Origin of the sequence: Paractinoplanes rishiriensis, assembly GCF_016862375.1 — a bacterium.
Classification (GTDB): Bacteria; Actinomycetota; Actinomycetes; order Mycobacteriales; family Micromonosporaceae; genus Actinoplanes; species Actinoplanes rishiriensis.
The window spans coordinates 1-41,965 of the sequence record NZ_BOMV01000033.1; the positions used below are offsets into that span (position 1 = coordinate 1).

Below are 41,965 nucleotides of genomic sequence, written 5' to 3' on the forward strand. Positions count from 1 at the left end.
CGCTCATGCGGCTGTCACCCGCTCGGTCAGCACGCCGTCGACGAGGTCGTGGATGCGGCCCATCCGCGCCGCGTGGTCGCGGTCGTGGGTGACCAGCAGCAGCGCGCAGCCGCGGGTGGTCGCCTCGGACAGCGCGTCGATCACCAGCGCGCCGGTCTCGGTGTCCAGGGCGCCGGTCGGCTCGTCGGCCAGCAGGATCCGGGGCCGGCGCACCAGCGCGCGGGCGATCGCCACCCGCTGCTGTTCGCCGCCGGACATCCGGGCCGGCCGGTTCTTGGCCAGATGTGCGATGCCCACCTGGTCGAGCGCCTCCATGACCCGCGCCCGGCGGTCCCGGCGGGGCAGCCAGCCCTGGCCGTTGACCAGGGCCATCGCCACGTTCTGCGCCGCGGTCAGGTGCTTGAGCAGGAAGAACCGCTGGAACACGAACCCGAAGTGCGAGCTGCGCAGCTTGGCGGCCCGCCGCTCGGGCAGCCGGCTGATGTCCTGGCCGGCCAGCACGTACTGGCCCGAGTCCGGCCGGTCGAACAGGCCGATCACGCTGAGCAGCGTGCTTTTGCCGGACCCCGAGCGGCCCACGATGGCGACGCTCTCCCCGGCGGCCACTGCAAGATCAACACCATCGAGGATGGTACGGGGCTGCTCCTGACCCTTGAGGACCTTGGTGATCCCGGTCAGCTGGATGAGCGGCTCGGTCACTTCGGAGCTCCCGACGGGTCCTCGGCACCGGGCGCCGCGGCGGGCAGATCCGGGCCGGGGATGGCGACCGTCTCGGTGCCCTTCAAACCCGATTTGATCTGTACGACTTTGCCGTCGGTGAGCCCGAGCGTGACGTCCACGGTCCGGCGGGTGCGGTCCTCGCCGACCACGTCCACCTTGCCCTTGCCCTGCAGGCCGGCCACCGCCTCGACCGGGAGCACCATGACGTTCTTGGCCGTGCCGGTGACCACCTCGATGGTCACGGCGGCCCCGTTGATCAGCTTCACGTCGTCCGGGGGCGCGCACACCAACTGCATGCCGGTCGGTTCCGAACCGGCGCTGCCCGGGTCCTCCGGCGGTGCGGCCGGTACCGGACCGCCACCCGGCGCGCCGGACTCCTGCGGGTTCGGCTCGGGCTCCGGTTCCGGCTCGGGAATCGTGCCGGCCGGCAGAGCCGCGATCGTGCCCAACGTCGTACAGGGAAATGGTCCTGGTCCGTTTTTGATCTGCCCACGCACGTTCTTGACCGCGCCGGAGATCCGGTACGCCTGAGCGCTGTCGATGTCGGCGACAATGCCATAGCCGGCGTGCCTCGCCGACACCACCGGCATGCCCTTGGTGACGGTTGCCCGGTCGTCCATGAGCCGCCCCGCGAGCGTCGAGTCCTTGGGGATCTCCACCCGCCGCGGAATGCCGTCGTCCCACACGGTCGCCACCCACATCGGCCTGGTGGCCGGGCTCGAGGTCGGCCGCCGGTCCAGCCAGCGCAGCTCACCGTCCACCGGCGCGACGATGCCGAAGACCGGGTTGATGACCACCTTGCCGTTCAGGCTGATCTGGTTGGAGAGGTCCTGCTTGGTGGGTTGCACGGTGGTCAGAACCGTGCCGCGCTTCTCCAGCCCCGGAGTCGTGGCGGGTTCCTCGTTGCTCGAGCACCCGGCGACGACGACCAGCGCCGACACCACCGCGCCGGCACGGGCAAGCCTGCGTCTATCCACCGTCGTAACTCCATTCCTAGGACCAGCGGGGTGAGGCTACCTGGATCACGCAACCCTCCTTAATTGCGTTGCCGGGCAGCCCGGCCGTCCCTACGCTCGGAGCTATGGAAAAGCACTCCTGCCGTCACTTCCGGCGACGCGACTGACGCGGTCTGTAACCGCGCGGACGCGCCGCTTTCCGATCCCGGGAGGCGGTTTTCTTTCTGCCGGGCTCGTTTTTGCAGGGCGCTTATCAAGGGCGCGGTGACTGTAGCTCAATGGCAGAGCGCCAGGCTGTGGCCCTGGATGTGCCGGTTCGACTCCGGCCAGTCACCCCAAGCGGGCGCGCCGAGTCACGCGAGCGCGCCCGGCACGCTTTCAGCCGAGGAAGTCGGCAATGTCGGCGGCGATTTCGGTCGGGTATTCGCCGTTCAGGGCGTGGGATGCGGTTGAATAGGTTTTCACTGTGGCCTGGGGGAGCGATTTCCGGGCGTTGTCGGCGGCCTCGGTGGCGTCGTGCATGCGGGATCTTCCGGCCAGGATCAGCAATACCGGCGTGCTGAGCTTGCGCAGCTGGTCTGCAGAAGGCCGGCCGGGGGCGGAGGCCTTGATGGTGTACGCCTGCAGGCCCGCTTCGATCATTTCGGCTACCGGGACGTCCGCCACCGGGGCGCCGTTTGCCGTCCAGCTGGCGAAGCTGTCCCGCCACGATCGGGGTGCCCAGCGGAAAGCCACCGGGATCGAGCGCAGGATCACACCGGTGGAGAGTCCGGTGAAGGTCAGAACCGGGTCGAGCAGGACCACGCCGGCGATTTTCTCCGGGCGGTGGATGGCCAGATTCGTCGCGGTCCAGCCGCCGAAGGACAGGCCCACCACATGGATCTGCGGCTCGGGCAGGGCCCGCAGCACCTCGTGCAGCCACTGGGCGTGGTCGGCGTCGGACTCGATGGGGCGCTGCTGGACGCTCAGGCCCGGCTCGCCCAGCAGGTCGACGGTGTAGACGCTGCGCAACGCCAGCAGGGTGGGCAGGTTGTCGGCCCAGACGGGGGTCGCTGAGGCGCGGCCGGGCAGGAGTAGCAGGGGCGGACCGGGGCCGCCGGCGAAGCGGTAGACGCGCACCACCCCGTACCCGGTCCGGATGTCCAGCGTGCGCTCCGGCGACGGCAGGTCGGCCATCGCTTTCCGGTACGCGGCCGTGAAGCGGTCGTGCGCCTTCCCGGACGTGAAGTAGCCGACCGGGGCCGGGTCGCGCAATGCGTAGACGACGCCGGCGGCGATCAGTAGGACCACGGAGAGAATCACTCGTCTAACCATGCGGTCAGATTACTGACCGATCGGTTAGCTGTACAGTGTGCGGGTGCCCGCCAACGACACCGCCCGGCCGCTCACCATCACTGAGCAGGCGCGGCGTGCGCAGCTCGTCGGCGTGACGATTGAGTTGGTGGCGCGGCACGGCTACCCGGGCACGTCGCTGGCGCGCATCGCGGAGGCGGCCGGGATCTCCAAGGCGGCGGTGCTCTACCACTTCGCCACAAAGGACGCGGTCGTGCAGGCGGCCTACGGTTCGGTCCTCGATTCATTGACCGGGTACGTGGGAACCGCCGTCGACGCCGCGTCCGGATCGGCGGCTGTCGAGGCGTACATCCGCTCCTTGATCTTGTATTTGCACGACCACCCCGACCACACCCGCATGATCGTCGAGGGCCTGAGCGGCGCCACCGGCATCGACGACACGCCGCACGCGCCCAGCCGCCGCGACGTGGTGGCGAGCCTGATCGAGGCCGCGAAGGAGGCGGGCGACTACCGGCCGGGCGTCGACGCGCAGGCGACCGCGGTGATCGTGAACGGCGCCGTCGACGCGATCGTGTCGGAAAACCTGGCGAACACCGGCTTCGACACGACCCACGCGGCCGAGGTGCTGATCGCGATGCTCCGTGCGGCATGCGGGCGCTGATGGCCGGGGTGCTGCAGACGCCGCGGCGGCCTGGCCCGGCGGCGAGCCTGGTGCTGGCCCGCCGCCGCGCGCGCGTGACCTACCGGCCTCGGCCGGTGCGGTCCTGTAGGTCGTCGATCAGGCGGGACGCCTCGGCCTTGGTCAGGTCGTCCGGGACGTCCTCGTGGGCCTCGGTGGCCAGAGTGTGCAGGTAGGACTCCTGGGCGCCGGTGGCCGGCTCGTCGCCGGTGGTCCAGTCGGCCGGGTCCTTCACCCGGTTGTCGCCGGGCGTGGCTTCGGTACGGTCCGCCATGATGCCATCCTTCCGATCGGCCCTCGAACGGATGTGCTACTACCCAGGAGGGCGGGGCCTATGCCTGTTTTCGCCGGTTGCGACGATCACCTTGCCGCGTGTTGACCTCGGACGCCGAATCCTGAAGCGCGCCGACCTGCGGGAGGCGGACCTGCGCGGCGCCACCCTGCGCGGCGTCGTGCTGACCGACGCCGACCTCCGCGGAGCGGTGCTTTCCGGGCCTTTACTGTGTGCCTTTCCCACCGAGAGGATCGGGCCCCGATGAGAAAGTGGCTTCTGCTGGCCGCGGCCATTCTGCTCGAGGTCAGCGGCACGCTGGCACTGCGCGCCGCGATCGATACTCCGGGGTGGTACGCGCTGGTCGCGGTCGGGTACGCGGGGTCGTTCGTCGCGCTGACCTACCTGCTGCGGCTCGGGATGGGCGTGGGCGTCGCGTACGGGATCTGGGCTGCCTGTGGTGTTGCGCTCACGGCCGTGTTCGCTAGCGTGATCTTCGGCGATCCGCTGACCGGGACGATGGTCGCCGGGATCGTGCTGATCGCGGCCGGGGTGCTCTGCGTGGAGCTGGGTTCGCAGGCGGCGCAGGCCCGGCGGTCGGCATGATCTGGATCTACCTGGCGGGCGCCATCCTGTCCGAGGTGTCGGGCACGCTGGCGCTGCGGATGGCGGCCCAGCCCGGCGCGACCCGGTGGTGGTTCGCGGGGGTCGCGGCCGGCTACCTGACCGCGTTCGGCTGCCTTGGTCTGGCCCTGGCCGGCGGCATGCCGGTGGGAGTGGCGTACGGGATCTGGGCCGCGTGCGGGGTGGCGCTGACCGCGCTGGCGTCGCGGCTGCTGTTCCGTGAGCCGTTCACCGGCGTGATGGGCCTCGGCGTCGCCCTGATCATCGGCGGCGTGCTTTGCATCGAGCTGGGGGCGGTCCACTGAGGTCGCTATTTCGGTGGGCACGCCTAACGCGGTGGGTTCAGGGCTGGGGGTGGGCGATTCGGAGCCATTGCTATACGCCGCGGGCGTCGAATGGGCCGTCGCCCGACACTACCGTTGAGCGCGCTGTGGCCAGTTTGGTCAGGAGGTCGCCGGCGGTGAAGGGCTTTTCGATGAAGGCTATGTCGCGGTCGATGACATGGGTGCTGCCGAGCAGTCCGTTGCTGTAGCCGGACATGTACAGCACCGGCAGGCCGGGGTCGTGTTCGTGGAGCAGTTCGGCCAGTCTCGGGCCGGGCATCTCCGGCATGATCACGTCGGTGAGCAGGACGTCGCAGCCGTGTTGCTGGTACAGGGCCAGGGCCTCGGGACCGGTTGCGGCGGCCAGCACGCGATAGCCGCCGTCGGTCAGGATGCGGGCCACCACGCGGGCCAGGGCCGGCTCGTCGTCGACTACCAGCACGGTGCGGCCGTTTCCGGAGGGCGGCGGCGCCGGTGCGGCGGGGACGGCGGGTGCGGTGCTGGGCGCCGGCACGAGCGGCAGGTAGATCCGGAAGGTCGTTCCGATACCGGCCTCGGAGTAGACGTTGATGCTGCCGCCGGCCTCGGTCACGATGCCGTAGACGGTGGCCAGGCCCAGACCGGTGCCCTTGCCGCGCGGTTTGGTGGTGTAGAACGGCTCGAAGATGCGCGCCGCGGTCTCCGCGGACATGCCCTCGCCGGTGTCGCTGACCACCAGCCTGGCGTAGGTGCCGGCGGCTACCGGCGGCTGCATGTTGACCTCGTCGCCGTCGAGCGTGGCGGTGTTGGCCTCCAGGATGAGGGTGCCGCCGTCGGGCATGGCGTCGCGGGCGTTGATCGAGAGGTTGAGCAGCACCTGCTGGAGTTGTCCCGGGTCGGCGTGCACGGTCAGCGGCTCCGCCGAGGGCAGTGCGATCAGGGTGATGTGCGGCCCGATGGTGCGTTCCAGCAGCGCGTGCACCTCGGTGATCGAGGCGTTCACGTCGATGTCCTGGGGCTGGATCGCGTCGCCCCTGGTGAAGGTGAGCAGTTGGCTGGTCAGGTTGCTGGCGCGCTTCACGGCGGCGCGCACCTGCGTCAGATCGGCCTGGACGTCGGGTTTGTCGGAGGTGGCCTCGATCGCGAAGTCCGTGTAGTTGCCGATGATCGCGAGGATGTTGTTGAAGTCGTGGGCCACGCCGCCGGCCAGCTTGCCCAGGCTCTCCATGCGCTGCGCCCGGTTGGTGCGCTCCTCGACCGCGCGCTGGCGTTCGGTGGCCTCCTTCGCCGCGGTGATGTCCCGGGCGATCGCCGAGATGCCGACCGTCGCGCCGGACTGATCGAGGATGGGCGTGATGGTGACGGCCAGGTCGACCGGGCGGCCGTCCTTGCGCAGCCGGCGCGCCTCGTAGGTGGCGCCGCCGTGGCCCTGGCGGAGCCGGGCCAGGACGTCCGCCTGGTGCTCGGCCCCCAGCCGATCGGCCAGCACCGCGGCGGGCTGGCCCACCATCTCCGCGGTGGTGTAGCCGAACACCTTCTCCGCGCCCTGGTTCCAGGCGGTGATGGTGCCTTCCGGGGTGAGGGCGATGATCGCGTCGTCGCTGTGCTCCACCACGGTCGCCAGGGTGGCGCGCTGCGCCTCGGCCAGATCGTTGGCGGCGCGCTCGCGGGCCGCCGCCTCGTCCAGGCGGTGCTGGCCCCACGGGTCGACGAAGATGGCCCCCGGACCCAGCAGCACGCCGTATCCGCGCCGCAGGGTCCAGTAGTAGATACCCACCCCGGCGGTGAACGAGTCCCACAACGCCGACGTCCACGACCAGTGGACGTGGGTGGCGGTCACGTGCAGGGCATGCCCTACCGCGCAACTGAAGAAGATCAGCGCGGTGGCGACGGCCAGCTTGTTGGTGCGCAGCTGACCGGCCCGCGCGACCGGAACCAGGATGGCCACCATGATCGATGCGTAGGCGACCGTGATGACGATGTTCGCCAGCAGGAACATCCGGTCCGGCATGCCTCTCAGATCGACCCGGCCGGGAATTAACTGAGCGGGGCCCTCCGCATCCGGCCGCCTTACCCGCGGTTCAGGCGGCGGTACACCGGGGCCAGCCTTTTGTGCAGGTCCTGGTAGACGCCGTAGATCTCGTCGTAGGTGGCCCGGCGGGCGGGGTCCGGCTCGAAGACGTGGTCGTTGCGGGCCAGGCCGGGCAGGTCGGCGAAGTCGATCAGGCCGGCGCCCACCGCGCCGATCCAGCCGGCTCCGCGGGCGTTCACCGCCACCGGGTTGGCGTCGCGGCGGATCTCCACGTCCAGGACGTCGGCGAAGATCTGGCACCACGAGTCGGACCGGGCGGCGCCGCCGGTGATCACCAGCGACGAGACCCGGGTGTCCAGGAAACGGTTCACCGCGCCGGTCAGCCAGCGGGTGTTCAGGGCCACCCCCTCGAAGACCGCGCGCAGCAGGTCGGAGCGGGTGGTGTCCAGCGAGATGTTGAGGAACGCGGCGCGTAGGTTCGGGTCGTCCACCGGCGCGCGCTCGCCGTACAGCCATGGGGTGTAGAGCACGCCGTTCGCGCCCGGCGGGACCGCCGGGATGATCTTGTCGAACGCGTCGAAGATCGAGCCCTCGTCGCGGCTCACCCGGCCGGCGCTGAGCAGCGGGTCGTCGTACTCCACCACCTTGTCGCGCAGCCAGGTCAGGTTCGCGCCGGCGGTGGCCTGCAGCGCGGTCATCAGGTAGCGGTCGGGCAGGGCGCACGGCACCGAGGCGATCCCGGCGAGCACGTCGGTTTTCTTGTACGGGACGTGCGCCGCGATCCAGGACGACGTGCCCAGATAGAGGTGCGGTTCGTGATCCCGTACGGTGCCGGCGCCGATCGCCGCCGCGGTGTTGTCGATGGCACCCGCCACCACCCGGATCGTCGGGGGCAGGCCCAGGTGCACCGCGGCGTCGGCGGACAGGGTGCCGATCACCTCGGTGCACGCCACGATCGGCGGGAGCTTGTCGCCGTCGATGCCGGACGCGGCGACCAGGCTGGGCGCGTACGAGATGCGGTTGATTCTGCGGTTGTCGGTGACCCAGGACGTCAGGATGGAGTCGACCGTCGCGACGGTACGGCCGGTCAGTTTCAGGTTGATCCAGTCGAGCACGTTGAGGAACGTCCTGGTGCGGCGGTAGACGTCCGGCATGGTGTCGCGGATCAGCAGCATGTGCGCCGCCGGGTCCTTGCCGGTGCCGGACGGCATGCCGCCGGTGAGCCGCAGCCACCGGGCGATCTTGCGTACCGCGAACCCGCGGTACGCCGGGAAGCCGCCGAACTGCCGGCGCAGGTGACCGGCCCCGCGCATGTCGAGCCAGCTGATGCACCGGGTCAGCGGGTTGCCGTCCGCGTCGACGGCGATCGTGCCCTCGCCCTGGGTGGACGAGCAGATCGTGGTGACCGCGCGCAGGTGCTCGGGATGGCGGCGGCCCAACTCGGCCACCACCTCGCCGAGCGCGTCCCACCAGGCCAGCGGGTCCTGTTCGGCACCGCCGCCGGGCAGCACCTCGAGCGGCACCGCCCGCTCGGCCCAGCCGGTGACCGTGCCGTCGGCCGCCACCAGCGCGGCCTTCATGCCCGAAGTGCCCAGGTCGATCGCCAGAACCTGTGCCGGTTGCGGCACGCTAGACCCCCTCGACCTGGGCGAACACCTGGTCGAACCGGGCCAGCGCGTCGTCGATGACCTCGTCGGTGTCGGCCATCGAGGTGTACATCCGGGAACCGGCCAGCGTGATGATGCCGTGCGCGGCGTACGCGGCACCCATCTGCTCCATGAGGCGCTTGCGGCCCTTGTTCTCCTTGAGCAGCTTGATCGGGTTACGCATGTCGAGAAGCATGACGCCGCTGCATTCGAGGTGGACGATCGACCCCTGGTTGTAGGCGACGTACGGCAGCCCGTACCGGTCGATGAGCTTCTGCAGTCCCCGGGTGAGCCGGTCGCCGGCCCGGCCCGCGATGACCGGCGCCCCGGTGCGGGCCATCTCCTCGATCGCGAAGTAGCCGGCCGCGCAGGACAGCGGGTTCGCCGACAGGGTGCCGCCGACCTGGATGTGCGCGCCGCTCTTGCCGTCCAGCCCCGAGCCGAAGACCGCCATGATGTCGGCACGGCCGCCCACCCCGCCGGCCATCGGATAGCCGCCGGAGACCGCCTTGCCGAACACGGTGAGGTCCGGGGTCACCCCGAAGTACCCGGCGGCGCCGCCCATCCCGGTCCGGAACCCGGTCACCACCTCGTCAAAGATCAGCAGTACGCCGAACTCGTCGCACAGCTTGCGCACCTTCTCGTTGTAGTCGCGCGGTACCGGCCGGGTGCCGGACTCGGGCCCGAGCGGCTCGACCACCACGGCCGCCGTCCCGCCACGCACCCGGTTCTCGATCAGCTTGCGCCGCAACTGCCCCAGATCGTGCGGGAACGCCTCGCGGGTGCGGCCGGTGGCCCCGAACGGGATGCCCTTGGCGTTCATCCGGAACGTGCCCGGCACCCGCAGGCCGTAGACCATCGTGTCGGACCACCCGTGATAGGCCCCGCCAAGCTTGATGACAAACTTCTTTCCGGTGTACGCGCGGGCGGCGCGCACGGCTGCCATGACCGCCTCGGTTCCGGACCCGAGCGACCGGTACATCTCGATGTGCGGCATGTACCGGTTGATGATCTCGGCAAGCTTGAGCTCGTATTCGTGGAACAGCCCGGTGACCGGCCCGGACTCCCGGATCACCGCGGCGACCCGCTCGTTGACCGGCGCGTAGTTGCTGCCCAGGATGGTGGGGCCGCCGGCCTGGAGGAAATCGATGTAGACGTTCCCGTCCCGGTCGGTGAGGTAGGCGCCCTCGGCCTTGTCGACGGCCAGCGGGAAGGGGTAGTTGAAGGCGAGGTTGTGCTGGACGCCGCCGGGGATGCGCTTCTTGGCCCGCTCGGTGATCTCCTTGCTGGCGGTGCACTTGGTCTCGAAGTAGCCGAGTACGTCGAGCATGGCGTCGTGGCGGAGGCCGCGGACGGGTTGGGCGACGAGCGCTTTGAGCCGGCGCATGGTGTCGGGGACGTCGAGGTAGGTGGAGATGGAGTAGTCCTGCCCCCCGGACATTACCGAAATTTCGGAAATGTCCGGGCTGGGGCCGGCGGGGCCCGGCGGGGCGGTGGGGGCGGCGGGGGCGGCGGGGGCGGCGGGGGCGGCCGGGCGGGCGGGCGCGGTGCGGGCGGCGGGCGCGGTCACGCTGGGGAGGGGCTCGTCGTCGGGCACGCGGACGGGCTCGACCGCCTCCGTTATCTGTGCCGCAATGCGCTTCTCGTCGGCTCTCAGCTTGGTGAAGGCGATCTCGCGGATCGGGGCCGGGATGGTGTAGACCTTGCCGGCCTCGGTGGTCAGGGCCAGCAGGTAGGCCAGGGACACCTTTTCCAGCAGGGCCATGTTGCCGACCGCGCGGTCCGGGTCGGTGCCCAGCGCGACGATGCCGTGGTTGGCGATGATGAAGGCGTTGTCGCCGCCGGCCACCTTCTTCTGCACGTTCTTGGCCAGCCAGCCGGTGCCCGACGGGGCGTAGTCGACGATCGCCACCTTCTTGCCCAGGAAGCGCACCTGCTCGTCGGTCAGGGCCGGGATCTCCTTGCGCAGGAAGGCCAGCGCCGACGCGTACGGCTGATGGGTGTGCACGACGGCGTTGACGTCGGGGCGCTCGCGGTAGATGTTCGCGTGCATGCCGCACTCGATCGACGGCACCAGGCCGCCGGGGCTGTCCGGGTCGGGCACGTGTCTGCCGGTGAAGTCGACGATGCAGATGTCCTCGACCCGCATCCGGTCGTAGTCGTAGTTGCTCGGCGTCACCGCGTACAGCTCATGGCCGGGGATCCGCACCGAGACGTTGCCCTCGGTCGCCTTGAGGTAGCCGCGCTCGAGCATCGTGCGGCACATCCGCACCACGTGCTGGCGGGAAGTCAGATGTTTCACGGGCATGAGCTCATCGTCGTCCTCGCCGCAGCATAAATCACCGTCGCCGAACCAGTAAGAAATGGTGGTCATTTTGTGGCCGGGTGATAAGTAGGGCGACTTTCTCAAGAACGCCGTCCGGGCAGTCGATGGGACCGTCATGCATCGTGCTGGGGCAATCGGCGTGCTCGCGCCGCACGTCGGCGGGACCTACTACGGCAGTCTGGTTGCCAGTGTGGGTGCCGCGGCGCAACTGCACGGTCGCCGGCTGATTGCGATACAGACCCTGGACGCGGGAGCCGAGATGGCGGTCAACGGCGGCAACCCCGAGTTCACCGACCCGGTCTCCTGGGACCACATCAGCGGCTTCGTGGCGTTCGCCGACGCCGCCAACCGCGACTACCTGACCCGGATCACCGCGGCCGGCAAGCCGATGGTCCTGGTCGGCACCACCGTCGCGGGGCTGGAGTGCCCGGCCGTGCTGGCCGACAACGGCGCCGGCATGCGGGCCGCCGTGACCCACCTGATCCGGCACCACGGCTGCCGCCGGCTCGCGTTCACCGGGTTCCGGGACGCATCCGACATCGAGGAGCGCTACCAGGCCTACCTGGACGTGCTGCGCGCGCACGACCTGGAGCCGGGACCGTTCCTGCCGGCCGGGAACAACGTCGAGAGCGGCATCACCTGGACCGCCGGCGACCTGTTGCGGCTCGGCCCGTTCGACGCGCTGGTGGCGGGCACCGACCGGAACGCGCTCGCGGCCCAGCGGGTGCTCGCCGCGGCCGGCCGGCGCTGCCCGGACGACTACCTGATGACCAGCTTCGACAACCTCGACCTGGCCGGCTTCGTCCGCCCCGAACTGGCCACCGTCGCCCAGCCGCTGGACGCCATGAGCCGGCTCGCGGTCGACCTGCTGCTGCAGCGACTCGCCGGTGCGGACGTGCCGGCCGAGCCGCAGCGCCTGCCGGCCCGGTTCGTGCCGCGTACCTCGTGCGGCTGCACCGATTTTGCCGAGACCCTCCCCGACCTGGCCGCCGACGACGCCCGGCAGCGCCTCGGCCACCGGCTCGCCTCGGTGCTGCCGGCCGACGCCCGCAGCGCCGAGGCCGCCGGCCGGGCCGCCAAGCTGACCGCCGACTCGCTGGACGCCGCGGCCGCCGGCGACCCGGGCGGTGTGCCCGCCGCCGAGGAGGAGCTGAACGCACTGCTCACCGCCGCGCCGGCACCGGAGACGTTGCGGGTCCTCTCGCTGGCCGTGCAGGAGTACGCGACCGGGCTGCGCCCCGGCGAAGGGCTGGCCACCGGGCGGCTGGACCGCACCGTGCAGGACATCATGATGTTCCTGGGCCGCGCGCACTCCCGCCTCCAGCTCGGCGACCAGCTGCACCTGCGCTCGCTGATCAGCGTCAACTACACGCTGAGCATGGCGCTGCTGCACCGCCGGGACGCCGATCCGCGGGACCCGTCGTGGCTGTCGCTGACCGGTGCGACGGCCGGTTCGCTGGCGCTGCGCGGCGCCGACGGCGAACTGGTCCGCACCCCGGGGTGGCGCCGTTTCGACGGTCCCGCGATCCCGGCCGGCCCGACCACGGTCGAGTCGTTCCCGCCGGTCGAGATGCTGGACGCCGCCGGTCCGGAGGAGACCATTTTTGTCGTACGGGCAAAGGTAGGTGACTCGGATCGCGGCTGGCTGGCCCTGGTCGACCGGGCCGAACACCGGGTGGACGACGGCCGGGAGCTGGTCAACCAGAGCGCCGCCCTGCTGACCGCGGCCCTCGACCTGCGCGACCAGGAGGAACAGCTGCTGCGCGCGGCCCGCTCGGACCGGCTCACCGGGCTGCCGAACCGCTCGTCGTTCGCCGAGTCGCTCGAGGCCGCGATCGCCCGCCGCGACGCGTACGGCCGCCCTTTTGCCGTACTTTTTCTTGATCTTGATGGTTTCAAGCTGGTCAACGACACCCTGGGCCACCACGCCGGCGACACCCTGCTGGTCTGCGTCGCCGACCGGATCCGCCAGTGCCTGCGCGACGAGGACGTGGCCGCGCGGTTCGGCGGCGACGAATTCCTGGTGCTGCTCGACGACGTCAGCCCCGGCCCGGTGCTGGACGAGCTGATCGCGCGCCTCGGCGCGGCCATCGCCGCGCCGTACCGGCTGGGCGACCGGTCGGCCCGGATCGAGGTCAGCATCGGCTGGGCCGACTGCACCGCGGGCTCGACCGTCGAGCAGCTGCTGCAGGACGCGGACAGCTCGATGTACCGCGCAAAAGCGGCCCGCGCCGCCACGATAGCGGCGTAGTTGCTGCCGCGATCGTTGATCAAGGCCGTCGTTTTTGTGACGGCGTGACAAACTCGGCGGGTGTCCGTTGCTCCCTGGCGCCGCCTGCCGGACGACCTGGCCGCCGCCATGCGACCGCGCCTGCCGGCCACCGTGCGGTCCATCGCCGCCGCGGTTCCGGCACCCGCCGCCGGCGTCCGCAGCGCCAAGTTCGAACGTGACGTGCACACCGCGGTCGAGGTCGCGCTGGACCGCTTCCTCGACCTGGCCGGCACCGACGAGCCCGCACTGCCGCCGCCGATCCACGAGGTCTTCGTCGCGCTGGGCGCCGCCGAGGCCCGGGAGAGCCGCGGCCCCGAGGTGCTGCTGGCCGCGTTGCGCACCGCGGCCCGCCAGCTGCTGCGCACCGCCTCCGAGTCGCTGGCCGAGGTCCGCCCGGTCACCGTCGACGAGCTGATCGACCTGGCCGACGCGACCAGCGCCTACGTCGACGAACTGGCCGCCGCGGCCACCGACGGCCTGGCCCGCCAGCTGCGCGAACAGGCCGGCGAGGGGGACCGCCGCCGGCGCCAGATGGCCGACCTGCTGCTGCGCGGTGGCGCACCGGCCGGCCTGGTGCAGGACGCCGCGGCCGGCATCGGCTGGCCGGAACTGGACGCCGTGGTGCCCGTGCTGCTCCCGCTCGACCAGGCCCGCGACGCCCGGTTCCGGTTCGGCGCGGACGGCGTGGTCGGCGAGCGCGGCCGGGACGCGGTGCTGCTGCTGCGGGCCGGCCCGCGCGCCGAGCGTCCGGCCCTGGCCGAGTCGCTGCGCGGCCGGGACGCGGTGGTCGGGCCGCGGATGCCGTGGGCCGAGGTGCCCGAGGCGGTGCGCCTGGCCGAACGCACCGCGGCCCTGGTCGGCGCCGGAGACGAGCCGGTCTTCGCCGACGACCACTTCGCCACGCTGGCGCTGCGCGGCGAGCCCGGTGCGCTGGAGGTGTTGTCGGCCCGGCGGCTGGCGCCGCTGGCCGCGCTGCGGGACAACCAGCGGGAGGCGTTGCTGGTCACCCTGGAGAGCTGGTTGCGCCATTGGGGTTCCCGTACGGCGGTGGCCGACGAGATCTTCGTCCACCCGCAGACGGTGAGCTACCGCGTGAACCGGCTGCGCGACCTACTCGGCGAGGATCTGAGCGACCCGGCGGCCCGCTTCGAACTGCTCCTCGTGCTGGCCCACCGCTCGGTCCGGCACTGAGAACAGGACCGGCACCGCCGGGTCGCCAGCCCGGGGGAGCATCGCCGCTCGCGGTCAGGCCGGCAGGATCAGGTGCACGTCGCCGAACTCGTGCCAGCGGTAGCGGCCGCGCAGCGCCTCGGCGTAGCTCGCCCGCAGGGCGTCCTCGCCGGCCACCGCGGTCAGCATCCTGAGGTGCGACGCGCGCGGCTCGTGCAGGCCGGTGAGCAGGCCGTCGACCGCGCGGACGCGGTGCTCGGGGCCGATCACCAGGTCGGTCCAGCCGCTCGTTGCGGTCACCCGGCCGGAGCGGGCGGCCGACTCCAGGGCGCGCACCACCGTGGTGCCGACCGCGACCACCCGGCCGCCGGCGGCGCGGACGTGGCCGATCAGCGCGGCCGTGGGTGCCGGCACCGCGAACCATTCCGGGTACGGCGGCTCGTCCACCTCGGGCGACGCCACGCCGGTGTGCAGCGTGACCGGGGCGACCAGGACGCCACGGCCGGCCGCCTCGGCCAGCACGGCGCCGGTCAGCGGGCGGCCGGCGCTGGGCATCTCGGCGCTGCCGGGCTCGGTCGCGTACGCGTTCTGGTAGGTCGACAGCGGCCAGTCGCGCTCGGTGTACGCGTACCGGATCGGCCGGCCGTGCGCGGTCAGATAGTCCACCATGGAGCCCGGCACCTCGGCGTCCGCCACCCAGAGCCGGCCGGTGAACGGGCGCCGCAGGGTCAGCGTGCCGCCGGGGACAGCGAGGCGCATCCCGGGGTGGCCGGCGGACGACGGCCCGGTGCTGCCCGCGGCCGGCCGGCGCAGCTCGACCAGCCAGGTGCCGTCCGGCCGGGCGGTGGACACGTGCACCACCAGCGGCGCGGCGTCGAGCGCGGCCGGCAGCGTGGCCGAGTTGTTCACCACCAGCAGGTCGCCGGCGGCCAGCAGGCGGGGGAGTTCGCGGAACCGGTGGTGGCTCACCGTGCTGCCGCGGCTCACCAGCAGCCGTACGTCGTCCCGGCGCCGGCCGCTCGCCTCGGCCGGCTCGGTGGCCGCGAGTTCCGCGGGCAGCTCGAAGTCGAGGGTGGCCGCCGGCCGCGGTCCGTCGCCGGGCCGGCCGGTCGCGAGGGGCGCGGCCGTCATCGGGCCGCACCCACCAGCGCGGCCGCCACGTACCGCCCGGACGGCGGGCGGTCGCGGAGCAGGCCGAGCAGGTGCGGCACCACGGTCTCCGGCAGCGGCCGGTCCGAGATGTCCTCGTCCGGGAACGCCTCCTGCTGCAACCGGGTGCGCAGGTCGCCCGGATCGACCGCCCACACCCGCAACGCCGGCTCCTCCTTGCCGAGCACCGCGCTCGCGTGGTCCAGGGCGGCCTTCGCGGCGCCGTAACCGCCCCAGCCCTCGTACGCCTCGACGGCCGCGTCCGAGCTGATGTTGAGCACCGCGCCGGCCGGGGCGATCCGCAGCTGGGGGAGCACCAGCTGGGTCAGCGCGATCGGCGCCAGCACGTTGACCTCGAACGTCTCGAGCAGGTCCGGCAGCGGGAACGCGGCCAGCGACGGCGGCGGGCTGCCACCCAGCGTGGAGGCGTTGTTGACGAGCAGGTCGGCGCCGCCCAGCGCGTCCGCGGCGGCGGCCAGGTCGGCCCGGTGGTCGTCGTCGACCACGTCACCGGCGAGCGCGGTGACCGTGGTCAGCCGTCTCAGCTCGGTGGCGGCCGCGTCCAGGTCGGTGGCGGTGCGGGCGGTCAGCACCAGGTGCCAGCCGTCGCGGGCGAGCCCCTCGGCGAGGGCGCGGCCCAGGCCGCGGGAGGCTCCGGTGATCACGGCGACGTTCGTGGAAGTGGTCATGTCCCGACCCTGCCGCGGACAGGGCCCGGCCGAATCGGTCCCGGGTCGGCCGCGGAGCGGGACCTTGGTCGTAGGACCGCGGACCGAGGCCGGTGGCCGGCCCGCTGGCTATCGTTGGCGGGTGACCACCGCGGGCCGGGACGAGCTGCGCACGGCCCGCCGCCTGTCCGCGGCCGTGCTGGCGGTCAGCGACCAGCTCACCGTGCCCGAGGTGCTGCAGACCATCGTCGACACCGCGCGCGAGCTGGCCGGCGCCGAGTACGCCGCACTCGGCGTGCCGGACGACGACGGCTCGTTCGCCGAGTTCCTGGTGTCCGGCGTCGGCGACGAGCAGCGCGCCGCCATCGGGCCGCTGCCGCGGCAGCACGGCTTCCTGGCCGTCATGCTGCGTGAGCCGTACGCGCAACGCCTCGCCGACATCCGGGCCGACCCGCGCTTCGGCTGGTGGCCGGACGCGCATCCGGACATGTGCGCGTTCCTGGGCGTGCCGATCACCAGCGGCACCGAGATCCTCGGCGCGCTCTACCTGGCCAACAAGCCGGGCGGCTTCACCGAGCACGACGAGGAACTGGTCGGCGTGCTGGCCGCGCACGCCGCGATCGCGCTCACCCACGCCCGGCTCTACGACCGCAACCGCGAGCTGACCATCGCCGAGGAACGCGCCCGGATCGCGCACGACCTGCACGACGCGGTGGCCCAGCGGCTGTTCGGGCTGCGGCTCACCGTGCAGGCGGCCGACCTGCTGCTCGACCGCGACCCGGCGGCCGCCCGGGAACGGCTCGCCGAGGTGTCCACCCTGGCCCGGGAGGCCGCCGAGGAGTTGCACGCCGCGGTGCTGGAGCTGCGGCCGGCCCGGCTCGAGGAGGACGGGCTGCCGTCGGTGCTGCGCAAGCAGGTGCAGATTCTCGATCGGGCGTACGGGCCCCGGGTCGTCTTCGCCGAGGACGACCCGCCGGTGCTGCCGCCCGCCCAGCAGACCGTCGTGCTCCGCATCGCGCAGGAGGCGTTGCACAACGCCGTACGGCATAGCAAAGCCGGCACCATCACGGTCAGCCTGACCCGGCACGGCAGCGGCGGAGCCGCGCTCGAGGTGACCGACGACGGCTGCGGGTTCGACGTGGCCGCGGTGTCCCGGGCCGGACGTAGCCTCGGCCTGCGCTCGATGCGTGAGCGCGCCTGCTCGGTGCGCGGCAGCGCGGCGATCCGGTCGACGGTGGGCCGCGGCACCGTGGTGCGGCTCGAGGTGCCCGGTGGCTGACCGGCCGATCCGGGTGCTGATCGTGGACGACCACCCGGCCGTGCGCCGCGGCCTGCGCGCGTTCCTGGAACTCGCCGGTGGTCTGGAAGTGACCGGCGAGGCCGCGGACGGCATCTCGGCGCTCGACCTGGTGGCCGCGACCGCGCCGGACGTGGTGCTGCTCGACATGGTGCTGCCCGGCATGGACGGCGTCGAGGTGCTGCACGAGTTGCGGCGCCGCGAACTGCCGGCCCGGGTGCTGGTGGTCACCAGTTTCACCGACCGCAGCCGGCTGCTGCCCGCGATCCGGGCCGGCGCCCGCGGCTACCTCTCCAAGGACGTCGACCCGATCGCGCTGGTGGCCGCGGTCCGCTCGGTGGCGGCCGGTCACCTGCTGCTCGAACCGGACGCGGCCGCCGCCCTGGCCGGCGGCGCGCCCGGCGGGTCACCGCTGACCGCCCGGGAACGCGAGGTGCTGGTGCTGCTGGCCGACGGCCGGTCGAACCGCGAGATCGCCCGGTCGCTGCGGGTCGCCGAGAAGACGGTCAAGACCCACGTGTCCAGCATCCTGCTGAAGCTCGGCCTGGCCGACCGCACCCAGGCGGCCCTGTACGCGGTGCGGTCCGGCCTGGCCGGCGACTAACCGGCCTCCACCGGCAGCCACAGCTCGCAGGTGGCGGTGCTGAAGTCGGCCGCGCGCTCCAGCACCGCGACGATCGACGGCCCGGGCCGCAGCCGCCACCGGTTCGACGGGAACCACTCGGTCGCGGTCGCCGCCCAGGTCTCCTGCAGGGTGGCCGGGTAGGGCCCGGACGACCGGAAGACCGCCCACTGCCCGGCCGGCACGTCGATCCGGTCCAGGTCGTCCGGCACCGCGGCGTCCGCGCCGACCGCGACGCCGTGCAGGTAGGTCAGCTCGGTGCCCTCGGCCCGGTCCGGGTCGAGGTCGTCGCTGACCGCGAGCAGCCCGGCCGGCTCGGTGCCGGAGAGCCCCTTGAGCCGCTCGTGCTCGGCCGCCGGGAGGCCGGCTACGTGCGCCTGGATGTGCGGGTTGACGCCCTGGTGCTGCAGCGGGACGCGGGCAGCGTGCCCGATCAGCTGGAAGGCGGGCCGGTCGGCGATGCGGGTGTCCATCGGAATGCTCCCTTCGACGGTCAGGCGGAACCTGACCTGCGGTTGTGTCCGAAGGGGGCCACCGTCCCGGCGCACCTCACCGGGCCCGGCGCCGTGCACGGCCCGGAACGCCCGCCCGAACGCCTCGGCCGACCCGTACCCGTGCCGCACCGCGACGCTCAGCAGATCGTCCCGGCCGCCCACGACGTCCGCCGCGGCGACCGTCATCCGGCGCCGGCGCACGTACTCGGACAGCGGCATCCCGGCCAGCGACGAGAACATCCGCCGCAGGTGGTATTCCGTGGTGCCGAGCTCACGAGCCAGCCTTTCGAGCTCGACCTCCGCGCCGAGATTCTCCTCGACGTGCTGGACGAGCCGGTTGAGCGCCGAGATCATGCGTCCCCCTTCGCCGTCAACCTTGGCCCGTGCGGCCCGGCCGCCGCCCGATCGCAGCGGTCCGATCCGATCATCCCGGCCGCCGGGCCGCCCGCCTCACCATTCGACGGCGGTGCAGGTCAGCAGTGTCCGACCTCGGTGTTGGAGCCGCCCGGGATCAGGTACACGCAGCGGGTCCAGCCGTCGCTCATCGCCACCTCGAACTTCGCGGTGAGCTTGCCGACCGAGGACGAGGTGTCGCCCCAGCGCGTGCCGTCGGCGATCCGGCCCAGGTAGCGGCCGGTGCCCGCGTTGTTGTAGTAGATGGCCCAGATGTTGGTCGCGCCGAGGCCCGAGGGGTTCTCGATCCGCGGGTTCAGGGCCTTCCAGTAGCCGCTGCCGGGGGCGTACGGCGGCGCCGGGTTGATGAAGTCGACGCACATGCTGGCGACCTCGAGGCCGCGGTAGATCTCCGCGCAGGACTTCGGCAGGGGCGCGGCCTGGGCGGGCGTGCTGATGGCGAGGGTGGCGGTGGCCGCAGTGGCCAGGATGGCGGCCGTCCAACGTGTACGCATCGAGATTCCTCCCCGAAAGAACCGAGTAAGCTGTTGTCCCGGCCGACTCTCCCGGCGGTGGCGGGTGCGCCGGCGGAACCCGACCGAATCCGACCGGGAGGCGCGCCGATCGCCACGTCACTGCCGGATCCCGGCGCCTCGACCACGCTCGACGAGTTGGTCGAGCGGCTGCGGGCACTCAAGGTCTGGGCCGGCGATCCCTCGTTCGAGACGATCAAGGACAGGGTGGGCGCCGCCTGGCGGGCCGCGGGTCGTCCGGCGAGCGAACTGCCCGGCCGCACCACCGTGCTCGACTGCTTCCGGCCGGGCCGCAAGCGTCTCAACGCCGACCTGGTGGTCGCGATCGTCGCGGTGCTCTGCCCCGAGCCGGGTTATCCGGAGCAGTGGCAGCAGGCGCTGCGGGTGATAGGTCAGGAGCAAAAAGCAACGGCACAGGTACGCGTCCACGACGCGTTGCCGCCCGACCAGCCGTTCAGCGGCCGCGACCGGGAACTCGGCGCGCTGCACCGGGCACCGGCCGGTGGCGTGCACGTGATCACCGGAATGGCCGGCGTGGGCAAGACCCAGCTCGCCATCCACGCCGGGCACCGGCTGCTCCACGCGCGCCGGCTCGACCGGGTGCTCTACGTCAACCTGCGCGGCTTCCACCCCGATCCGGCGCAGCCGCCCGCCGACCCGGCCGCCGTGCTGGACGGTTTCCTCCGGCTGCTCGGCGTGCCCGCCCAGCAGATACCGCACGGCCTGCCGGAACGTGCCGCCGCCTACCGGGAGCGCCTGGCCGGCGAACGCGCCCTCGTGGTGCTCGACAACGCCGCCGACGAGGAGCAGGTAGGCCCGCTGCTGCCGGCCGCGCCGGACGCGCTAACCCTGGTCACCAGCCGGCGCCGGCTCGACGGGCTGCCCACGCTGACCGTCGACGTCTTCGACCCCGCGGAGGCCGGGCACTTCCTGACGCGTGCGGTCGAAGGAATTCCGGCGGGCGCCGACCCGGACGCCCGCACCCGGATCGCCGAACGCTGCGGCCACCTGCCGTTCGCCCTGGCCCTGGCGAGCGCGCACATCCAGGCCACCCCCGGCTGGACCCTGACCGATCACGCCGACCGGCTCGACCAGCGGCACCGGGACCGCCGGCTGGACACCGCGGTCGAACTCGCGCTGGATCTCTCGTACCACCATCTGCCCGACACCCACCGCAGGTTGCTCCGCCTGCTGTCGCTGCACCCGGCCCAGGATTTCGACGCGCATGCGGCGGCCGCGCTGGCGGACACCGACCCGGACACCGCTGGGAAACACCTGGCCGACCTGGCGCGGGACCATCTGCTGCAGCCCGCCGCGGCCGGGCGGTGGGTTTTTCATGATCTGGTACGCGCGTACGCCGCCGGCCGGGCCGAGGACGAGGAACCGCCCGGTGCGCGACGGGCGGCCCGGACGCGCCTGTTCGACGGCTATGTGCACACTGCCGCCCGGGCCATGGACACGCTGTTCCCGGCCGAGGCGCACCGTCGCCCGGCTGTTCCGCCGGCGGCCGTTTCTCTGCCGCAGCCCGTCGATCCGCAGGCCGCCCACGCCTGGCTGGACGCCGAACGGATCACGCTGATCGCGGTGGCGGCACAGTCACCCGGCCACGCGGTGCTGCTGGGTGCCCTGCTGTTCCGCTACTTCGAGGGCAACTACCACGCCGACGGCGAGATCGTGCACGATCACGCCTGCCGGGCGGCCGAGCGGTCCGGCGACGTGATCGCGCACGCGCACGCCCGGACCAACCGGGGTTCGGCCCGCAGCCGGCTGGGCCGCTACGACGAGGCGACGGCCGACTTCGGCCGGGCGCTGGACATCTTCCGCGCCGCGGGCGACCCGGCCGGCCAGGCCCGCACCCTCAACAACATGGCCATCGTGGAGGCCCGGCTGGGCCGCTACCGGGTGGCCGCCGACCACCTGGCCGAGGCCGTCGAGCAGTGCCGGGCGGCCGGCGACCTGTCCGGTGAGTCCCGCTCGGCCGGCAACCTCGGGGTGCTGGAGGCGAGGCTGGGCAACCACGAGGCGGCGGTCGCGCACTACGAGCGCGGCCTGGCGCTGTGCCGCCGGATTGGCGACCGGTCGAGCGAGGTGATGGGCCTGCTCAACCTGGCCGCCACCGAGACCAAACTGGACCGCCGGGACCAGGCCGACACCCGCCTGCGGGAGGCGCTGGCGCTGGCCCGCGAGTTGGGCGACCGGCTCACCGAGGGCCGGGTGCAGGACCAACTGGGCGAACTGCACCACCCGGCCGGCGCTGCGCACTACCGGGAGGCGGTGGAAATCGCCCGCGAGATCGGCGACCCGGAGGGCGAGGCGTCGGCGCTGAACGGTCTCGGCCGGGCGGCGCCGTCCGCGACGGAGGCGCTGAGCTTCTTCGCCGAGGCCGCGGCGGTCACCGCCGACCGCTATCAGCAGGCGCGGGCCTATCAGGGGCTGGGGGAGTCGTACCGGTTGCTGGGCCGGCTCGGCGAGGCCGAGGAGGCGTACGGGGAGGCGCTCTCCCGCTACGAGGATCAGAATTCCCCGGAGGCCGATGTGGTCCGGGAGAGGTTGTCCCGGTTGCGCCCCTAGGGCGGCTCAGCGGAGGCGTTCGCGGAAGTCGGACAGCTGGTCGAAGCTGATCCCGGGGCGCCGCCAGTTCACGGTGGCCGTGCACGGCCGGTCGTCCAGGCGGCGGAACGTGAGGCGGAGGCCGTGGAAATCGGCCGGGAGGCGGCCGTTGAAATCGCTGAGTGCTGCTCCGCGGTCGTCCAGGACGAAGCGGAAATCGGCGTGCGGGCGCACCGCAACGGCGGTCACCTCGAGGCGGGCCGCCGGGCAATCGGTCACCTCCATGCGGCCGGCCAGGCCGGCGTACGGCAGACCGATCCGGCGCCGGTCGAAGGTGAACTCGGTGGCCGCCCGGCCGCCGGCCAGTCTCCACCGCAGGATGTCCACCGGAAAGCAGGGAGCACCGGTGGTCATGACGTTGCATTGGGAGGCTTCGGTGGCGCGTTCGGGCTCCACCCCCGCGTGGTAGGTCAGGTGGACCTGCTCGTACATCATGGCGGCGAAGACGACGGGGGTGAAGATGATCGTCAGCAGGACGAAGAGCCGGGCCAGCGGCAGGGCGATGAAGCCCGGCAGGAGCGGCCACGGGCGCGGCGAATCGTCGCGGTCCGGTTCGCGCGCGGGCCGGCCGCCGCGCATTGTTTCGTGCAGACGGGCGTGGCGGAACTGGTAGCTGGCGCCGATCCGTCGCAGTACGCCGCGGCGGTGCGCGTCGTCGACGAAACGCATGAGCCGGAACGGCAGCCGGCCGGTCACGGCCCACCACAGGCGGCTGGCGAGGTTGGCGCCCCAGGGCGAGCCGAGGGTCGAGACCAGCCCGAGCAGCAGGCCGGTCGTCACCGCGTATCCGGTCGCCACAGCCGCGCCGGAGCCGAGGCCGCGGCCGAGCCACAGGCTCACCGCGGCGCCCGCCGCGATCCCGGTGACGGCCGCCCATCCGGCCGCGACCAGCCGATAGCGCCGCAGCTGGTGGCGGGTGGTGCCGGCCAGGTGGCGGTCGGCTTCGAACTCGCGCCAGCTGCGTGGTTCGGCGAACGTGGCGGCCAGGGCGGCGAGGAAGACCGCGACGGCACCGAACACGCCGCCGCTCGAACCCCAGATGGCCGTGAAGTACCACCCGCAGGTGAGGGCGATGACCGCGGCCACCGCGAGGTTGGTGACGCGGGACCGCAACTGCCAGAGCTGGAGGTCGGGCCCGTGCCGGGCCAGGTGGCGCAGCCAGCGTGCGGCCATGGTGGCGGTGACCGGCGGTCCGTGGTGTGCCGCGTAGGCCGCCGGCACGAAGGACTCGAGCAGGTGTTCCTCGATCTGCCCGGCCGATTCGAATCCGGTGAGCTCGGCGGGGCGGGAGGCCGGGTCGGCGTAGGCCTGCTGCACCAGGAAAAGCATGAGCGGGGTACGCAGCGCCTCGGCCGGCGGCCCGGCGGGGTCGGCCAGTACGGCGTCGAGCAGCGGTTGCCAGCGAGGCTCGTCCCGCTCCATGACGGCGCGGCGCAGGTAATCGACCGCCGTCGACGGGCCGACCGGCTCGATCGCGACGACGGCGGCGCGAGACAGGTGTGCTCCGGAGGTGCCGACCGCCTCGGCGTACTCCGCGGTGCGGCAGGTGAGGATCAGCGGTGCCTCCGCCACCAGGTGTGTCTCGATGGCCCGCAGAGCGGTGGCCCGGAGCGGGGCGCTGATCTCGTCGAGGCCGTCGAGCACGGGCAGCACCCGGCCGGCGTCGAGGAGCCGGCGGGCCGCCTGCTCGTCGTCGGCTAGAAACTCGTAGTCGTCGCGCAGGCGCAGGAGTAGCCAGTCGGCCAGCGGCATCGCCGGTACGTACGACGACAGCGGGAAGAGCACCGGCACCGGCGCACCGGGCCGGTCGAGCAGCGCGAGCACGGTGAGGATGGCCAGGACCGTCTTGCCGGAGCCGGGCTCGCCGAGAACGACCAGCTGGCGGTGCGGCAGCCGGTCCAGCGCCTCGGCGATGCTGTGCACGTCGCCGGTCAGCGTCGTCTGCCACGACCCGTCGGCCACCACCTCCGGCCGGGCCTGCACCGGCAGCCCGCTCGGCGACCACCGGACCGGTAGCGGTGCCGGGCGCCATGTCGACCGGCGCTGCGCCTCGCGGGACCACTGGCTGCGGACCGCCTCGGCGAGCCGGTGCTCGGTGTGCTCCCGCTGGGGACGATCGACCGGTGCCGCGCGTGGCCGGCCCGGCGCCACGGCCGCGATCAGGCGTTCCCGGGCCACCGCGTTGTCTGCGCCTACCAGATCGACGTAGACCCGGGTCAGCAGCAGGCCGGGCGGTTCGCACGGCTCTACCCGTACCGGGATCAGCAGACCTCGCTCGCCGGTGGGATCTCGGGCGAACGCCACCCGCCATTCGGCCGCACCGAACTCGGAGCGCGTGTACGCCGGCGACAGCACCGCGATCGTCCGCTCGGCCGCCATCACTGCGTCGTGCATCTCGTGCACGAAGTCGCGCCCGGCGCCGAAGTCGGCGGCCTGGTAACGCGTGGTGTACCCGGCCGCCTCGAGCTGGTCCGCTATCCATGTCGCCCAGACGCGATCCTCATTCGCGTAACTGATGAAGAAGTCGAGGCCGTCGCGTACCTCGTCCAACCAGGCCTCCCGCGGTCCGAGGAGCACATCCTACTGATCCGGTGGCGGTGCTCGAAGGGCGGTCCCGGCAGCCGAAAGTTCCAGGAACGGCTCCGCGGTTATCGCACGCCTATCTCGTTGGTCGTCGCGCGCGTGATTACAAAAGACCAGGTCAGAGCTAATATTTACGTACTTGAATTGTCGTAACTTCTGCGTAATCTCGGTACTCACATCGATCCTTTGGGTCGGCTGCCCACGCGGCTGCCGTCGAATCTCCCCGTTCCGAAGGAGCCGTACGTGAAAACCAGCTTCAGCATCCGCTCGACCGTCGCCAGCCTGGCGGTGGCCGCGCTGGCAGCTACCGGCATGGTGATGGCCTCCAGCGCCGGCGCCGCCCTCGCGGCCGTCGAGGACGAGGGCGCCGACTGCCCGGTGGCCGCCTCCGGCACCGTCAGCAATCCGCAACTACCGGACCCGTTCACCCGGCTGGACGGCAGCCGGATCGCCAGCCGGAGCGACTGGCGGTGCCGGCGCGCCGAGATCCGCGAGATGGCCGAGCGGCACGTGTACGGGCAGAAGCCCGCCCGGCCGGCCGGCGTCACCGGGACCGTGTCCGGCTCCAGCATCACCGTGAACGTGTCGGACCAGGGGCGCAGCGCCAGTTTCTCGGCGAGCGTGCAACTGCCCACCACCGGGTCGGCGCCCTATCCGGCGGTCGTCGTGGTCGGCGGGTTCGGGGCCGACACCGCCACCATCCGCAGTTCCGGTGCGGCCGTGATCAGCTACGACCCGCTCGCGGTCGGCCGGGAGGGCACGCCGCGCGGCAACAAGCAGGGCGCGTTCTACAACCTCTACGGCGCCACCAGCAGCACCGGCATCCTGATGGCCTGGGCCTGGGGTGTCAGCCGGATCATCGACGTCGTCGAGCAGTCCGGCGGCAGCGTGCTGCGGGCTGACGTCGGTGTCACCGGCTGTTCCCGGTACGGCAAGGGCGCCTTCACGGCCGGCGTGTTCGACCAGCGGATCGCCCTGACCATGCCGATCGAGTCGGGCACCGGCGGGGCGCCGATCTTCCGCGGGATAGCGGGTGAATCCGGGTCGCAGCCGCTGAGCAGCGCCTACGGCGAGCAGCCGTGGCTGGGTGACGCGTTCGGGTCGTTCACCGGCAACCCGAACAGTCTGCCGGTGGACACCCACGAGATGGTCGCCATGGTGGCGCCGCGCGGGCTGTTCATCATGGAAAACCCGCACATCGACTGGCTGGCGGCCCGGTCCGGCAGCGTGGCGGCGCTCGGCGGGGCCGAGGTGTACAAGGCACTCGGTGCCGGCGACAACATCACGTACTGGTCGGACGTGTCGGACGGCACGCACTGCGCCAGCCGCACCGAATGGCGGGCGCCGCTGCAGCAGCACATTCAGAAGTTCCTGCTCAAGACCGGGAACGCGGCCGGCACGTTCCGGATCTCCAGCCGGAAGGCCGGCAACCTGGCGCAGTGGCGTACCTGGCCGACCCCGACGCTGAGCGACTGACTCCCCGCACCGCCCCTTGGAGGGATCCCCATGCGTACCAGATCACTGGCGGCACTGGCCGCCACCGCCGCCCTCGGCGCGGCCGGCATCGTCGCGGCGCTACCGGCGTCGGCCGCGGCCGGCTGCGACGTCAAATACACGGTCGCGTCGCAGTGGAACAACGGCTTCACCGCGAACGTGAACCTGACCAACCTCGGTGACCCGGTGACGTCCTGGACCCTGACCTGGTCGTTCGCCAACGGGCAACAGATCACCCAGGCCTGGAACGCGTCGGCGTCGCAGAGCGGCGGCCAGGTCACCGCCCGGGGCGCCGGTCACAACGCGTCCCTCGGCACGGGCGCGTCCACGTCGTTCGGCTTCAATGGATCGTGGGTCGGCACAAACTCGGTGCCCGCCGGCTTCGCGTTGAACGGGACGGCCTGCACGGGCGCCCCCTCGGCCACAACGCCGCCGACCACCCCGCCGACCACCCCGCCGACCACCCCGCCGAACACCGGCCCGACAACCTCGCCGCCGACCGGTAGCCCGGAGTGGGGCCGGGGGCTGCCGCCCGCCGGCGCGGTGCACAGCCGGGCGTACCACATCATCATGGCGGACGGCACCGGCTACACCCCGCGGGCGAACGAGTGCTCGCGCGAGATCCACATGCGGTACTGGACCTACGGCCCGGACGGCAAGGTCTACCCGACCTGGCACCCGGCGCGCGACCCGAGCGGCTGCGCGTTCGGCCACGAGCACGGCGACGACCCGCGTACCTCTGATCTGTTCGCCACCGCCGGCTGGCCCGCGTTCGGCTACACCAGCGAGGTCATGCTCGGCAACCTGCCCGAGTCCAGTCACCGGCACGAGGACCACGTGGGCCACAAGGTGCTGGCGGTGAACAACTCAAACGTAATCCAGGGCGACAACGGCACCAGCTTCTTCCCGCCGTCCGGCCCCACGATCGCCACCTGCGACGTCCTGCTCAAGTTCCACCAGGGCACCCATTCGCCGGACGCGTTCAGCAACAACGTCCACGAGTTGCTGTTCAACCAGCGCTGCGTCGCCACCAACGGCGGCCAGGTCACCGAGGCCCGCTACAACGCGATGATCCCGCTGGGCCGGGCCGGCGGCTTCAGCCCGAGCGAGTGCCCCGGTTTCGGCGGCCAGTTCATCAACGTCACCCCCGCGGTGCCGGCCGACTCCCCGTCCGACAACCGCTCGCTGGGCCGCCTGATCACCGAGCCGGGTTGCATTCAAGCAATTCGGGAGGGCCGTACGCACAACGACCCGCTCTATCCCAACCCGGTGCCGTTCACCGTCTCCGACATGGACGACTTCTGGTTCTCCGACGTGTCGGTGACGGGCTCGGGTCTCAACTTCCGCATCGCGCCCCTGTTCTACGTCGTCAACCCGTCCCGCTACTACGACCCGGCCAAACCGAACCGCCTGGGCCGGATCATCGACCTGTGCTACACCGACCTGCGCGGCGGCAGCTATTGCGACCAGGTCCGCAACTCCGGCCAGCAGATAGCCTGGGACGACCCGCGCTCCCCGTTCAAGGGCACGCTGCGCGAGTTCCGCCCCGGCACCTTCGCGGTCCAGAACTCCGGCCCCACCACGGTCTACACCGACGCCTATGGCCGCAACGCGTCCACCACCCCGTTCGCCGGCTCCATCCAGCAGTATTTCGCCGGTTCCAGCTCCACCACGATGTACGTCCGGGGCTCCACGAAGGACTACGGCAGCAACTCGGCCGACGCCATTCACGCCCCGAACTGACCCACCGAGCGCCAAGACCCGCGACGACCACCGTCGCGGGTCTTGCCAAAGCGGGCGAGTCGCTACAACGCCGAAGGCGGACTGCTCGTCTCCACGCGCCGGCCCACCTTGCGGATCCGGTTGACCATTTCTATATAGCTGTCGACTTGCTTCTTCAGTTCCTTCGGATCGTCCGATGCGTTGTCGAGAAGGTCGCGTGTGCAATCGTAGAAATCCGACTCCTGCTGACGTAATCCTTGGTACTGCACCAGCACCGGCAGAGCCGCGCCCGCGACGAGGCTCCAACCCACCCGGGCCGTATGCAGTCGCTGGTAGGCGGCTGCTTTGCTCTTCCAGAACCGAAGCGTGCCCGCCATGCGGGAGTAGTGCTCTGCCATGACCAAATCCGTCGGGACACGAGCCGATCGACCACCCGGTGGTCAGCAACGGCTGGCTCCACCTGCCGGGCCGGGACAAGCTGAGCACCGCAGCAGACGGTCAAATCTCGCCCGACGAAGGCCGTGACCTGCTCATCCTCGCGATCGCGCATCGGGTTGCCGCCACCCGGCCGAACTTTTTCAGGCCGGGGCCAGCACGCAGAATTCGTTGCCCTCCGGGTCGGCCAGGACGATCCACGGAACGTCGTCCTGACCCACGTCGGCCGGGGTCGCGCCGAGGGAGCGCAGCCGGGCCACCTCGGTCGCCTGGTCGGTGCCGGCGTACGGAACGACGTCGAGATGGACCCGGTCCCAGGTGGTCTTCCGGTCGGGGGTGCGGATGAACTCGAGGTACGGGCCGGTGCCCTTCGGCGACCGCAGCCACGCCTGTTCCTCGCCCGCCCCGTGCACGGTCCAACCCAGAGCTTCGGACCAGAACCGGGCCATCGAGGGCGGGTCCGCGCAGTCGACGACGACCGCGGCGATCGGGCCGGTGTCGCGGTAGATCTCGCGAGGCTCCAGCACGCAGAAGACGGTGCCCTCCGGGTCGGCCAGCACCGTCCACGGGACGCCGACCTGGCCCACGTCGGCGGGGGTCGCGCCGAGGCCGGTCAGGCGTGCGATCAGCTCGGCCTGGTGCGCCGCGGAGGTGGTGGCCAGGTCGATGTGCACACGGTTCTTTCCCGGTGCGACGGACGGCACGGCGATGACGTCGACGCAGACCGGAGCGTGCGGGTCGGTCCAGTCGAAGCCCGCGGGTGCCACGCTGGTCGCGCCGCCGGCCGAGCGGACCACCCAGCCGAGCGCCTCGCCCCAGAACCGGCCGACCGCCGCGTCATCGACGGCCTTCACGTTCACCTGAACCAGTCGCAGCGCCATGCCGTTACCCTAGGCGTCGCGCGCACACCACCGCGTCGACGCCGCTCCCGGCCGCCGCGCGTGGGCGCTCCTCGGCCACCAGGATCTCCCACTCGTGCGGATCCAGGGCGCCGGTCGCGTCCTCGACGGAAACCTGGACCTGCGCCGCCGCGGCGGTTTCCCGGCCGGTCGCCGGGTCGATCGGGCGGTGGCCGACCAGCAGCAGGGTGCCCCGGGGGGCGACACCGGCCGCCAGCCGCCGGACCATCTCCCGGACCGGGCCGGCCACGTGCACGTACAGGCAAACCACCAGGTCGAAACGGCCCGGCGGCGGCTCCCAGACGCCGAGGTCACCCCGCACCCAGTCGATCCGGTCGGCGAGGCCGGCCGATTCCGCCGCGGAGCGGGCGTGCTCCAACGCGGTCTCGGCGAAGTCGACCGCCGTCACCCGCCAGCCGCCCGCGGCCAGCCAGAGCGACTCGGCGCCGTGCCCGCAGCCCGCGTCCAGCGCCCGGCCGGCGGGCAGGTCACCGGCCGCGGCGACCAGGTGTGCGCTCGGCGGCCGCCGGTCCACGTCCGGGTGGTCGCGCAGTGCCTGCGCCCAGCGCTGCTCCCAGGCGTCACGATCGAAAGCGGTCACGCCGGCAGTCTCTCCCGCTCACCGGCGATCGGCACGACCTTTTGCCAGAACGGCAACGATCCGCAACGATGACCTGAGCGCGTCGGCCGCCGCCAGCCCTGCGCATCGCCGCCCGCTCCTCGGGTGGCCGCGGCCCCGAGTGGATTACCGGGATCTCGGTCAGGAGGCGCCGCTCGGACTTCGGGATGCGGTCGGCGACCAGGCCCGGATCGGTCGCCGCGCATCACGAACGCTTCCGCTTCCTTTTCCGGTACGGGTGCCAGCCCAGTCGCCGGGGCCGCCGGTCGTCCATCCGGCCGCGTGCAGCGCCCGCTCCGCGTCGCGGTGATCGGACCGTGACCCGAGCGTGGGCGTCGTGCTCAAGCCGAGCCGGCCGCGTGCCAGACGACGAGGATCGCCACCGTCGCGACGAGGGCGAATGCCACCCGGATGGCGATACGCATCGGACCTCCTTCGTGGATACCGCCGAGAGTACTGGTCAGCGCCCATGCCCGGTGACGGTCGTTACACCGGGCCGGCCGGGGTGCGGGTCACAAAGGGTTCTTCGTGATGGAGATCAACGGGCTCCGCAAGACCTGTCGGTCCGTGGTTGCGGTGGACGGCGTCGACCTGCGGGTGCTGGAGCGGCCGGACGCCGGGACCATCACGGTGGTGGGGGGCGATGACCTCGTTGCCGCGGCGGCGACTGCGGCTGGTCATGCAGGACGGCAAGGTGGTCGAGTCGGGGCCGGTCACCGGGTTGCTGCACCGCCTGCTGCCGATCGACGGGCCGGAGGCGCTGGCCGGGTCGACCGTCGTGGACGTGGGCGCCGATGCCACCAGCACGAGCAGGATCAGTTTCTGCACGGGTCCTCCTAGGGAGACGTCAGGGGCGCGAGACCGAGGTGGTGGCGCAAAGTAGGCCCGGAGTATTCGGTGCGGAAGACGCCGCGTTCTTGGAGCAGCGGCACCACCGTGTCGGCGAACTCGTCGAGGCCGCCGGGCGTCACGTGCGGGACCAGGATGAAACCGTCGGCGGCGTCGCGCTGCACCAGGTCGTCGAGGTGGCCGCGACGGTCGCGGGGGAGCCGACGAAGGTCTGCCGGCCGGTAACCTCGATGATCAGCTCGCGGATGGACAGGTTGCCCTCCTGGGCGCGGGCTCGCCACTCCCGGGCCGTGGCGAGCGGATCCCGGTACATCCGGACGCTGGCCCGGCCCCGGCTGATGTGGTTCTCCGACACGTCCGGATCAATCGACGGCAGCGGGCCGTCCGGGTCGTAGCCGCTCAGGTCCCGGTTCCACAGCTGCTCCAGGAACTTGATCGCGGTCTGCCCGCTGACCTGCTGGCGGCGCACCTCGGCGGCCCGATCCCGGGCCTCCGCGTCGGTCGCGCCGAGCACGAAAGTGGCGGCTGGGAGCACCAACAGCTGGTCACGACTTCGGCCGTACGTGGAAAGGCGGCGCTTCACGTCGGCGTAGAACCGCTGCCCGGCCTCCAGCGTGCCGTGCCGGCTGAAGATCGCGTCGGCGGTGGCGGCGGCGAACTCGCGGCCCGCGTCCGAGTCGCCGGCCTGCAGGATCACCGGGCGGCCCTGCGGGCTGCGCGGCACGTTGAACCGGCCGGCGATGTCGAAGTGCTCGTCGGCGTGCTGGAACGCGCCGGCCTGCGGGTCGGACAAGAACACGCCGGAGTCCGGGTCGGCGGCCACCGCGCCGGCCGGCCACGAGTCGAACAGCGTCCGCGCGGCGGCCAGGAACTGCTGCGCCCGGCTGTACCGGTCCGACTCGGCCAGGAAGCCGCCGCGCCGGAAGTTCTCACCGGTGAACGCGTCCCACGAGGTCACCACGTTCCACCCGGCCCGGCCGCCGGACAGGTGGTCGAGGCTGGCGAACTGGCGGGCCACCTCGTACGGCTCATTGAAGGTGGAGTTGATCGTCCCGGCCAGCCCGAGGTGCTCGGTGACCGCGGCCAGGGCGGACAGCACCGTGAACGTATCCGGCCGGCCGACCACGTCCAGGTCGTAGATCTGCCCGCCCTGCTCGCGCAGCCGCAGGCCCTCGGCCAGGAAGAAGAAGTCGAACTTGGCCCGCTCAGCGGTCTGCGCCAGCTTGACGAACGAGGCGAACTCGATGTGGCTGCCCGACCCGGGGTCGCTCCACACGGTGGTGTTGTTGACCCCGGGGAAGTGGGCGGCGAGGTGGATCTGCTTAGGCAACGACGGCTCCTTCCGCGTACCGGTTGGCGGGCCGGGGCAGGCCGAGCAGCCCGCGCAGGGTCACCGCCTCGTACTCGCGGCGGAACACGCCGCGGGCCTGCAGCTCGGGCACCAGGCCGCCGGTGATGGCGTCCAGGTCGGCGGGCAGCCGGCCGGGACGCAGCCGGAACCCGGTCAGCCCGGCCTCGTGCCACTCGAGCAGCAGGCGGGCCAGCTGCGCCGGGGTGCCGGTGAAGACCGCGGCGTCCGAGGTGTACTGGGCGCCGTCCAGCCGGTCGAGCCGGTCCTTGGTGGCCCGCGCCGCGTCCTCGGTCTCCGCCAGGAACACCACCAGGTCGGCGAACCGGTGCGGCAGCGACCCGACCCGGTCAGTCAGTTGCCGGGCGTGGTCGGCGTTGCCCGGGGTGAGGTAGACGAGATCGGCGAAGGCGCACGGCATCCCGGTTTCTGCCAGCGCGGTGACCAGGGGCTGGCCCTGCGGCGGACGCGGCGTGATGGACGGGCCCTTGACGCTGAACCACCGCCCGTCGAACTCGATGTAGTGCAGCTTCTCCCGGTCGATGAACCGGCCGGTCGCGGCGTCCCGGATCTCGGCGTCGTCCTCCCAGCTGTCCCAGAGCCGCCGCACCACCTCGACGTAGTCGGCCGCCTCGTCGAACGCGTCCGGGATGCTCGGCACCGCGCGGCGGCCGAAGTGCGCGGCCTCCTCGGCGAGCCCGGAGACCTGCACCCGCCAACCGGCCCGGCCGGTGCTCACGTAATCGAGGGTGGCCAGCGCCTTCGCGATGTGGAACGGCTCGGTGTGCGTCACCGTAGCGGTCGGCACCAGGCCGATCCGCGACGTGGCGGGCGCGATCCGGGCGGCGATCAGCACCGCGTCGAGCCGGCCGGCCACCCGGTCGGCCCGGTCGGTCTGCACGCCGAGCGCGTCCTCGATGGTCACGAAGTCCAGCCGGCCGGCCTCGGCGGTGCGCACCAGATCGGCCCAGTAACGCGCGGTGAACAGCTCGGCCGGGCGGGCGGACGGCTCCCGCCAGGCGGCCGGGTGCCAGCCGGCGCCGTCCAGCGCGACGGCCAGGTGCAGGGGTCGGGTGGGTGCCATGGTCAGCACGCTAGGTCGGCACCCTAATAACCTCAAGTCCTATGGGTAGAGTATGTCTTTACGATGCGGTGAACGCACCTCGGGGACGCTCGGAGGGGACCTGTCATGACCGTTCCGCTGTCGATCCTGGATCTCGCCCCGCTGGTGTCCGGCGGCACGGCGGCCGACGCACTGCGCCGCACGCTCGACCTGGCCCGGCACGCCGAACGGGCCGGCTACCACCGGTACTGGGTGGCCGAACACCACCTCACCCCCGGGGTGGCCAGCTCGCAGCCGGCCGTGCTGCTCGGCCAGCTGGCCGCGGTCACCGATCGCATCCGGCTCGGTTCGGGGGCGGTGCAGACCGGGTTCCTGACGCCGCTCGCCGTACTGGAGCAGTTCGGGATGCTGGACGCGCTGTATCCGGGGCGGTTCGATCTGGGGCTGGGCCGCTCGGCGCAGCGCCGGCAGTCGGCCCTTTCCTCTTCTTTGCCTTCCTCCTCCTCGTCCTCTGAGCCCAGGGTGGTCGACGGCCTGCTCATCCCGCGGTCGTTCTCGTTCGACCGGATTCTCAACTCGGCCCGGTCGAAGCTCTTCTTCAGCCTGCTCCAGCAGCCCGGCGCGACCCCGGCCGACCTGGACAGCGTGGTCGAAGATCTGACGACACTGATCGCCGGTCGGTATGCGGACGACGCCGGCAACGCCGCCCGGGCAGTTCCCGGGGAGGGCGCCGACCTGCAGATCTGGATCCTCGGCAGCAGTGGCGGCGAGAGTGCCCGGGTGGCCGGCGCACGCGGCCTGCCGTTCGCGGCCAACTACCACGTGGCGCCGGCCCGGGTGCTGGAGGCGGTGGCGGCCTACCGCGCGGCCTTCCGGCCGTCGGAGATATTGCCGGAGCCGCACGTGATGGTGTCGGCCGACGTGGTGGTGGCCGCCGACGACGAGACCGCGCGCGAGTTGGCGAAGCCGTACCCGCTCTGGGTCCGGAGTGTGCGCACCGGGGCCGGCGCCATCCCGTATCCGAGCCCCGCGGAAGTGGCCGCCCACGAGTGGACCGACGAGGACCGCGACCTGGTGGCCGACCGCGTCGAGACCCAGTTCGCCGGCTCGCCGCAGACGGTGGCCGACCGCCTGCAAACGCTGCAACGCGTCACCGGAGCCGACGAGCTGCTGATCACCACGATGACCTACGACCACGCCGACCGGGTCCGCTCGATCGAGCTGTTGGCCGAGCACTGGCTCCGACGGCGGGCTAGCCTGCACGGTCATGGATGAACTCGCCTACTACCGCAGCCATGGCCGCGTCACCGATCCGGGCGCCAAGCGGCACCTGCTCAGCGGTCTGCCGGCCGACCCGGCCGCGCTGGCCGCGGTGATCGGCGGCGTGATGGTCCACCGCGACTGCACCCGGCTGTTCGGGTTCGCCCTTCCGGAGCAGCGCCGCGACGAGGCCAACACCCGGTACGCCGAGGCGATCCTCGACCACCTCGGCACCCTCGACGAGCGCCGCCCCGAGGACCGCTTCGCCGGCACCTGCCGCGACTTCACCGTCCTGCTCTGCGCGATGTTGCGCGAGGCCGGCCGCCCGGCCCGGGCCCGCGCCGGGTTCGCCGGCTACTTCGGCGACGGCTTCTTCGACGACCACTGGGTCGTCGAACTCTGGGACGACGACCGCGGCTGGCACCTGATCGACGCCCAGGTCGCCAGCGCCCCCGAAGGCACCTACACCGGAGCCGACCTCGACCCGTTCGACGTGCCCCGCGACGCGTTCCTCGTCGGCGGCCAGGCCTGGCAGGAATGCCGGACCGGCGGCCGCGACCTGGACCGCATCGGCACCAGTGCGGCCGGCCTGACCGGCATGTGGGAGGTCCAGGGCAACATCGTCCGCGACCTCGCCGCCCTCAACCGCGTCGAGACCCTACCCTGGGACAACTGGGGGCTCATCCCTATCCACTATGACAAGCTGGACCCCGCCGACATCGCGCTGCTCGACGAGATCGCCGCCGTCAGCGCCGCCGGTGGGCCAGCCCAGCAGGCGGCCGACGCCTACCGCTGCGACCCGCGCATCCCGGCCCCGACGCCCTATCCGGTTCCCGGCTGCTGACCCCCGAGCGAGGCACCACCGGCCGTTCGCCCGTCCGCCGACGGTGCCCGCACGATGGTCCGCTTCCACCAGGAACACCTGACCAGTGCCGAGGAAGGCGAAGACCAGCGCACCCACTGGCGCCGGGTGATGGACCAGGTGGCCGCCGACCTGGACGCCTGACCGTCCGCCCTCACCCCAGGTCGTTCAGAATCGCGGTGCAGCTGCGTAACACCACGTCGGCCGCCCTCCTTCCGCCCGCAGTCGTCGCGGCCGTGGTCTGCTCGCGCCAGCGCACGGCCGCGTCCTCGGCGGCCGGCCACAGTTCCTCGGCCGAAGCGTGCGCGGCGACACCCAGGCGTTCGGCGTGGGCGGTGCCCTGACCGCCGGCCAGGCGCCGGGCCTCGGCCGCCAGGTCGTCGGGCAGCGACACCCGGCCGGTGCGCAGGCCGGCCAGCAGCCGCAGCTCGCGGAACTCGTGCGCCCCGGCCACCAGCGCCTCCAACTCGGCCACCAGGTGCGGCCGGTTTTCGCTGCGCAGCAACTGGTCGAGTGCGATCAGGGCGGCTCGCGACTTGAGGACGCCGCGGCGGGCCGTGAACAGGTCGCTGATCGACGCCTGCAATTCGGCGAGGCCGCTCTGCCGCACCAGCTGCGCGCCGAGCGCGACCCGGGATCTCGCGCCGGTGCGGGCCAGCGTGGTGGCCAGCCGGATGCCGCCCAGGCCGAGGCGGTCGAGCAGGGCGACCCGCTTGTCCGCCGGGACGGCCGCCGGGAAGCCGGCCCCGGTGAACCGGTCGGTGGACAGCAGGTGCGGCTCGGTGTCGGTGCGCGGGAGGGCGGCGATCGCGGCGATGGACGCGTACTCGTCCTCGCGAAGCGTGCGCCCGGCGTGCGCCAACCGCCCGGAGACAGCCACCACGTCCTGGCAGAGTGCGGCCACGCGCGGTTCCCGCCGCCGGCGGCGGGCGATGCGCCGGGCGCTGAGGAGGGCGTCCGGCCGGCCGGCGTCGGTTTCATCGGCCCGGGAGATCACCACCATCAGCTGAACGGGGTACGCGCCGGCGCCCCGCCCCGAGCGCACCCACTGCAGCGCCTCCAGGTCGCCCTCGCCGAGGTGCCGCGTCACGTAGAGCACCGCATCCGCCTCGTGCTCGACCGTGAACCCGTCCCCGTCACCCGGCGTATCGAGCAGCCGGGTGTGCCGCAGTGCCCGGCACGGCCACTCGACCACCATGCCCGGCGCAGACTCGCCCGCACCCGCCCACTGCACCGGCGCGGCCACGCTGTGCCCACCGGCCGTCCGGTCGAGCGCCGCCGCGTAGGGTGGCGCCCCCGCCGAATACACCCGGGCCAGCGGCTGCGTCCCGTCGTGGAACCACACCGCCGATTCCCCGGCGCCGTCCACCCGAACCGGCGCCACCTCTTCCCCGATCAGGGCGTTGACCAGCGTCGACTTGCCGGACCGCGGCGGCCCCGCGACGGCCAGCCGCAGCGGCTCGGTGAGGCGCTCGCGGTGGTGCGCGATCCACATCTCGGCCCGCTCGTGCCCGCGGAAGACCTGAGCCGCCTGCGCCAGGAGATGATCGACCCGCTCCGCGAGCTCGTCGCCACTCACCGCGACCGCCCAGCGCCGTGCCCCCCGGGCTTGCCGCCGTGCCCCGTGCTCATGCCGGGGCCTGGAGCAGGGCCAGCGCCTGTTTCTGCAGTGCGGCCAGGCGGATCAGTTCCTGTTCGGTGCGGCGGGCCCGGCTCTCGCGTTCGGACAGGTCGCGTTCGGCGTCGGCCTTGGCGGAGCGCAGGGACTCGACGATCGCCTCCTGGAGATCCTCGGTGACCGCGGTGAAGTGGTCGCGCAGCGCGCGCTGGATGCGGCGCATCGAGTCCTTGGCGTCCTTGGCCAGGCCCACGAAGATCTCGTCGACGTGCTGGCGGACCGCAACCCGCGCCGCGGCCTGCCGGCGTTTCAGCAGCGAGCGGCCCTCCTCGCGGATGCTCTTGCCGCCGAAGAGCGCACCGCCGCCCAGCGAGATCGGGTTGATCAGCGACATGCCGGCGAGGCTGGTGGCCAGGCCGAACATCAGCACGCCGCCATACGAGCCGCGCAGGCCGGTGAACACCTTCTGGGTCATGGTGAACCGCTCGATCTGCGGCGAGTCGAGGCCGGTGACCCGTTCCTGAGCGCTCTCCTGCACGCCGGGCACCCAGCTCGGCAGGACGTCGCCCAGTTCCGGCGGGAACTCGGCGGCCACCGCGCGGGCCAGCCACTCGGCCCGGTCGCCGAGCCAGGCCAGGCTGCTGTTGGCCGCATCGAGCAGGGCGTCGCGCAGCCAGGGCTCGAACTCGTCCCACATCTTCAGCGGGTCGGACTCGGTGAAGACCTCGTCCGCGTGGGCGATCACCGCGCGGGTGCGTTCGCGCAGGTCGTGCTCGATGTCGGACATCAGGTCGGCGACCTCGTCGGCGAGCCGGCTCTGCCAGCGGGTGGCGCATTTGCGCAGTTCGTCCATGCGCCGCTGGGTCTCGTGCAACCGGGTGACCGCGTGTGAGGTGCTGGTTTCGGCGCGCTGCGCGTCCAAATTGTCCTTCAACGGGACGGCGAGACGCTCGGTGACCATCCGGCCGAGCACCCCCACGGTCTGCCGCGCGAGCCGGTCGGGTTTCGTCGCCACCATCGTCTGCAGAAGATTTATCAGTACGGGGAAGCCGGACTCACCGTTCAGCGCGGTGTCACCGGTCTGCACCGCCCGCGTCCGCAGTGCGGCGGACAGCGGTACGACGGTGGCCGGGACGCCGGCCTGCACCAGGCGCATGCGGCTCACCTCGACGTCGCGCCGCCAGTGCGCCGCGTAGTCGGTCTTGGTGTAGACCACGACCAGGCTCGGGTAGAGCCGGCCCAGGTCGGCCAGCACGTCGACCTCGGCGTCGCTCAGCTCGCGGCCCGACTCGCAGGTGAACAGCACGACGTCGGCCCGGCCGTCGGTGGCCAACTCGCGGACCCGGCCGACCGCGGCCGGTGCGGCCGCCGGCAACCCGGGCAGCGGCGGCGTGTCGATGAGCTGCAACCCGGTGGCCAGCAGCGTCCGGGGGACGCCCACGTCGGCGTGCAGGCGCCCGACCATCTCGGCGGGCTGACCGGCGATCGTCTCGGTGAGTGCGTCGGCGACCCGGTCGAGCGCCAGCGGGAACCTGTCCTGCGGCCCCGCGTCGGCCGTCCACTCGGCGTCGGCGGCCGCCCGCCGGATCAGGTGCGCCGCCGGCGTGGCGGTGTGCCGCACCACGGTCGGAACCGTGGTGCCGCGATCGTCGCCGACCACGCACACCGGTGCGTTGATCAGCGCGTTGATAAGCTGGCTCTTGCCCTGTTTGGCGGCGCCGACCACGAGCACTCGCAGGTGCGGGTGCAGCAGCTGGGCCCGGCGTTGCCAGAGCCAGGCCACCAGGTCGGACCGTCCGTGCTCGCGGCACGTCCGGATCGTCGCATCGAGGACGTCGAGCCAGAGCGACGCCGGCCCGGGAGGTGCGGTGAGGGTGCCGAGTTCCGTCCGGCTTGGCCGGACGGGGGAGGTCGGACCCGCATACGCCGTGGGTCCGGCCTCCCAGCTCTCCATCGGGGCGCCCTCGCCCTTTCTCTCGGCCGGGTCGGCGTCGCCGCCCCGGGGGTGGATCAGAAGTGCAGCCCGGTGAGGCCGCCGAGAACACCGTGGTCCGCGTCCGGTTCGGTGGTGCTCGCGCCGCCGCCGGTCAGACCGCCGGTGAGCCCGCCAACCGCTCCGGTCAGACCCGAGACGGAGTGCTCGACGCCGGCGATGGTGCTGTCCAGACCGGTGCCGTCGGGCAGCAGCCCACCGGTCGTGTCGAGGACTCCGCCGACGACCGAAGAGGTTGCCCCGTGCACCCCGGAAACGTCAAGATTCAATGCGCTGTCGACGCCGAGCGACCCGGTGAGGCCGGTCACCGCGTTGACCGTGGTGTCGAGCGTGCCGGCGGTGGTGCTGCTGACGCTCGCCGTCAGGCCGTCGGCCGTGACCGCCACGTCGGCCACCGTCTGGTGCACCGGGGTGGTGACCGCGACGTCCAGGCCGACGCCCGGGTCGTGGTCGGCGGTCAGGGCGCCGGCGTCCTGGGCACCGCCCAGGCCGAGCCCGCCGAGGCCCAGCCCGTCCAGACCCAGCCCTTCCAAACCCAGTCCGTCCAGCCCGCCGAGACCCAGCCGGCCGTCACCCAGCAGGCCGCCGTCGTAGACGCCGGCGCCGCCGCTGAGCACCCCGGACACCAGGTGGTCGGCCGTGACGGTGGCGGCGCCCGCGGTCGCGAGGTTGATGTCACCGGTCACGTGCGAAACCGTGCCACCCAGCTGGGCGGTGATGGTCTGCAGGTGCGCGGCCGCCCCGGCCACGTCGAGGTTGGCCACCCCGGTGGTCAGGTCGTCCACCTGCGACAGGCCGTCGATGCTCGACACCCCGGCCAGCGGCGCGTAGTCGAGGACCAGCGGGAGCACGTCCTGCACGTCGGCCGCGGTCACATCACCGAGACCGGCGCGCTCCAGGGTGCCGTGCGGGTCGAGCTCGAACGCCGACCGCGCGCCCGGGTCGTAGATCAGGTTGAGGACGAAGTCCTGCAACGTGGGGGATGGGTCCATCACTAACGTCTCCTCACTCATGCGAGCAACTCACTCATGCGAGCAATACGTCCGGACGAGTCGATCGCCCGACGTGGCCATGACGCTAGGGCCGGGAGGGGGTTGGGGGCATCGGGGATGGGCCCCCTAATCCGGCGCGGATCATCGGTGGGGGATGGGGCTCCGGCGTTGGGGGATTAGGGGATCGGCCGACGTGATTTTGGGGGAAGACCCCGGATGCCCCATCTGGTACGAACATGAGGTCCCAAACGGGCATCCGAACATCGATCCCATCGGCGATCTTTGGCGATGGTGAGGAGCAAGCACGTGCCGTACCTCCTGGGCGTCGACCTCGGCTCCGGTAGCAGCCGGACCGCGGTCTGCCGCCGCGCCACCGACCAGGCCGGGTGGGGTCCGCCCGAGCCGGTGCCCTCCGACGTGCCGCCGGCCGTCCGCGGGCTCCTCCGGCTGTGCGGCGACGACGTGCCGGTGTTCGCCGACGACCTGTTCATCACGCCGCAGGCGCTGGTGGTCGAGCAGGCGCGCAAGGCGGCCGACCTGGTCTGGGAGCGCGAGCAGGAGCCACCCGAGCGGGTCGCGGTGGCCTACCCGACCGCGTGGGGACCGGCCCGGGTCGGCCTGATGCGGGCCGCGCTCGACGACGGCGGCCTGGTCGGCGTCGCGCTGGTCACCCGGGCCCGCGCCGTGGTCGAACGCCACCGCGCCAGCGGCCGTCCGGTCGCGCCCGGCCGGGTGGTGGCGGTCTGCCGGATCGGCCGGGCGAGCACCGAGGTGTCGCTGGTGATCCCGCACGAGCCGGGCCGGATGGAGCTGCTCGGCGCCGCCGAGGCCGACGACCTCGGCGGGGACGACCTGGCCGCCGGGACCCCGGCCGACACCCGCGCGGTGCTGGGCGCGGTGGTCGACCTGATGCGGCGCACCGGCCGGGCGTGCGGGGTGGAGCCGGCCGACCTGGCCGCGGTCCTGCTGGCCGGCGGCGGTGCGATGTCGCCGCTGGTCACCGCCGTGTTGGCCGAGGCGACCGCGGCGCCGGTGATCCGCGAGGACGACCCCCGGCTCACGGTGGCCTGCGGCGCCGCGCTGTCGATCCGGCCGGCTTCCGAGATCCCGCAGCCGCACGCGCTGCCGGTGCCCGTGGTGCCGGTGCCCGCCGTGGAGGTGCCGGTGCTACCCACCTCGCTGGTACCGACCATGAGCGGCCCGGCCGGCCCGGGCGAGATCCCACCCCGTCCGCCGCTGCATGTGACCGCGCTCGAGGTGAGTGGCCGATGAGCGCGCCCGTTCCCGGTTCCGGCACCACCGGTGACCTGCTGCACGCGGTCTGCACCGACCCGGCCGCCCCGATCCGCGCGGCGATCTGCGCGCCCGGCGGTTACGGCAAGTCCACGCTTCTCGGCGAGCTCGCCCAGGCGTACGGCGAACGGGGTGTCCCGGTCGTGACCGGCTGGCCGGCACCCGACCTGCCCGGCGCCGTGTTCCTGGTCGACGACGCCCACCGGCTCGACGAGTCCCGGCTGCACGAGCTGCGCGCCCTGGCCGAGCGGCCGGACGCCCGCATCGTGGCGGCCTACCGGCCGTGGCCCCGCCCGGCCGCGCTGGCCGAGCTCACCGAGGTGCTGCGGCGCGGCCGGCCGCTGGTCACCCTGCCCGCGCTCACCGCCGCTGAGATCGACCAGTACCTGGCCCACGGGTCGGGCGCGGTGCCGGCCACCGTCGTTGCGGCGCTCAGCGGCGGCGTGCCGCGCTACGTGTCGCGCCTGGCGGCCACGTTCTCCGGTCCCGAGCCTCCGATCCGCATTCCGGCGGCCGCGTTGGCACCGTTCGCCCCCGAGCTCGACGAGCTCAGCGGTGACCTGCGCACGCTCCTGCTCGCCGTGGAGGCCGGGGCCGGGCTGTCCTTCGACCTGATCGCCGCCCTGCTCGAACAGGACGCCGAGACCGTGGCCGAACTGGTCGCGGCCGGCCAGGCCACCGGCATGCTGGCCGCCGACGGCACGATGGTGCCGCTGGCCCGGCTCGCGGTGGCCGCGCTCGGCCCGATCGCCCAGCGCATCGGCGTCCGGCAGCGCCTGGCCGCGCTGCAACTGGCCCGCGGCGGCCCGGTGCTGCCGCTGGTCCGCCAGCTGCTGCCCGACCCGCCCGGACAGTCCGGCCCGGCCGGTCTCGCCCCC

37 protein-coding genes and 1 tRNA gene are annotated in these 41,965 nt (G+C 72.5%); 16 read left to right on the plus strand and 22 right to left on the minus strand.

What is annotated here, in order from left to right:
* Positions 1–3: 3 nt before the first annotated feature.
* Entirely contained in the window at positions 4–699 is a 696-nt protein-coding gene (locus tag Ari01nite_RS14810) for an ABC transporter ATP-binding protein (RefSeq protein WP_203781813.1), read from the minus strand.
* The gene (locus Ari01nite_RS14815; RefSeq protein WP_239162761.1) at positions 696–1,697 is read right to left on the minus strand and encodes an efflux RND transporter periplasmic adaptor subunit; all 1,002 of its coding nucleotides are present in this window, start codon (positions 1,695–1,697) and stop codon (positions 696–698) included. The genes Ari01nite_RS14810 and Ari01nite_RS14815 overlap by 4 nt, the downstream gene beginning before the upstream one ends.
* 243 nt (positions 1,698–1,940) lie before the next feature.
* Here Ari01nite_RS14815 and Ari01nite_RS14820 point away from each other — a divergent pair.
* A tRNA-His gene (locus Ari01nite_RS14820) sits at positions 1,941–2,014 on the plus strand.
* A 40-nt stretch (positions 2,015–2,054) separates the two neighbouring features.
* Here the strand turns inward: Ari01nite_RS14820 and Ari01nite_RS14825 are convergent.
* Positions 2,055–2,990, minus strand: coding sequence for an alpha/beta fold hydrolase (locus Ari01nite_RS14825; RefSeq protein ID WP_203781814.1), 936 nt, complete (start codon positions 2,988–2,990; stop codon positions 2,055–2,057).
* A gap of 43 nt (positions 2,991–3,033) precedes the next feature.
* Between Ari01nite_RS14825 and Ari01nite_RS14830 the strand changes: the two genes are divergently transcribed.
* Positions 3,034–3,630, plus strand: coding sequence for a TetR/AcrR family transcriptional regulator (locus Ari01nite_RS14830; protein ID WP_203781815.1), 597 nt, complete (start codon positions 3,034–3,036; stop codon positions 3,628–3,630).
* 79 nt (positions 3,631–3,709) lie between these two features.
* Here Ari01nite_RS14830 and Ari01nite_RS14835 read toward each other — a convergent pair whose 3' ends face one another.
* A complete protein-coding gene (locus Ari01nite_RS14835; RefSeq protein ID WP_203781816.1) occupies positions 3,710–3,922 on the minus strand; it encodes a DUF3072 domain-containing protein in 213 nt (70 codons plus the stop codon).
* A 31-nt stretch (positions 3,923–3,953) separates the two neighbouring features.
* Here Ari01nite_RS14835 and Ari01nite_RS51395 point away from each other — a divergent pair, with 31 nt between their 5' ends.
* The 3 genes from Ari01nite_RS51395 to Ari01nite_RS14850 are packed head-to-tail and all read left to right on the plus strand — an operon-like array spanning position 3,954 to position 4,848.
* Complete coding sequence (locus Ari01nite_RS51395; protein ID WP_239162768.1) at positions 3,954–4,187, plus strand: pentapeptide repeat-containing protein; 234 nt, start codon at positions 3,954–3,956, stop codon at positions 4,185–4,187.
* The gene (locus tag Ari01nite_RS14845; protein WP_203781818.1) at positions 4,184–4,525 is read left to right on the plus strand and encodes a DMT family transporter; all 342 of its coding nucleotides are present in this window, start codon (positions 4,184–4,186) and stop codon (positions 4,523–4,525) included. Before Ari01nite_RS51395 ends, Ari01nite_RS14845 begins: the two co-directional genes overlap by 4 nt.
* Complete coding sequence (locus tag Ari01nite_RS14850; RefSeq protein WP_203781819.1) at positions 4,522–4,848, plus strand: DMT family transporter; 327 nt, start codon at positions 4,522–4,524, stop codon at positions 4,846–4,848. The genes Ari01nite_RS14845 and Ari01nite_RS14850 overlap by 4 nt, the downstream gene beginning before the upstream one ends.
* 70 nt (positions 4,849–4,918) lie before the next feature.
* On the opposite strand, the gene Ari01nite_RS14855 is transcribed toward Ari01nite_RS14850, so the two are convergent.
* The 3 genes from Ari01nite_RS14855 to Ari01nite_RS14865 are packed head-to-tail and all read right to left on the minus strand — an operon-like array spanning position 4,919 to position 10,831.
* Positions 4,919–6,856: a hybrid sensor histidine kinase/response regulator gene (locus tag Ari01nite_RS14855; protein ID WP_203781820.1), complete on the minus strand. Its 1,938-nt coding sequence runs from the start codon at positions 6,854–6,856 to the stop codon at positions 4,919–4,921.
* A gap of 59 nt (positions 6,857–6,915) precedes the next feature.
* Positions 6,916–8,505 carry a xylulokinase gene (locus tag Ari01nite_RS14860; RefSeq protein ID WP_203781821.1) on the minus strand — a complete coding sequence of 530 codons (1,590 nt, stop codon included), beginning with the start codon at positions 8,503–8,505 and terminating at the stop codon, positions 6,916–6,918.
* A 1-nt stretch (position 8,506) separates the two neighbouring features.
* The gene (locus Ari01nite_RS14865; protein ID WP_239162762.1) at positions 8,507–10,831 is read right to left on the minus strand and encodes an aminotransferase class III-fold pyridoxal phosphate-dependent enzyme; all 2,325 of its coding nucleotides are present in this window, start codon (positions 10,829–10,831) and stop codon (positions 8,507–8,509) included.
* Positions 10,832–10,964: 133 nt separating this feature from the next.
* On the opposite strand from Ari01nite_RS14865, the gene Ari01nite_RS14870 reads away from it, so the two are divergent.
* Together Ari01nite_RS14870 and Ari01nite_RS14875 are read left to right on the plus strand one after the other, a co-directional pair.
* The gene (locus tag Ari01nite_RS14870; protein WP_203781822.1) at positions 10,965–13,100 is read left to right on the plus strand and encodes a substrate-binding and GGDEF domain-containing protein; all 2,136 of its coding nucleotides are present in this window, start codon (positions 10,965–10,967) and stop codon (positions 13,098–13,100) included.
* A 60-nt stretch (positions 13,101–13,160) separates the two neighbouring features.
* A complete protein-coding gene (locus Ari01nite_RS14875) occupies positions 13,161–14,312 on the plus strand; it encodes a PucR family transcriptional regulator (RefSeq protein ID WP_239162763.1) in 1,152 nt (383 codons plus the stop codon).
* Positions 14,313–14,366: 54 nt separating this feature from the next.
* Here the strand turns inward: Ari01nite_RS14875 and Ari01nite_RS14880 are convergent, their stop codons facing one another.
* Together Ari01nite_RS14880 and Ari01nite_RS14885 are read right to left on the minus strand one after the other, a co-directional pair.
* Positions 14,367–15,422, minus strand: a complete 1,056-nt coding sequence (locus Ari01nite_RS14880; protein ID WP_203781823.1) for an S-adenosylmethionine:tRNA ribosyltransferase-isomerase — start codon at positions 15,420–15,422, stop codon at positions 14,367–14,369.
* Entirely contained in the window at positions 15,419–16,129 is a 711-nt protein-coding gene (locus Ari01nite_RS14885; protein ID WP_239162764.1) for an SDR family NAD(P)-dependent oxidoreductase, read from the minus strand. The genes Ari01nite_RS14880 and Ari01nite_RS14885 overlap by 4 nt, the downstream gene beginning before the upstream one ends.
* Positions 16,130–16,250: 121 nt before the next feature.
* On the opposite strand from Ari01nite_RS14885, the gene Ari01nite_RS14890 reads away from it, so the two are divergent.
* Complete coding sequence (locus tag Ari01nite_RS14890) at positions 16,251–17,387, plus strand: GAF domain-containing sensor histidine kinase (protein WP_239162765.1); 1,137 nt, start codon at positions 16,251–16,253, stop codon at positions 17,385–17,387.
* Positions 17,380–18,009: a response regulator gene (locus tag Ari01nite_RS14895; RefSeq protein ID WP_203781825.1), complete on the plus strand. Its 630-nt coding sequence runs from the start codon at positions 17,380–17,382 to the stop codon at positions 18,007–18,009. The genes Ari01nite_RS14890 and Ari01nite_RS14895 overlap by 8 nt, the downstream gene beginning before the upstream one ends.
* Here Ari01nite_RS14895 and Ari01nite_RS14900 read toward each other — a convergent pair.
* Entirely contained in the window at positions 18,006–18,875 is an 870-nt protein-coding gene (locus tag Ari01nite_RS14900) for an AraC family transcriptional regulator (protein ID WP_203781826.1), read from the minus strand. The genes Ari01nite_RS14895 and Ari01nite_RS14900 overlap by 4 nt on opposite strands.
* A 119-nt stretch (positions 18,876–18,994) precedes the next feature.
* Entirely contained in the window at positions 18,995–19,429 is a 435-nt protein-coding gene (locus tag Ari01nite_RS14905; RefSeq protein WP_203781827.1) for a hypothetical protein, read from the minus strand.
* 57 nt (positions 19,430–19,486) lie between these two features.
* Between Ari01nite_RS14905 and Ari01nite_RS14910 the strand changes: the two genes are divergently transcribed.
* Complete coding sequence (locus tag Ari01nite_RS14910; protein ID WP_239162766.1) at positions 19,487–22,018, plus strand: tetratricopeptide repeat protein; 2,532 nt, start codon at positions 19,487–19,489, stop codon at positions 22,016–22,018.
* Positions 22,019–22,024: 6 nt separating this feature from the next.
* On the opposite strand, the gene Ari01nite_RS14915 is transcribed toward Ari01nite_RS14910, so the two are convergent.
* Positions 22,025–24,607 carry a TIR domain-containing protein gene (locus Ari01nite_RS14915; protein ID WP_203781828.1) on the minus strand — a complete coding sequence of 861 codons (2,583 nt, stop codon included), beginning with the start codon at positions 24,605–24,607 and terminating at the stop codon, positions 22,025–22,027.
* Positions 24,608–24,883: 276 nt separating this feature from the next.
* Here Ari01nite_RS14915 and Ari01nite_RS14920 point away from each other — a divergent pair, with 276 nt between their 5' ends.
* Together Ari01nite_RS14920 and Ari01nite_RS14925 are read left to right on the plus strand one after the other, a co-directional pair.
* Positions 24,884–26,116, plus strand: coding sequence for a glucuronyl esterase domain-containing protein (locus Ari01nite_RS14920; RefSeq protein ID WP_203781829.1), 1,233 nt, complete (start codon positions 24,884–24,886; stop codon positions 26,114–26,116).
* A gap of 30 nt (positions 26,117–26,146) precedes the next feature.
* Entirely contained in the window at positions 26,147–27,877 is a 1,731-nt protein-coding gene (locus tag Ari01nite_RS14925) for a cellulose-binding domain-containing protein (RefSeq protein WP_203781830.1), read from the plus strand.
* 62 nt (positions 27,878–27,939) lie between these two features.
* On the opposite strand, the gene Ari01nite_RS14930 is transcribed toward Ari01nite_RS14925, so the two are convergent.
* The 7 genes from Ari01nite_RS14930 to Ari01nite_RS14955 form a co-directional block, all read right to left on the minus strand.
* A complete protein-coding gene (locus Ari01nite_RS14930) occupies positions 27,940–28,254 on the minus strand; it encodes a hypothetical protein (RefSeq protein WP_203781831.1) in 315 nt (104 codons plus the stop codon).
* Between the two features lie 180 nt (positions 28,255–28,434).
* Complete coding sequence (locus Ari01nite_RS14935; protein WP_203781832.1) at positions 28,435–29,172, minus strand: VOC family protein; 738 nt, start codon at positions 29,170–29,172, stop codon at positions 28,435–28,437.
* A gap of 4 nt (positions 29,173–29,176) precedes the next feature.
* Positions 29,177–29,791 (minus strand): class I SAM-dependent methyltransferase, encoded by a 615-nt coding sequence (locus Ari01nite_RS14940; protein WP_203781833.1) that lies wholly within the window; start codon positions 29,789–29,791, stop codon positions 29,177–29,179.
* A gap of 504 nt (positions 29,792–30,295) precedes the next feature.
* Entirely contained in the window at positions 30,296–30,637 is a 342-nt protein-coding gene (locus Ari01nite_RS14945; protein WP_203781834.1) for a hypothetical protein, read from the minus strand.
* An 8-nt stretch (positions 30,638–30,645) separates the two neighbouring features.
* A complete protein-coding gene (locus tag Ari01nite_RS50890) occupies positions 30,646–30,780 on the minus strand; it encodes a hypothetical protein (RefSeq protein ID WP_275410851.1) in 135 nt (44 codons plus the stop codon).
* Entirely contained in the window at positions 30,777–31,988 is a 1,212-nt protein-coding gene (locus tag Ari01nite_RS14950; protein WP_239162767.1) for an NtaA/DmoA family FMN-dependent monooxygenase, read from the minus strand. Before Ari01nite_RS14950 ends, Ari01nite_RS50890 begins: the two co-directional genes overlap by 4 nt.
* The gene (locus tag Ari01nite_RS14955; protein WP_203781835.1) at positions 31,981–33,090 is read right to left on the minus strand and encodes an LLM class flavin-dependent oxidoreductase; all 1,110 of its coding nucleotides are present in this window, start codon (positions 33,088–33,090) and stop codon (positions 31,981–31,983) included. Before Ari01nite_RS14955 ends, Ari01nite_RS14950 begins: the two co-directional genes overlap by 8 nt.
* 105 nt (positions 33,091–33,195) lie before the next feature.
* On the opposite strand from Ari01nite_RS14955, the gene Ari01nite_RS14960 reads away from it, so the two are divergent.
* Entirely contained in the window at positions 33,196–34,344 is a 1,149-nt protein-coding gene (locus Ari01nite_RS14960; protein WP_203781836.1) for an LLM class flavin-dependent oxidoreductase, read from the plus strand.
* Positions 34,337–35,173, plus strand: coding sequence for a transglutaminase-like domain-containing protein (locus Ari01nite_RS14965; RefSeq protein WP_203781837.1), 837 nt, complete (start codon positions 34,337–34,339; stop codon positions 35,171–35,173). The genes Ari01nite_RS14960 and Ari01nite_RS14965 overlap by 8 nt, the downstream gene beginning before the upstream one ends.
* Positions 35,174–35,345: 172 nt before the next feature.
* Here Ari01nite_RS14965 and Ari01nite_RS14970 read toward each other — a convergent pair whose 3' ends face one another.
* From Ari01nite_RS14970 to Ari01nite_RS14980, 3 genes are read right to left on the minus strand one after another with little or no spacing between them, the layout of a single operon-like run.
* A complete protein-coding gene (locus Ari01nite_RS14970) occupies positions 35,346–36,770 on the minus strand; it encodes a P-loop NTPase family protein (RefSeq protein WP_203781838.1) in 1,425 nt (474 codons plus the stop codon).
* A 49-nt stretch (positions 36,771–36,819) separates the two neighbouring features.
* The gene (locus tag Ari01nite_RS14975) at positions 36,820–38,763 is read right to left on the minus strand and encodes a dynamin family protein (RefSeq protein WP_203781839.1); all 1,944 of its coding nucleotides are present in this window, start codon (positions 38,761–38,763) and stop codon (positions 36,820–36,822) included.
* Between the two features lie 56 nt (positions 38,764–38,819).
* Positions 38,820–39,794, minus strand: coding sequence for an IniB N-terminal domain-containing protein (locus Ari01nite_RS14980; protein WP_203781840.1), 975 nt, complete (start codon positions 39,792–39,794; stop codon positions 38,820–38,822).
* A gap of 306 nt (positions 39,795–40,100) precedes the next feature.
* On the opposite strand from Ari01nite_RS14980, the gene Ari01nite_RS14985 reads away from it, so the two are divergent.
* Together Ari01nite_RS14985 and Ari01nite_RS14990 are read left to right on the plus strand one after the other, a co-directional pair.
* The gene (locus tag Ari01nite_RS14985; protein WP_203781841.1) at positions 40,101–41,066 is read left to right on the plus strand and encodes an acetate and sugar kinases/Hsc70/actin family protein; all 966 of its coding nucleotides are present in this window, start codon (positions 40,101–40,103) and stop codon (positions 41,064–41,066) included.
* Positions 41,063–41,965, plus strand: a 903-nt coding sequence (locus Ari01nite_RS14990) for a hypothetical protein (RefSeq protein WP_438872169.1), incomplete at its 3' end; no start/stop codon positions are given. The genes Ari01nite_RS14985 and Ari01nite_RS14990, both read left to right, overlap by 4 nt.

Bases quoted from the DNA above. Each gene is read 5' to 3' on its own strand.
- Ari01nite_RS14825 (WP_203781814.1), bottom strand. From the start codon at position 2,990: ATGGTTAGACGAGTGATTCTCTCCGTGGTCCTACTGATCGCCGCCGGC.
- Ari01nite_RS14835 (WP_203781816.1), bottom strand. From the start codon at position 3,922: ATGGCGGACCGTACCGAAGCCACGCCCGGCGACAACCGGGTGAAGGAC.
- Ari01nite_RS51395 (WP_239162768.1), top strand. From the start codon at position 3,954: ATGTGCTACTACCCAGGAGGGCGGGGCCTATGCCTGTTTTCGCCGGTT.
- Ari01nite_RS14845 (WP_203781818.1), top strand. From the start codon at position 4,184: ATGAGAAAGTGGCTTCTGCTGGCCGCGGCCATTCTGCTCGAGGTCAGC.
- Ari01nite_RS14850 (WP_203781819.1), top strand. From the start codon at position 4,522: ATGATCTGGATCTACCTGGCGGGCGCCATCCTGTCCGAGGTGTCGGGC.
- Ari01nite_RS14855 (WP_203781820.1), bottom strand. From the start codon at position 6,856: ATGCCGGACCGGATGTTCCTGCTGGCGAACATCGTCATCACGGTCGCC.
- Ari01nite_RS14865 (WP_239162762.1), bottom strand. From the start codon at position 10,831: ATGCCCGTGAAACATCTGACTTCCCGCCAGCACGTGGTGCGGATGTGC.
- Ari01nite_RS14870 (WP_203781822.1), top strand. From the start codon at position 10,965: ATGCATCGTGCTGGGGCAATCGGCGTGCTCGCGCCGCACGTCGGCGGG.
- Ari01nite_RS14880 (WP_203781823.1), bottom strand. From the start codon at position 15,422: ATGACGGCCGCGCCCCTCGCGACCGGCCGGCCCGGCGACGGACCGCGG.
- Ari01nite_RS14885 (WP_239162764.1), bottom strand. From the start codon at position 16,129: ATGACCACTTCCACGAACGTCGCCGTGATCACCGGAGCCTCCCGCGGC.
- Ari01nite_RS14900 (WP_203781826.1), bottom strand. From the start codon at position 18,875: ATGATCTCGGCGCTCAACCGGCTCGTCCAGCACGTCGAGGAGAATCTC.
- Ari01nite_RS14905 (WP_203781827.1), bottom strand. From the start codon at position 19,429: ATGCGTACACGTTGGACGGCCGCCATCCTGGCCACTGCGGCCACCGCC.
- Ari01nite_RS14925 (WP_203781830.1), top strand. From the start codon at position 26,147: ATGCGTACCAGATCACTGGCGGCACTGGCCGCCACCGCCGCCCTCGGC.
- Ari01nite_RS14930 (WP_203781831.1), bottom strand. From the start codon at position 28,254: ATGGCAGAGCACTACTCCCGCATGGCGGGCACGCTTCGGTTCTGGAAG.
- Ari01nite_RS14935 (WP_203781832.1), bottom strand. From the start codon at position 29,172: ATGGCGCTGCGACTGGTTCAGGTGAACGTGAAGGCCGTCGATGACGCG.
- Ari01nite_RS14955 (WP_203781835.1), bottom strand. From the start codon at position 33,090: ATGGCACCCACCCGACCCCTGCACCTGGCCGTCGCGCTGGACGGCGCC.
- Ari01nite_RS14960 (WP_203781836.1), top strand. From the start codon at position 33,196: ATGACCGTTCCGCTGTCGATCCTGGATCTCGCCCCGCTGGTGTCCGGC.
- Ari01nite_RS14965 (WP_203781837.1), top strand. From the start codon at position 34,337: ATGGATGAACTCGCCTACTACCGCAGCCATGGCCGCGTCACCGATCCG.
- Ari01nite_RS14975 (WP_203781839.1), bottom strand. From the start codon at position 38,763: ATGGAGAGCTGGGAGGCCGGACCCACGGCGTATGCGGGTCCGACCTCC.
- Ari01nite_RS14980 (WP_203781840.1), bottom strand. From the start codon at position 39,794: ATGGACCCATCCCCCACGTTGCAGGACTTCGTCCTCAACCTGATCTAC.